53 protein-coding genes, 1 pseudogene and 2 other annotated features (1 of these 56 running past the window's edge) are annotated in these 57,671 nt (G+C 36.7%); of the genes and pseudogenes, 41 read left to right on the top strand and 13 right to left on the bottom strand.

Annotation, left to right across the window (positions count from 1 at the left end):
• Positions 1–1,297 carry the 3' portion of a GAF domain-containing sensor histidine kinase gene (locus J2S13_RS03770; RefSeq protein WP_307256370.1) on the top strand. Its footprint begins 365 nt before the window's first position, so 1,297 of the gene's 1,662 nt are visible here — the last part of the coding sequence; its start codon lies off the left edge, out of view; it ends in the stop codon at positions 1,295–1,297.
• Between the two features lie 17 nt (positions 1,298–1,314).
• Positions 1,315–2,769: a sigma-54-dependent transcriptional regulator gene (locus J2S13_RS03765; RefSeq protein WP_307256369.1), complete on the top strand. Its 1,455-nt coding sequence runs from the start codon at positions 1,315–1,317 to the stop codon at positions 2,767–2,769.
• A gap of 41 nt (positions 2,770–2,810) precedes the next feature.
• Here the strand turns inward: J2S13_RS03765 and J2S13_RS03760 are convergent, their stop codons facing one another.
• The 4 genes from J2S13_RS03760 to J2S13_RS03745 form a co-directional block, all read right to left on the bottom strand.
• Positions 2,811–3,158, bottom strand: coding sequence for a DUF779 domain-containing protein (locus J2S13_RS03760; RefSeq protein WP_307256368.1), 348 nt, complete (start codon positions 3,156–3,158; stop codon positions 2,811–2,813).
• A gap of 17 nt (positions 3,159–3,175) precedes the next feature.
• Complete coding sequence (adh, locus tag J2S13_RS03755) at positions 3,176–4,693, bottom strand: aldehyde dehydrogenase (protein ID WP_307256367.1); 1,518 nt, start codon at positions 4,691–4,693, stop codon at positions 3,176–3,178.
• A gap of 161 nt (positions 4,694–4,854) precedes the next feature.
• Positions 4,855–5,868, bottom strand: coding sequence for an alcohol dehydrogenase AdhP (gene adhP / locus J2S13_RS03750; RefSeq protein ID WP_307256365.1), 1,014 nt, complete (start codon positions 5,866–5,868; stop codon positions 4,855–4,857).
• 311 nt (positions 5,869–6,179) lie between these two features.
• Positions 6,180–7,574 carry a protoporphyrinogen oxidase gene (locus J2S13_RS03745; protein ID WP_307256364.1) on the bottom strand — a complete coding sequence of 465 codons (1,395 nt, stop codon included), beginning with the start codon at positions 7,572–7,574 and terminating at the stop codon, positions 6,180–6,182.
• Between the two features lie 484 nt (positions 7,575–8,058).
• Here J2S13_RS03745 and J2S13_RS03740 point away from each other — a divergent pair, with 484 nt between their 5' ends.
• Positions 8,059–8,253, top strand: a complete 195-nt coding sequence (locus J2S13_RS03740) for a hypothetical protein (RefSeq protein WP_307256363.1) — start codon at positions 8,059–8,061, stop codon at positions 8,251–8,253.
• Positions 8,254–8,660: 407 nt separating this feature from the next.
• Here the strand turns inward: J2S13_RS03740 and J2S13_RS03735 are convergent, their stop codons facing one another.
• Positions 8,661–9,872: a CynX/NimT family MFS transporter gene (locus J2S13_RS03735; protein WP_307256362.1), complete on the bottom strand. Its 1,212-nt coding sequence runs from the start codon at positions 9,870–9,872 to the stop codon at positions 8,661–8,663.
• Positions 9,848–10,567 carry a FadR/GntR family transcriptional regulator gene (locus J2S13_RS03730; RefSeq protein ID WP_307256361.1) on the bottom strand — a complete coding sequence of 240 codons (720 nt, stop codon included), beginning with the start codon at positions 10,565–10,567 and terminating at the stop codon, positions 9,848–9,850. The genes J2S13_RS03735 and J2S13_RS03730 overlap by 25 nt, the downstream gene beginning before the upstream one ends.
• 279 nt (positions 10,568–10,846) lie before the next feature.
• Between J2S13_RS03730 and J2S13_RS03725 the strand changes: the two genes are divergently transcribed.
• The 10 genes and pseudogenes from J2S13_RS03725 to panF all read left to right on the top strand — a co-directional run bounded on the left by J2S13_RS03725 (position 10,847) and on the right by panF (position 23,101).
• Positions 10,847–11,458, top strand: a complete 612-nt coding sequence (locus tag J2S13_RS03725) for an SAM-dependent methyltransferase (RefSeq protein ID WP_307256360.1) — start codon at positions 10,847–10,849, stop codon at positions 11,456–11,458.
• A gap of 237 nt (positions 11,459–11,695) precedes the next feature.
• On the top strand, positions 11,696–12,751 hold the full coding sequence (locus J2S13_RS03720; RefSeq protein ID WP_307256359.1) for an enoyl-CoA hydratase/isomerase family protein: 1,056 nt from the start codon (positions 11,696–11,698) through the stop codon (positions 12,749–12,751).
• Between the two features lie 615 nt (positions 12,752–13,366).
• Positions 13,367–15,215 (top strand): annotated as a pseudogene (asnB, locus tag J2S13_RS03715) (asparagine synthase (glutamine-hydrolyzing)).
• A gap of 446 nt (positions 15,216–15,661) precedes the next feature.
• Positions 15,662–16,963 (top strand): homoserine dehydrogenase, encoded by a 1,302-nt coding sequence (locus tag J2S13_RS03710; RefSeq protein ID WP_307256358.1) that lies wholly within the window; start codon positions 15,662–15,664, stop codon positions 16,961–16,963.
• Positions 16,960–18,021, top strand: a complete 1,062-nt coding sequence (gene thrC, locus J2S13_RS03705) for a threonine synthase (protein ID WP_307256357.1) — start codon at positions 16,960–16,962, stop codon at positions 18,019–18,021. The genes J2S13_RS03710 and thrC overlap by 4 nt, the downstream gene beginning before the upstream one ends.
• Positions 18,018–18,947: a homoserine kinase gene (gene thrB, locus J2S13_RS03700; RefSeq protein WP_307256356.1), complete on the top strand. Its 930-nt coding sequence runs from the start codon at positions 18,018–18,020 to the stop codon at positions 18,945–18,947. The genes thrC and thrB overlap by 4 nt, the downstream gene beginning before the upstream one ends.
• Positions 18,948–19,433: 486 nt before the next feature.
• Positions 19,434–20,330, top strand: a complete 897-nt coding sequence (locus J2S13_RS03695; RefSeq protein WP_307256355.1) for a polysaccharide deacetylase family protein — start codon at positions 19,434–19,436, stop codon at positions 20,328–20,330.
• A 176-nt stretch (positions 20,331–20,506) separates the two neighbouring features.
• Positions 20,507–21,265, top strand: a complete 759-nt coding sequence (locus tag J2S13_RS03690) for an alpha/beta fold hydrolase (RefSeq protein WP_307256354.1) — start codon at positions 20,507–20,509, stop codon at positions 21,263–21,265.
• Positions 21,266–21,389: 124 nt separating this feature from the next.
• Complete coding sequence (locus J2S13_RS03685; protein ID WP_307256353.1) at positions 21,390–21,665, top strand: YhdT family protein; 276 nt, start codon at positions 21,390–21,392, stop codon at positions 21,663–21,665.
• The gene (gene panF / locus J2S13_RS03680) at positions 21,662–23,101 is read left to right on the top strand and encodes a sodium/pantothenate symporter (RefSeq protein WP_307256352.1); all 1,440 of its coding nucleotides are present in this window, start codon (positions 21,662–21,664) and stop codon (positions 23,099–23,101) included. The genes J2S13_RS03685 and panF overlap by 4 nt, the downstream gene beginning before the upstream one ends.
• Positions 23,102–23,161: 60 nt before the next feature.
• Here the strand turns inward: panF and J2S13_RS03675 are convergent, their stop codons facing one another.
• Positions 23,162–24,376, bottom strand: a complete 1,215-nt coding sequence (locus tag J2S13_RS03675) for an EAL and HDOD domain-containing protein (RefSeq protein ID WP_307256351.1) — start codon at positions 24,374–24,376, stop codon at positions 23,162–23,164.
• A 339-nt stretch (positions 24,377–24,715) separates the two neighbouring features.
• Positions 24,716–24,969: a binding site (T-box leader), on the top strand.
• Between the two features lie 71 nt (positions 24,970–25,040).
• Positions 25,041–25,287, top strand: a binding site (T-box leader).
• 56 nt (positions 25,288–25,343) lie between these two features.
• Between J2S13_RS03675 and trpE the strand changes: the two genes are divergently transcribed.
• The 7 genes from trpE to J2S13_RS03640 all read left to right on the top strand — a co-directional run bounded on the left by trpE (position 25,344) and on the right by J2S13_RS03640 (position 32,838).
• Entirely contained in the window at positions 25,344–26,741 is a 1,398-nt protein-coding gene (gene trpE, locus J2S13_RS03670; RefSeq protein ID WP_307256350.1) for an anthranilate synthase component I, read from the top strand.
• Positions 26,738–28,345: a bifunctional anthranilate synthase component II/anthranilate phosphoribosyltransferase gene (locus J2S13_RS03665; protein WP_307256349.1), complete on the top strand. Its 1,608-nt coding sequence runs from the start codon at positions 26,738–26,740 to the stop codon at positions 28,343–28,345. Before trpE ends, J2S13_RS03665 begins: the two co-directional genes overlap by 4 nt.
• Positions 28,346–29,122, top strand: coding sequence for an indole-3-glycerol phosphate synthase TrpC (trpC, locus tag J2S13_RS03660; RefSeq protein ID WP_307256348.1), 777 nt, complete (start codon positions 28,346–28,348; stop codon positions 29,120–29,122).
• A 9-nt stretch (positions 29,123–29,131) separates the two neighbouring features.
• Positions 29,132–29,746, top strand: coding sequence for a phosphoribosylanthranilate isomerase (locus J2S13_RS03655; protein ID WP_307256347.1), 615 nt, complete (start codon positions 29,132–29,134; stop codon positions 29,744–29,746).
• Positions 29,743–30,945 (top strand): tryptophan synthase subunit beta, encoded by a 1,203-nt coding sequence (gene trpB / locus J2S13_RS03650; RefSeq protein ID WP_307256346.1) that lies wholly within the window; start codon positions 29,743–29,745, stop codon positions 30,943–30,945. Before J2S13_RS03655 ends, trpB begins: the two co-directional genes overlap by 4 nt.
• Positions 30,942–31,727, top strand: a complete 786-nt coding sequence (trpA, locus tag J2S13_RS03645; RefSeq protein ID WP_307256345.1) for a tryptophan synthase subunit alpha — start codon at positions 30,942–30,944, stop codon at positions 31,725–31,727. Before trpB ends, trpA begins: the two co-directional genes overlap by 4 nt.
• Positions 31,728–32,022: 295 nt before the next feature.
• Positions 32,023–32,838, top strand: coding sequence for a YihY/virulence factor BrkB family protein (locus J2S13_RS03640; RefSeq protein WP_307256344.1), 816 nt, complete (start codon positions 32,023–32,025; stop codon positions 32,836–32,838).
• Between the two features lie 84 nt (positions 32,839–32,922).
• Here J2S13_RS03640 and J2S13_RS03635 read toward each other — a convergent pair whose 3' ends face one another.
• The gene (locus tag J2S13_RS03635; protein ID WP_307256343.1) at positions 32,923–33,393 is read right to left on the bottom strand and encodes an Hsp20/alpha crystallin family protein; all 471 of its coding nucleotides are present in this window, start codon (positions 33,391–33,393) and stop codon (positions 32,923–32,925) included.
• Between the two features lie 552 nt (positions 33,394–33,945).
• On the opposite strand from J2S13_RS03635, the gene J2S13_RS03630 reads away from it, so the two are divergent.
• From J2S13_RS03630 to J2S13_RS03585, 10 genes are all read left to right on the top strand, one after another.
• On the top strand, positions 33,946–36,789 hold the full coding sequence (locus J2S13_RS03630) for a 2-oxoglutarate dehydrogenase E1 component (RefSeq protein ID WP_307256342.1): 2,844 nt from the start codon (positions 33,946–33,948) through the stop codon (positions 36,787–36,789).
• A gap of 48 nt (positions 36,790–36,837) precedes the next feature.
• Complete coding sequence (gene odhB / locus J2S13_RS03625) at positions 36,838–38,073, top strand: 2-oxoglutarate dehydrogenase complex dihydrolipoyllysine-residue succinyltransferase (RefSeq protein ID WP_307256341.1); 1,236 nt, start codon at positions 36,838–36,840, stop codon at positions 38,071–38,073.
• Positions 38,074–38,235: 162 nt separating this feature from the next.
• Positions 38,236–38,418, top strand: a complete 183-nt coding sequence (locus J2S13_RS03620; protein WP_307256340.1) for a hypothetical protein — start codon at positions 38,236–38,238, stop codon at positions 38,416–38,418.
• Positions 38,419–38,448: 30 nt separating this feature from the next.
• Positions 38,449–38,772, top strand: a complete 324-nt coding sequence (locus J2S13_RS03615; RefSeq protein ID WP_370873945.1) for a spore coat protein — start codon at positions 38,449–38,451, stop codon at positions 38,770–38,772.
• A gap of 152 nt (positions 38,773–38,924) precedes the next feature.
• A complete protein-coding gene (locus J2S13_RS03610; RefSeq protein WP_307256339.1) occupies positions 38,925–39,272 on the top strand; it encodes a lmo0954 family membrane protein in 348 nt (115 codons plus the stop codon).
• Between the two features lie 13 nt (positions 39,273–39,285).
• Positions 39,286–39,939, top strand: coding sequence for a PspA/IM30 family protein (locus J2S13_RS03605; protein WP_307256338.1), 654 nt, complete (start codon positions 39,286–39,288; stop codon positions 39,937–39,939).
• A 123-nt stretch (positions 39,940–40,062) separates the two neighbouring features.
• Positions 40,063–40,770 (top strand): cell wall-active antibiotics response protein LiaF, encoded by a 708-nt coding sequence (gene liaF, locus J2S13_RS03600; protein ID WP_307256337.1) that lies wholly within the window; start codon positions 40,063–40,065, stop codon positions 40,768–40,770.
• Complete coding sequence (locus J2S13_RS03595; RefSeq protein ID WP_307256336.1) at positions 40,767–41,777, top strand: sensor histidine kinase; 1,011 nt, start codon at positions 40,767–40,769, stop codon at positions 41,775–41,777. The genes liaF and J2S13_RS03595 overlap by 4 nt, the downstream gene beginning before the upstream one ends.
• Positions 41,778–41,794: 17 nt before the next feature.
• On the top strand, positions 41,795–42,427 hold the full coding sequence (locus J2S13_RS03590; RefSeq protein WP_307256335.1) for a response regulator: 633 nt from the start codon (positions 41,795–41,797) through the stop codon (positions 42,425–42,427).
• Positions 42,428–42,672: 245 nt separating this feature from the next.
• Positions 42,673–42,810, top strand: coding sequence for a hypothetical protein (locus tag J2S13_RS03585; protein ID WP_307256334.1), 138 nt, complete (start codon positions 42,673–42,675; stop codon positions 42,808–42,810).
• Between the two features lie 59 nt (positions 42,811–42,869).
• On the opposite strand, the gene sda is transcribed toward J2S13_RS03585, so the two are convergent.
• A complete protein-coding gene (gene sda, locus J2S13_RS03580; protein ID WP_307256333.1) occupies positions 42,870–43,001 on the bottom strand; it encodes a sporulation histidine kinase inhibitor Sda in 132 nt (43 codons plus the stop codon).
• Between the two features lie 319 nt (positions 43,002–43,320).
• Here sda and J2S13_RS03575 point away from each other — a divergent pair, with 319 nt between their 5' ends.
• The 6 genes from J2S13_RS03575 (at position 43,321) to brnQ (ending at position 49,791) form a co-directional block, all read left to right on the top strand.
• Positions 43,321–44,436 carry an FxLYD domain-containing protein gene (locus tag J2S13_RS03575; protein ID WP_307256332.1) on the top strand — a complete coding sequence of 372 codons (1,116 nt, stop codon included), beginning with the start codon at positions 43,321–43,323 and terminating at the stop codon, positions 44,434–44,436.
• A gap of 19 nt (positions 44,437–44,455) precedes the next feature.
• Positions 44,456–45,181 (top strand): S1C family serine protease, encoded by a 726-nt coding sequence (locus tag J2S13_RS03570; protein WP_307256331.1) that lies wholly within the window; start codon positions 44,456–44,458, stop codon positions 45,179–45,181.
• Positions 45,182–45,376: 195 nt separating this feature from the next.
• Entirely contained in the window at positions 45,377–46,828 is a 1,452-nt protein-coding gene (locus J2S13_RS03565; RefSeq protein ID WP_307256330.1) for an NAD(P)H-hydrate dehydratase, read from the top strand.
• 21 nt (positions 46,829–46,849) lie between these two features.
• On the top strand, positions 46,850–47,053 hold the full coding sequence (locus J2S13_RS03560) for a DUF6501 family protein (protein WP_307256329.1): 204 nt from the start codon (positions 46,850–46,852) through the stop codon (positions 47,051–47,053).
• Positions 47,054–47,356: 303 nt separating this feature from the next.
• On the top strand, positions 47,357–47,788 hold the full coding sequence (locus J2S13_RS03555) for a Rok-like winged helix domain-containing protein (protein ID WP_307256328.1): 432 nt from the start codon (positions 47,357–47,359) through the stop codon (positions 47,786–47,788).
• A gap of 683 nt (positions 47,789–48,471) precedes the next feature.
• A complete protein-coding gene (gene brnQ, locus J2S13_RS03550) occupies positions 48,472–49,791 on the top strand; it encodes a branched-chain amino acid transport system II carrier protein (protein WP_307256327.1) in 1,320 nt (439 codons plus the stop codon).
• 38 nt (positions 49,792–49,829) lie between these two features.
• On the opposite strand, the gene J2S13_RS03545 is transcribed toward brnQ, so the two are convergent.
• The 4 genes from J2S13_RS03545 to J2S13_RS03530 all read right to left on the bottom strand — a co-directional run bounded on the left by J2S13_RS03545 (position 49,830) and on the right by J2S13_RS03530 (position 52,944).
• A complete protein-coding gene (locus J2S13_RS03545; protein ID WP_307256326.1) occupies positions 49,830–51,002 on the bottom strand; it encodes a toxic anion resistance protein in 1,173 nt (390 codons plus the stop codon).
• On the bottom strand, positions 50,995–51,645 hold the full coding sequence (locus tag J2S13_RS03540; RefSeq protein WP_307256325.1) for a 5-bromo-4-chloroindolyl phosphate hydrolysis family protein: 651 nt from the start codon (positions 51,643–51,645) through the stop codon (positions 50,995–50,997). The genes J2S13_RS03545 and J2S13_RS03540 overlap by 8 nt, the downstream gene beginning before the upstream one ends.
• Before the next feature lie 210 nt (positions 51,646–51,855).
• Positions 51,856–52,623, bottom strand: coding sequence for a membrane protein insertase YidC (gene yidC, locus J2S13_RS03535; RefSeq protein ID WP_307256324.1), 768 nt, complete (start codon positions 52,621–52,623; stop codon positions 51,856–51,858).
• Positions 52,624–52,656: 33 nt separating this feature from the next.
• Positions 52,657–52,944: a hypothetical protein gene (locus J2S13_RS03530; protein ID WP_307256323.1), complete on the bottom strand. Its 288-nt coding sequence runs from the start codon at positions 52,942–52,944 to the stop codon at positions 52,657–52,659.
• A gap of 241 nt (positions 52,945–53,185) precedes the next feature.
• Here J2S13_RS03530 and J2S13_RS03525 point away from each other — a divergent pair, with 241 nt between their 5' ends.
• From J2S13_RS03525 to bioB, 5 genes are all read left to right on the top strand, one after another.
• On the top strand, positions 53,186–53,413 hold the full coding sequence (locus J2S13_RS03525; protein ID WP_307256322.1) for a FeoA family protein: 228 nt from the start codon (positions 53,186–53,188) through the stop codon (positions 53,411–53,413).
• Positions 53,410–55,410, top strand: a complete 2,001-nt coding sequence (gene feoB / locus J2S13_RS03520) for a ferrous iron transport protein B (protein ID WP_307256321.1) — start codon at positions 53,410–53,412, stop codon at positions 55,408–55,410. Before J2S13_RS03525 ends, feoB begins: the two co-directional genes overlap by 4 nt.
• 15 nt (positions 55,411–55,425) lie before the next feature.
• A complete protein-coding gene (locus J2S13_RS03515; protein WP_307256320.1) occupies positions 55,426–55,578 on the top strand; it encodes a FeoB-associated Cys-rich membrane protein in 153 nt (50 codons plus the stop codon).
• Between the two features lie 314 nt (positions 55,579–55,892).
• Entirely contained in the window at positions 55,893–56,498 is a 606-nt protein-coding gene (locus J2S13_RS03510) for a biotin transporter BioY (protein ID WP_307256319.1), read from the top strand.
• Positions 56,499–56,517: 19 nt separating this feature from the next.
• Positions 56,518–57,513, top strand: a complete 996-nt coding sequence (gene bioB / locus J2S13_RS03505) for a biotin synthase BioB (protein WP_307256318.1) — start codon at positions 56,518–56,520, stop codon at positions 57,511–57,513.
• Positions 57,514–57,671 lie beyond the last annotated feature (158 nt).

The raw sequence follows: 57,671 nt of genomic DNA, 5'->3' as shown, positions 1-57,671 counted from the left end.
TCTTTTCTATCAAATTAATAAAAAAGAAGAGGAAATCTTATATGTTGAGAAACAAGCATTAACTGAATTAGATATTCAATGTGTATTGCTCCTGCCACTTATTTGTAAAGAAAAGGCGATTGGATTATTAAGTGTGGGCAGTCAACAAGTCGTTCAGTATGACCAATCAGACATTACTTTTTTTCGTCAATTAGGTGATCAATTAGCAGTTTGTATATCTAATGCTCGTCTTTACAATGAAGCCTATACAAGTAAGAAAGAATGGGAAGAGACATTCCGAGCAGTATCGGATATGATTTTTCTAGTCAATATTAAAGGTGAGATTATTCGATATAATGATGCAGTGACGGAGTTGATGGATTTAGATAAGGAGGGGGCACCTTTAGATTTTCATCAAGTATTAAAACTTGAAAGAAATGAAAGTCCTTTTGAAGAAGCGATTCTTACGAGAAAACCCGTCCATAAACAAATTCATTTTAATATGCGTGTCTGTGAATTACATTCTTACCCTGTCTTTAATGATCAACAGGAATTGTATTCTGTCATTGTTTATTTGAATGACATTACAGAAAAAAGCCAGATTGAAATGCATTTATTGCAATCCGGAAAATTAGCAGCAATCGGGGAAATGGCAGCAGGAGTTGCCCATGAGTTAAATAATCCACTCACCGCCATTCTTGGAAATGCTCAGCTTTTACTTAGAAATGTAAAAGAGGAAGATCGAACTTTTCAATTATTAAAGGATATCCATCAATGCGGGAAACGTTGCAAATCAATTATCCAAAATTTATTAACATTCTCCCGTCAGGAAGAATATTTATTTCAACAATGTTCCGTTAATGAGGCAGTGGATCAAGTATTAGGGCTAATTGGTGACCAATTGAAAAAACAACATATTTTCCTAACGAAACAACTTGACCCTCATTTACCGTTGATTGATGGCAGTGTTCAACAAATAGGGCAAGTGATTTTAAACTTATTAATAAATGCGAAAGATGCTTTAGAGGAGTGTGGGCGACCAAAAAAAGAAATGATCATTCGTTCCTTTTCATGTATTGAAGAGGGGGAGAAGTGGGTCTATCTTTCTGTAGAGGATAATGGAATCGGGATTCATCCTCATTCTTTGCAAGAGATATTTAATCCATTTTTCACCATGAAAAGTTTAGGGAAAGGGACAGGTTTAGGTTTATCAGTCAGTCTCGGAATTGCCGAAGCACATGGAGGGACAATTTCTGTTCATAGTGTTCTGGATGAAGGGAGTATATTTACTTTAAAAATACCTATCAAAGCAGACTAGAATGAGGTGGAAACATTATGATCAATGTGCTTGTCATTGATGATGAAAAAGAGGTGGGAACCTTTTTTTACCATCTACTTAAAGACAAAGGATATGCCGTGACCCTTGGCCATAGCTATAAAGATTCCCAACAAAAGATTATGGAGCGATCCTATGATTTATCCTTAATAGATGTCATGCTTCCAGATGGAAATGGAATAGATCTATTAAAGGAAATGAAGAAAACCCATCCAGCGTGTAAAGTCATTGTTATGACGGGGTATAGTACGGTGAAAACAGCTGTCGAAGCTATCAAATTTGGAGCAAGTGATTATATTGAAAAACCGTTTGATAATCTCGATGAGTTAGAAGAATTGATTGACCAGTTACTTAAACGACCGGCTACACCCATTGAAAGTGATCTTGAAATATTAGCCGATAGGGTGGGGTTCGTTATTGGCGAGCATTTGGAGATGAAACATCTTGTAAAAATTGCCTATAAAATTGCTAAGAAAAATGTAAACGTTTTAATTGAAGGGGAAACGGGAACGGGGAAAGAAGTGTTGGCTCATTTTATCCATCAGGCGAGTTTGCGCTCTGAAAATCCATTTATCAGCATGAACTGTGGAGCCATTTCAGAATCTCTTCTTGAAAGTGAATTATTTGGACATGAAAAAGGTGCCTTTACAGGTGCTTTGAAGGAAAAAAAAGGGGTCGTCGAAATCGCCAATAAGGGGACATTATTTTTAGACGAAATTGGGGAAGCTTCCATGGCCACACAAGTGAAGTTACTAAGAGTGTTGGAAACAGGTGACTACATGAGGGTTGGAGGAGAAAAAATATGTAAAACACATACCCGAGTCATCGCAGCTTCCCATGTGAATTTGGCTCATGCGGTCGCTGAGAAAAAGTTTAGGGAAGATTTATTATATCGATTGGATGTTGTCAAATTAAATATTCCCCCTTTACGTGAAAGAAAGGAAGATCTCCCCCTTTTAATCGAATTCTTTTTAAAGAAATTAGAAAGTCCTTTGACCTTTTCGAATGAGGCCATAGAATTAATGTCGCAGTACACATGGCCTGGAAATATTCGGGAACTATTTAATGTGATCAAACGTTCTGTCACCTTAGCAGAAGATGAGGTATCGATTATCACTCCGCCATTTTTACCTGATAAAATAAGACATTCAAAAATCCATCCAACGAAGCTCCTTTCAGTTCAAAAGAAAACAGATCAATATACGACTCACTTTGAGCCGTATGTAATGGATAAAGTCAAGCAAATTCTTATGAGTTGGAAAAGCGATCAAGCGATTGACTTGGATGATATTTTACAAGAAGTGAGGCAACTCGAAGACTTGATTGGAAAAGCCTTCGTTACGAAAGCATTAAAGGAAACCGTTGGAAATCGAAAAGAAGCAGCAAAAATGCTCAATATCACTGAACGAAAATTGCGATACTTATTAAAAGAAAAGGGACATTTCCATTCTTGAAATGTCCCTGAAAACAAGTGGTTTGCTCATGATGTCGTTCATTAAGGGCGATTTTCATCATGAGACAGAATATTTGATTGAAGCATAAATCTTTTTCCTTCAGCTGATTCTAAGGAGAAAACACCTCCACGCCCATTTGAAATATCAATGATTAGCTGTGAATTTTTCCAATATTCATATTGATTTACATGAATATAAAAAGAACAGCCTTCAATCTCTCCTAGTTTCCGGTCACTGGAACCGATCAGAAAATCAGATTCCTGGTAACACATAGGGGTAGAACCATCACAGCATCCACCTGAAAGATGAAAAATCAGTTGACCATGTTTCGATTTTAGCATTTGAACAAAATTTCGGGCTTCTTCTGTTACAACGAGTTGTGGATTCAAATGAATTCCCCCTTACTCTAAAAGAATCCTAGGGCATCGGGACTATAGCTAACGAGCATATTTTTTGTTTGTTGATAATGGCTAAGCATCATATGATGAGTTTCTCTTCCAATTCCGGACATTTTATAGCCTCCGAAAGCAGCATGAGCAGGATAAGCATGGTAACAGTTCGTCCATACACGTCCAGCCTGAATCCCTCTTCCAAATCGATAGGCAATATTTCCGTTTCTCGTCCAGACACCAGCCCCTAAACCATATAATGTATCATTGGCTATGTGCATAGCTTCTTCTTCATCCTTGAAAGTTGTGACTGAAACGACGGGGCCGAATATTTCCTCTTGGAAAATTCTCATGTCATTATGACCCTTGAAAACGGTTGGTTGAACGTAATATCCGTTTTCAAATCCTGAAATTTTATTTTGATTCCCACCGATCAGGCATTGGGCTCCTTCTTGTTTACCGATATCTATATAGGAAAGAATTTTTTTCATTTGTTCTGAAGAGGCTTGTGCGCCCATCATCGTTTCGGTATCTAATGGATTTCCAGTCTGAATATTTTTCACTCGCTCTAATGCTCGTTCCATGAACTGATCATAAATTGATTCCTGGATGAGGGCACGTGATGGGCAAGTACATACTTCCCCTTGATTTAAGGCAAATAGAACAAATCCTTCGATTGCTTTATTTAAATATGCATCCTCTTTTTCCATTACATCTTGAAAGAAAATATTAGGGGATTTCCCTCCTAATTCAAGGGTAACGGGGATAATATTTTGTGATGCATATTGCATAATCAATCGTCCTGTTGTCGTTTCACCAGTGAATGCAATTTTGGAAATTCGCGGATTGGACGCTAGTGGTTTCCCGGCTTCTATCCCGAATCCATTGACAATATTTAACACGCCTGGAGGGAGTAAATCCGCAATTAATTCCATTAACACCATAATCGAAGCGGGTGTTTGTTCAGCGGGTTTTAAGACAATACAGTTCCCAGCGGCAAGGGCAGGGGCTACTTTCCATGTAGCCATTAATAATGGAAAATTCCATGGGATGATTTGACCGACCACCCCAAGTGGTTCGTGAAAATGATAGGCAACGGTATGTTCATCGATTTGGCTAAGTGTACCTTCTTGCGCTCGAATCGCTCCAGCAAAATATCGGAAGTGATCAATGGCTAGTGGAATGTCTGCGTTTAAAGTTTCTCTTACGGCCTTTCCATTATCCCAAGTTTCAGCTACAGCAAGCTTTTCAAGATTTTCTTCCATCCGGTCGGCAATTTTATTTAAAATATTTGCACGTTCTGCGGGGGATGTTTTTCCCCAAGACTCTTTTGCAGTATGGGCAGCATCTAGTGCTAATTCTATATCCGCCGCTTCTGATCGTGCCACTTTACAAAAAACTTCTCCTGTAACGGGGGTAATATTTTCAAAGTATTGACCCGTTAGAGGCGGTGTCCATTCCCCATTAATGTAATTATCATATTTTTTCTTGAATTGAACCATTGAATTTGGAGTTCCTGGTTGTTGATAGATCATGAATATTGTCCCCCTTAAGCTATAAAGATTTGGGTAATATAGCTTTATATTTTAATAGATGAAACTTAAGGAGCCCCTGCAGAACAAAGAGGATTTTCATTATGATTGGCAGAGGCCAAATTATCAGTATATCTTATGGACGAAGTTTCAAAATGCGTAGATTAATCGATTGTCAGTACGATTCGACCGTTAATTTTCCCTTTTTCCATTTGTTCAAATACTTCATTGATTTTTTCTAGAGGAGCGGTTTCAATATTTGCTCGAACTTTCCCACGGGCAACAAAATCGATTGCTTCCTGCATATCTTTTCTCGTTCCTACGATGGAACCCTTTACAGTCACTCCGTTTAGAACGGTATTGAAAATAGGGATTGGCAGAGTATCGTGTGGCAATCCGACTACGACGAGGGTACCGCCGCGTTTGACAGATTGATAAGCTTGTTCGAAAGCAATTTTTGTAACAGCTACACTGATGGATGCTTGTACACCGCCGACTTCTTGATGAATAGCTTCAACCGGATCCTTCTCTAAGCCGTTAATCGCAATGTCTGCACCTAATTGTTTGGCTAATTGTGATTTCTCATCACTAATGTCTACAGCGACCACATTAAAGCCCATTGCTTTTGCGTATTGTAAGGCGATATGACCTAAACCACCAATTCCATAAATGGCCACCCAATCCCCAGGTTTGGCTCCCGAAATTTTCAACGCTTTATAAGTTGTGACACCTGCACATAAAATCGGGGCAATTTCAACTGGATCAAGGTGTTTAGGGATTCTAGCCACATAATCAGCGGGCGCTTTACAATACTCGGCATAACCACCATCAATAGAATATCCACCGTTAAGTTGATGTGGGCAAAGAGTTTCTTGGCCACTTAAGCAGTATTCACATTCTCCGCAAGCCGAATATAACCAAGGAATTCCTACTCGATCTCCAACTTTGACCGATTTAACCCCTTCACCGACCTCAGTTACAATTCCAACTCCTTCATGACCAGGAATTAAAGGCAATTTCGGTTTGACTGGCCAATCACCATGAGCAGCATGAAGATCCGTGTGACAAACTCCACATGCCTCTATTTTTACGAGAACCTCCCCGTAATCCAATGACGGCTTTTCTACCTCTTTAATTTCTAATTTTTGTTTAAATTCATTCACAACTGCTGCTTTCATTCTTCCAATCCCCTTTCAGAATGTATTCACTTTTTATATAGCAAGAACCGTGCCAATCTCTAAAATCATGATTCTATTGATTTTAATAAAAAGAATTGCCGATTTTTCGGCAATTCGATCCGAAAAAGCGCTGCTCATACCTATAAAACGTTGAATATTCCGAATATTGGTAAGATCAAAAATGGAGATTTAAAATAGTCAAAATAGAGGGAGATATTATTTATGCGAGGATGGATGTATTTTTTAGGTACATAAAAAGAGGATAACCCCATCGACCCTAAAGTGGTTTGGGCTATCCTTTAAATTTACAATTATTTTGTTAATTGATGGATTAATTGCTGGGCAGTTTTTCTCCCATTTTCAATACAATCGCCAATTCCTACACCAAAATAAGAACAGCCAGCTAATAAAATATTGGGGTAAAGAACTGAAAGGTCTTCCGTTAAGGATTGAATAATTTTCCTATGCTGGAGATGATATTTAGGCATTTGATCTTGCCATTTCGTCACTTCGACTGTTATAGGTTTCCCTTTAATATTTAAACTTTTTTCAATATCCTTTAATGCAATTTCCACGAGCTCTTCCTTAGTTAGGCGATTTAAATAGTTGAATGTTTCCTCATTTGTTTTTTTATAAAAAAGCCTTAATAATAAATGGTTCTGTTTTGAAGTATGTGTCCATTTTCTGCTTGTCCATGTACAGGCATTGCAAATTAAATCACTATGTTCAGGAACGATAAAGCCTGTTCCATCAGCTGGAAGTTGAGAATCCGGAAGATCGAATCCAAGATAGATACTAATGAGTGATGAATTGAATAACTGATTAAAATGAGTGTCTAACTTTTTATTTTGTAATAATGATTGAGCAACATTGTGGGGGGTGCTAAGAACAATATAATCTGTTTCAATGGATTCACCGTTTGCCAGTTCAATCGTGTAATTTTGTTTTGTTTGTTTAATTTTGGTTGCCTTTGTGTTTTTTAAAATTTGAATGTCTGATAGATGTTCTTCAAGGCGGTCAATGATGGTTGATAATCCGTTTTGGAAAGAAATGAATTTCTTTTTATTGCCTGATTGGAATTTCTCTTTGTTTTCTGCTAATCCTTTCATAATACTTCCATATTGATTTTTATAATCAAGAAGATAGGGTAAGGTTGTCGCTAATGTAAGTTCATTCAAACGGCCAGAATAAACGCCTGAGAGGACAGGGGCAATCTGATTTTCTACGATTTCTTTACCAAGAAATTCTTCAAGGAATAGACCGACTGAACTGTCCTTTGTAAATTCCGTATTTGTCGTGAAGAAATCTTTTAAAGCGGTCATTTTTCCTTTAGACGAGATCAATTCACTACCAAACAGCGCTTCTGGGCTCATGGGAATTCCAAAAATCGTTTCTTCAGGAATAGCTGTTAAGCAATTGTGATGATAGATAAAAGATCTCCCCGTTGCATTATTCACGATTTCATCGTGAAGCTTAAGTTCCTTAAGTAGTGAGGTGACGCCTTCTTTACGTGCAACGATCGAATCTGCGCCACTTTCAAGGATAAATTCGCCGCTCCGGATTGTTCGAATTTTCCCTCCTAAATGTTCATTCGCTTCTATTAGAATTAGTTGGATCTTCTTATTTGTTGTGCCTGTATACTTTTGTAAATAATACATCGTGGACAGCCCTGTAATCCCTCCACCGATGACAACCACTGTTTTCAAATGTTTCATCTCCTAACGTTCATGTTCGCGTTTCAGTATGTATCATTACTATTCTAAATGATGAAGAGTTGTAAACTCAATGTTTATATCATGTAATACCCGAAAAACAACAAGTTCCTGATGAAAATGAAAAAAGAACCGATTATGCTTCGGTCCTTTCCTTCTTTTGTTGTTTTTTCTTTTTTATAAAGCGGAGGAAAATAATACCAATCAATACATAGATCATAAACATAATCAGTAAGATAGGCAACCATATATTTTCCAAATCCATCACCTCTACCATTTCTTTGCCTAGTATAAAGCGATTATAGCATAGGGAGATTGCGGGATAGATGGAAATGGCAAAGTGTAGATAGTTTGTCAGAACCATAATGTTTAAAATTCCCATTGATTGAAAATATATGAATACTTGTATACTATTATAATAGCATGGGGATTCGAAACCAATTTGAAAATCATTACGGTTGAAACGAGGAGATTGAAAATGAAATGGGCGATTTTATTGGTAGTCCTGGTCTGTATTTTTTCGATTTTCGGGACTTTAATGGCGGCGAAAAAACAAGAGAAGAATTATGGTCAATCAACTGCACGCAATGTTAAAAATTTATCGATTATTTATATTTTCCTTTTTATTGCTCTCATCTTAGGAGTCATTCTTTATGCAGTAGCTATTTATTAGAAAAATAGATGGGGAGCTTCAAAGGCAGAAAAGACACTTATACAAAATAATTCAGATTGGCTGGGGGTTATTTAATCTATTCAATTATTAACGTGCATTTAGATGGTCTTCTTCAATTCTATGATAAGGAAATCTATAGTTATTTGGACATATTCTGAAAGTTCTAATTGGAGATGTGAATATCGAAAAGATGTTTATAATCACAATGACGACAATAGTTCTAATCTTCATGTAGCCTATAGAAAAAGGAATATTCAAGGTTGACAAAAAAGGGGCTGTCTCAAAAGTCCATTTTAATATGAATTTTGCCCAAATTAAAAACCCAAGAATGTTGATATGACAGCATTCTTGGGTTTTGCATTTTACCGATTTAGGCTTAGAAAACTACTTTTCGGACAGCCCCTTTTTTAAGAGATTATTTTATCTTTTCCTGCACCAATTCCAACCATTAATATAATAATAGAAATTCCTAATAACATCGTTAACGGGACGGTCCAACTATCCATTGCATCATGTAATCCACCGAATAAAACAGGTCCAACCGCCGCTAAAAGATAGCCGAACGACTGCGCCATACCAGATAGCTCTGATGCTTGTTGCCCGTCAGTTGTACGCAAACTAAAAAACATCATCGATAAACTAAAAGCACTTCCAGACCCAATCCCGATAATCACTACCCAAAAAGGGATCAAGATGGGATTTCCGGCGATTAATCCTACAATACCAACAATGAAAAATAAAGCAGTTACAGCACTAAGTAATATTTGGTTTTTCATTTTCCCTGCGATCACAGGGACGATGAAGGTAATGGGAATGATCGCAAATTGCATAAGGAAGAGCATCCACCCTGCGGAACTTGAGCTATAGTGATGCAAATGAAGGATTTCCGGTAACCATGTCATAAGTGTATAAAAAATTAACGACTGTAACCCCATAAATAAAGTAATCTTCCATGCTAGAGCTGATCGCCAAATGTTTTTACTTTTATGTTGTGGGGAAGAAGTCAAATCGGTTTGATTATTACTTTTCGACAATAATTGTGGAAGCCAAATCACCATTGCGATGAAAGACAGAATTCCCCATGAACTAAGAGCTCCTTGCCACCCTAAGCTCTTAAAAGCTGTAAGAGGAACGCTAACTCCAGAAGCGATAGCTCCAAACAAATTCATAAAAACAGCATAAATGCCAGTTACGACCCCAATCCGAAGTGGGTACTTCAATTTTATAAAACCAGGTAGTAATACATTCCCAAACGCAATCGATAGTCCGATTAGGACCGTTCCAGTAAAAAGTGAAATCGTTCCTGGAAAAGAGCGTATGAAGATTCCGATGGTAAGTAGAGTTAAAGAATAGAAGATGGTACGTTCCATTCCAAATCGATTGGCTATTTTCGGTGCAAATGGTGAGAAAAAAGCAAATGCAAGTAATGGCAAGGTTGTAATGGTCCCTGCAATAGCATTGCTAATTTCTAAATCATTGCGGATATTTGGAATAAGGGGACCGACCGAAGTTAATGGTGCTCTTAAGTTTGCCCCGATTAAAATAATTCCCATTAGTAAAAACAGTGATTTTTGATTGCTGCTATTCGTATTTTCTAATACTGTTGCATTTCCCCCCATATGTGGCTTCCTTTCTTATTCGTTAATGTTCGTTTTAACTCATCCATATAACTATTTACGTTCTTAACCGCTTGATCGGTATCTTGCGCAAGTATCGCCTCATATAGCTCTTGATGGATCTCTTTTTCATAGTCGAGAGGCGCTCTTAACATTGTTAAATCTTGAACAGAGGTATTAAGTGCGTCTGTTATATGTTCATATAGATCGATAAGCATTTGATTATGAGATGCTTGAACGACTGCCTTATGGAACAAAATATCTGCCTCGATAAATTGAATGTGATCAGAGTTCTTCGCAGCATCCCAACATTTTTTCATAGATTCCTGCAATATTTTAATATCCTGGTCATTCCGACGCTCTGCTGCCTTTTGTGCTGCTTCTCTTTCTAGCGCTAACCGAACTTCGAGTGTTTCAAAAAGATTGGCTCTTTCAATATGTCGGTGAATGGCGGCTCCTAAAGAACTAGAAGAACGCACAATTGTGCCACTTCCTTGCTTAGTTTCTAAAAGCCCCGCATGTACAAGAGCACGTACAGCTTCACGCAACGTATTTCTACTAACATCAAATTCCACCATTAGCTCCATTTCCGGTGGGATCTTTTCACCAACGGGCCAAGTTCCTGTTTCAATTAACTGTTCCATTTGTGTTGCAACTTGGTCAACTAAAGAAATTCGAGTCGCTTTTTTAATACTCATCATTTTTTGCTCCCTTTTTGAAAAATTGTAGGATGATTGGTATATACTATATATTAACGTATACTTTTGGAATTTCAAGTTTTTTAACCAAAAGATAAATTCATCAATAGAATGTGTTTCAACGTGAATTTGAGAATATATATGAGGAATTAAAAGGGGTTCCTATTGTCTATAAATAAATTGGAATGATATCTAATTTAGATTAACTATTCATATTCAATGAAATAATCATGCAAGAAAGTTAAACTAGAGTTAATACAAGAAAGGGGAGTTGTCATAATGAATCATTGGGATCAACGTTTTCGAGATAAGAAGTATGTTTATGGAACTGAACCGAATGTTTTTTTAACTGAAATGCAACCAAAACTTCACTTAACTGGGGATGCTCTGGCGATCGCAGAAGGGGAAGGGCGGAATGCTGTTTATTTAGCTGAACAGGGAATGAATGTGACGACTTGGGACTTTGCGAAATCTGGGCTTGAAAAAACAAAAAAATTGGCTGGATCAAGGGGAGTAAGCGTCCAAACTCAGCTTGTGGATCTAAATGAAGCCCAGTGGCAAGAAAATCAATGGGATGAAATTATATGTGTATTCGGTCATTTTCCGCCAGAAGTAAGAAAGAAAGCACTTCAAGGAGTGAAACAATCGATTAAACCAGGCGGTTATTTTGTGACAGAGGTTTACTCCCATTACCAAATTCCATATAACAGTGGTGGACCGAAAGTGTTAGATCTACTATATGCACCTGAAGAATTTTTACACACCTTTAAAGATTGGCGTATTCTTCACTTCTTTACGGGAGAAGTCGATCGTTACGAGGGGGAATTACATAATGGTTTATCACATGTCATTCAATTTGTTGGACAAAAGCCTGTAAAAAATCCATCCTAAAATAGGATAGTAACCGGTACAAATTGAAATAGAATGTAGAAGAGGAAGATACAATAATAATTATGGAAAGGATGAGGAAGGGGACTTTTTCTATTATTTTCTATTCTAGATTAATAGAATGAAAAGATGCTAAACAAAAAGGGATACAAGAAATATTTTTTTCGATAGCAGGAATCATTCTCTCGCATATAGAAGATTCATTTTAATACCATTTTTAAAGAATCATAGGAGGGGTTTATGACGAACGAAGTCTTATTTTCTGTAAATGAAAACGGTGTTGCCTCGATCACTCTGAATCGTCCAAAGGCATTGAATTCACTTTCTTATACCATGGTGAAAGAAATAGGTCAGAAACTGGATGAATGGAAGACAGATTCGAAAGTTCGAATTGTGATGATTCGTGGGGCAGGGGATAAAGGTTTATGTGCAGGAGGAGACATTAAAGCACTATATGAAGCTAAGTCTAGTGAAGCTGCATTGCAAAAAGCTGAAATGTTTTTTGGAGAGGAATACAAAGTAGATAGGAAAATGTATGCTTTTCCAAAGCCGATCATTGCTTGTTTAGAAGGAATAGTGATGGGAGGAGGAGTTGGTCTAACATTCGGTGCGAGTCATCGAATTGTGACAGAGCGGACGAAGTGGGCGATGCCAGAAATGAATATTGGATTTTTCCCCGATGTTGGTGCAGGGTATTTTCTAAGTAAGGCACCTGGCTATATCGGTCGTTATTTAGCCCTATCTGCCTCAATCATTGGTCCTGCGGATGTATTGTATATAAAAGCAGCCGATCTATATATGTCAAGTGATGCTTTGGAACGTTTTATTCAAAAAGTGAAGAACCTCGATTGGCATCAAGCTGATTTACCTACTTCCTTAGATCATCTTGTGACTGAATATGCAAGTTTGCCGGAAAATGAGAGTGAGCTTTCGCTTTTACAAACTGAAATAGACAAGCACTTTGCTTATACAACGATGGAAGAAATCGTTGATTCCTTAGCAGGGGAAAGCGAATTTGCCATGAGGACAAAAGAAACACTTCTTTCAAAATCGCCTGTCTCTTTAAAAGTAACTTTAAAACAACAGGTAGATGCAAAACATAAGGACTTGAGCGAATGCTTTGAAATGGATTTGATTCTCGCTAAAAGATTTATGAGACATGAAGATTTCTTTGAAGGAGTAAGATCCGTCCTAATTGACAGAGATCAATCACCTCAATACAAGTATAAGAAGCTTTCGGATGTTTCCGATGAATTTGCACAAAAATTTTTTATTCCGTTGACTAAAAATATATGAGGAAACTTCCAATACTATGAATTTCTTCCTATCATTCAAACGATAATTAAAGGATGTCCCATATTGCTAAACCTTTACTATCCTTCAAAGTAAAATTTTATGGTTGGTGTTTGGGACAATCCTTGATAGAATCATGGATATTTGATTAAAATTCTCCACATAATAATTAGTAAGCTTTTCGCATAAAGGGTGAAAATCCTGGTTTTTTTTGACAATGAACAAACCAAAAGATCATAAATGAAATACTTAGAGTATTCTTAAGCTGTGTTACTTCTTCTCTTCATTTCTCTACTACTTTATTCAAAATAACAATATTCATAATATTCAGAACCCTCAATTTTAGAATCCTTCAAAAAATAAATTTTCCCATCTAAATATCGTTGATTCAATTCATCTCAAAAAGGGATGATTTCGATGCAAAATCCATATTGGAATGATAGTTTGTACGAATCATATAATGAATCCACAGATTTTATATCTTAAAAAAGCGAGAAAGACAAGGATCTAGATCATAATATGGAATCTTATACGTATGCGTCGACCCAGGGGGTATCTATAGGGTGACTGAGGAAATAAGGATGGGATTAAAAAAATATAAGAAAAGAGTGATAAACCATGTGTGGAATTACAGGTTGGGTTGATTTTCGGCAAGATTTGAAAAGGAAAGAATCCATCCTAAAAAAAATGACCAAAACTTTATCAAAGCGGGGCCCAGATGCATCTAATATTTGGAGTTCTCAACATGCTTTGCTTGGGCATACACGCCTCATTGTGGTGGATCCTATTGGTGGTGTCCAGCCCATGACTAAAACAAGTCATGGGAAAACCTATACAATGGTCTATAATGGGGAACTTTATAATACGGAAGAAATCAGAAAAGAATTACAGAAGAGAGGACATTTATTTACCTCACATTCTGATACAGAAGTATTGCTAACCGCTTATGTGGAATGGCAAGAACAATGTTTGGATTATTTAAATGGAATTTTTGCCTTTGCAGTTTGGAATCAACAAAACGAAAAGCTATTTATAGCAAGAGATCGCCTAGGGGTTAAACCACTTTTTTATAAAATTGAAAATGGTTCTATCCTTTTTGGCTCAGAATTAAAAGCGATATTAACTCATCCAGATATTAAACGGGAAATAGATAGAGAAGGCTTACAAGAAATCTTCGCCTTAGGGCCGTCTCATACTCCAGGCCATGGTGTATTTAGGGGGATGAAAGAACTTAGGCCGGCACATTTTCTCATTTACGATCGAAATCATTTGAAAATTCAACGATATTGGAATGTAAAAAGTCAAAAACATCCCCACACATTAGATGAAACGATAGAACATGTACATTTTCTCGTAAAGGATGCGGTCTGTCGTCAATTGGTCGCCGATGTCCCTGTTTGTACGTTTTTATCTGGCGGGATTGACTCTAGTGCAATTAGCGCTTTTGCTGCTGAATATTTTCAAAACAAAGGAAGGGGGTCTCTTCATACTTTTTCGATTGATTATGAACAAAACCATGATTTTTTTAAAGCGAGCGAATTTCAGCCGGATGAAGATCGACCATGGATTCAGAAAATGCAAAAATATTTGGATTCCTCTCATCATTCTGTTGTGATAAAAAATCGTGAACTCGCTCATTATTTAAAGGATGCGCTGATAGCCCGTGATTTGCCTGGGATGGCTGATATCGATTCTTCACTCTTCTACTTTTGTCAACGAATTAAGCAAGATTTTACTGTTGCATTATCTGGTGAATGTGCGGATGAAATCTTCGGGGGATATCCATGGTTTTATCGAAAGAAACTATTAGAGCAGAATGGTTTTCCTTGGATGAATTCCCAAATAGAAAGAGAAGATCTTCTCTTAACAAAATGGCAAAGGAAACTCGATTTAACAGGATATGTTCAGGAGCGGTATCAAGAATTGCTCGCTGAGGTACCACTACTAGAGGGGGAAAATTCTGAAGAAACTCGCCGAAGAGAAATGTTCTATTTAAATATGGTCTCGTTTATGACCACATTATTGGAAAGAAAGGATCGAATGAGCATGGGAGCTAGTCTTGAAGTCCGTGTCCCCTTTGCAGACCATCGAATTGTTGAATATGCGTGGAATATCCCCTGGGAAATGAAACGATTAGATGGGTATGAAAAAGGAATCTTGCGGAAGGCTCTAGAAAATGTTCTTCCTAAAAAAGTTCTTTATCGAAAAAAAAAGCCCCTACCCTAAAACACATCATCCAGAATATTTGAAACAAGTAAAAGGAATGCTACATCATATTCTTGATCAAAAAACATCCCCACTTCTAGAAATAGTCTCCAAGCAAAAAGTTAAAAACATGATTGATACAGACGGGGCATCATTCACAGTTCCTTGGTTTGGCCAGCTTATGACAGGTGCTCAACTCATGGCGCACTTAATACAAATTAATCTATGGCTAGATCATTATCAGATTAATATTATAGATTAATTCTACTTTACAAGAATGTTCGCTTTTGTTACGGTAGAATATTGAAAAAATAGGAAAACCAACTGATTATGTTTGTGTAAACATTATTTGTCATCCCTCCGCTACAGAAAAAACGAATTTCTTCAAACACTTAACCTAATGTAAATCATTAGGTTTTTTGTCATTCAGTGGTTTTACATACAAAAGGAGTTTATTATGCTATGCATCATAAACTTAGTAAAAGCATCTATATCATCATGGGAAAAAGCTATATAATAAATATAGGACATTTTGTTCAAAATGATCTAAGTTAGTCTAATAATCTGTTTCTCAATCCCTAAAAAATTCGGAAAATAAATTGAATTTCAATTTTTTCTAAATTTATGTTGTCAAAACGTGTCATTCCTTTTATAATGTCTACTATACGAATACAAATGTACATTTTGAAAATACATGAGGTGAGCGCATTGAAGGGATATGTATCAATAGGACTTCTTGGGTTGGGAACGGTAGGAACAGGTGTTGTGAAATTGATTCAACATCATCAAGAACAACTTGTTCATCAAGTTGGTTGTCCAGTATCCATTGAGAAGATTCTTGTGAAAAATTTAGAAAAAGAGAGAGAAGTTGAAATTGATCAAAGTCTTCTTACAGATGATCCATATGATGTTGTATTAAATCCAAATATAGATATTGTAGTGGAAGTAATGGGCGGGATTGATGAAACACGTCAATATTTGTTAGAGGCATTGAAAGCTAAGAAACATATAGTTACAGCAAATAAAGATTTAATTGCCCTGCACGGTTCTGAATTACAAAGCACGGCTGTTGAAAATCAATGTGATTTATTTTATGAAGCAAGTGTTGCTGGGGGCGTTCCGATTATTCGTGGACTGACAGATGGCCTATCTTCAGACCGAATCCAAAAGCTTATGGGAATTGTCAACGGAACGACGAATTTCATTTTAACAAAAATGGATAAAGATGGCCTTTCTTATGAAAAAGCGCTTAGTGACGCACAAGAACTTGGATTTGCTGAGGCAGATCCAACAGCGGACGTGGAAGGTCTTGATGCTGCTCGTAAAATGGCCATTTTAGCAAGGCTTGCCTTTTCAATGAATATTGAATTAGATGATGTTGAAGTAAGTGGAATTTCACAAATTTCAAAAGAAGATTTAAAATATGGAAGTACACTTGGTTATACAATGAAACTGATCGGTTATGCTCATCAAGAAAATGAACGGGCAGAAGTAAGTGTTCAACCAACATTTTTACCGAATGGTCATCCACTTGCAACTGTGAATGATGAATATAACGCGGTTTATGTATACGGGGAAGCAGTAGGAGAAACAATGTTCTACGGGCCTGGTGCTGGAAGTCTCCCAACAGCAACCTCTGTTGTTAGTGATATCGTAGCTGTTGTAAAGAATATGAGGTTAAATGTGACGGGGCAAAGTCATCTTTCACCCCAATTCCCTAAGCAGTTAAAGAATCAAAATGAGAAAATTGCCAAATACTTTATTCGTCTTCATGTCCTTGATGAAGTAGGTGCATTTGCAGAATTAACAAGATTATTCTCAGCTAATGCTATTAGTTTTGAAAAAATTCTGCAGCTACCATTGGATGAAAAAGGATTAGCTGAAATTGTAATTGTGACACATCGAGCAACCATGCAAGATTACGAAAATGTAGTACAAGAAATTAAAAATTTATCTGTTGTGAAGGAAATTAAAAGTTTTTATCGTGTTGAAGGAGACGGGGCTAAATGAAATGGGAAGGCTTAATTAAAAAATATCGTGAATTTTTGCCAGTAACAGAACATACACCAGCATTAACATTGATGGAAGGCAATACACCACTTATACCATTAGAAAAAATTTCAGCTAAGTTTGATGTCGAGATTCATGTGAAAACAGAAGGAACCAATCCTACTGGGTCCTTTAAAGATCGCGGAATGGTGATGGCAGTCGCCAAAGCAAAAGAGGAAGGCAGTAATACTGTTATTTGTGCCTCCACTGGGAATACATCTGCAGCGGCTGCAGCCTATGCAGCACGTGCTGGTATGCGTGCGATTATTGTAATACCAAACGGAAAAATCGCATTAGGGAAATTAGCTCAAGCAATGATGTATGGCGCGGAAATTGTGTCAATTGAAGGGAATTTTGATGAAGCGTTGAAAATGGTTCGTAAAATTAGCGAAACCTCTCCAATTACACTTGTAAACTCCGTCAACCCATACCGAATTGAAGGGCAAAAAACCGCAGCATTTGAAATTTGTGACCAACTTGGAAAAGCACCGGATATTTTAGCCATCCCTGTTGGAAATGCTGGTAATATCACAGCCTATTGGAAAGGGTTCAAAGAGTATCATGAGAAGTTCAATACAGGATTACCTCGTATGCACGGTTTTGAAGCGGAAGGTGCCGCCGCCATTGTGAAGAAAAAAGTAATTGAACAACCAGAAACGGTTGCAACGGCGATTCGCATCGGGAACCCTGCCAGCTGGGAAAAGGCGGCTCAAGCGCGTGATGAATCAAAAGGACAAATTGATTTCGTAACAGATGCAGAAATCCTAGAAGCATTCCAAATGTTAACAAGAGAAGAAGGGATCTTTGCAGAACCTGCATCTTGTGCATCAATTGCCGGCATAATCAAGCATCGTAAATCTGGACAAATACCAGCAGGTAGTACGATTGCAGCTGTATTAACAGGTAACGGGTTAAAAGATCCTCAAACAGCGATCGAACAAGTTACGAAGAAGCCGGTCGTATTACCGAATGACGAAAAAGTCGTATTTGATTATATTGAAGGAGTTGTACGTGCATGATTGCACAATCATTCCTAAAGGTTCCGGCAAGTACAGCTAATTTGGGACCGGGATTTGATTCCATCGGATTAGCCTTAAACCGTTATTTAACATTAGAAATAACACCCGCTGAGGAATGGTGTTTCGAGCATCTTTCTCCTTTGCTCAAAGCCCTGCCAACAGACCAAAACCATTTAATTTATCAAATTGCCAAAAAGACGGCTGATCAATATGGAAAAACTCTTCCAGAATTAAAAATCCGGATGGAAAGTGAAATACCATTAGCTCGAGGACTTGGCAGTAGTGCAGCAGCGATTGCAGCGGGAATAGAGATTGCTGATAAATATTGTGGACTTTCTTTATCCAATAAGGAAAAACTACAAATTGGGACAAAAATTGAAGGACATCCTGATAATATTGGAGCATCGATATACGGTGGGTTAGTCATTGGTGTGTTGGTAGACGGCAAAACTGAAATTGTTCCAATAAAGGATGTCGATCTTGATATTGTCGTACTTATTCCCTCATATGAACTAAAAACAGAGGATGCTAGAAACGTTCTTCCTGATTCTTTTGAAAGGAAACAAGCAGTAGCGGCGAGTGCCATAAGCAATACATTGATTGCAGCTCTATTATCCAAACAATATTCACTTGCGGGTACGATGATGGAACGTGATTTACTCCATGAGCCTTATCGTATCCCATTAATTAAAGACTTTGGCAAGATTAGAAAAGTAGCAAAAGAAAATGGAGCATTCGGTACAGCGATTAGTGGAGCTGGCCCAACAGTTATTTCCTTCACAGAAAAAGGAATGGGACAAAGGTTAGCTAACATACTACAAAAATCTTTTCCAAGCTTGCAAGTTGAATTCCTAAAGATTGATGAACAAGGGATACAGTGGGAAGAAGCCTCATCCCTACAAAAAATGGGGCTGTCCGAAAAGTAGTTTTCTAAGCCTAAATAGGTAAAATGCAAAATCCAAGAATGTGACATATCAACATTCTTGGGTTTTTAATTTGGGCAAAATTCATATTAAAATGGACTTTTGAGACAGCCCCATTTTTTTGTCTAGGAAACTAACTGGTATTCTCAAAAAGAAGTGCAAATAACCTTAATCCCTGTTGCTTTCCTTCGTTTCCTCTTAGTTTACTTCAAGAAGCTTCCATTTTTATTGTAAATGAGTTAAGATGTTGCTATTGCAAAAAACGACAATGTTGCGCTTTTTTCTACAGAAATCAACGAAAAAAATAATAGGAGAAGGATGAAAAATGAAAGATTCCCATCGAAAGTCCCGAGAATAGTTCATAGAAATATCATAAATGAAATATATTTGTAAAATTTGTTGAATAAATGAAATGTTAGGGCTATCTTTTTCACCTCATTCCCATTATTATATATATATATACAAGGTTACGATAGAAAGGTGAAATTTATGGAAAGAAAAAAGACAAGAAAATGGTGGAAAATGGACATGAAAAAAATATTAATACCAACCATTTCCTCCGTTTTTCTTACAGTAGCATATAGTAATGGTGTAGTTGTTAAGGCAAATGGCAAACAACAACCACTGACGGCAAGTGATCAAGATGTTCACTCCATTCGACAAATATCAAAGAGTATTGAGCTTGGTTTTTCACCTTTCACGGTTCTAAAAACTGGATTAAATCATATGTATGCCGATACGAATGTGAATTCTGAAAAGCTCCAACAGACTTCAACGAATACTAAGAAAATCGTTTATTTAACATTTGATGATGGACCAAACCATGCCTCCATTCCTATTTTAAATAAGCTTGACCAATACAATGCGAAGGCCACATTTTTTATGTTAGAGCCGAATATGAAACAATATCCACAGGCGGTTAAAGAGATGGTTAATCGTGGCCATGCTGTTGGTATGCATGGAGTGACACATAATGCCAAAATGATTTATCAATCAGCACTCACAGTATTAAATGAAATGCAAACGGGGCAAAAGACATTAGAAGAAATAGCCGGTGTTCAATCTCATTTAATCCGTTCACCTTATGGTTCATTTCCTCATATGAAACCACTATATAAGGCGGTTGTAGAAGAAAATGAGTTGCATCTATGGGATTGGACCATAGATAGTGAAGACTGGAAATATCCAAGAGGACAGTTTGTTGGTAAAGTAATTAATAGTGCAGAGGCATTAGCTAGTACTTCCAAACCTATGATTATTCTTATGCATGAAAAACCAACTACATTAGCAAAACTAGACTATATTTTACGTTATTTTCAGGAAAATGGATATGAAATGAGACCATTGACAGAACAGATGGAACCATTTACGTTTCATCATGAATAAAAAAATAAATCATTAAGACAAAAAAGGTTCGATTGTTTAGGTCAAACCTTTTTTTGTTTTTGAAAATTAAGGATAGGATGATTGGTTTCTTTCATGATAATTCATGAATCAATTTTTTCCCTAGTCCGATAATAAGAGGAGAGATGATCAGTTGAGTCTTTTGTGGGAGGTATAATATGGAGTATATTGAAAAAGAAGGGTATACATTATGTTATGAAGCCTACGGAAAGGGCAGTCCCATTGTATTTATTCACCCACCAGGAATGGGAAGAAAAACATTTATCAAGCAACTTTCTTTACAGTTAAATATGAAGGTCGTACTTTTAGATTTAAGAGGCCATGGGGATAGCACGATTTCTTCCTCAGCCATGCTTGATGATTTTGTGGAGGATATTGAAACGGTAAGGAACCATTTAGGTGTTGAAAAAATTTTTCTTTTCGGTTATTCAGCAGGGGGTATGATTGCACAGGAATATACATTTCGATTTCCAAGGTCTGTGAAGGGGGTTATTCTTTCCGGAGCTTATCCAATTATTCAAAATAAAATATTAGAATGGGAGCATCGAATTGGAATTTTTATGGCTAAATCTACTCCGAAAATATTAGCAAGAATTCTGGCGGTGAGCCATTTTTCAAATGATGAAGAACAACAATTGATATACAATCAAATAGTGAAGTCAAACCAAAATGTCTGGTCCCAATACTATGAAATGGCTTTAAATTATTCCTGTATACATAAACTGAATGATTGGAATATCCCATTATGCCTATTATATGGGAAAAGGGCCGACTATATAAATGGTCATGTGAAATGGTATTACACAATTCCAAATGTGCAAATAGAATGGATTAACAAAGCGAATCATCAATTGCCAACAAGACACTACCGACGTATTAATCCAATCATTGAAGCATTCGTTAATAAACATGAGTAAACAAAAAGGATCTGCTTTTCGTTTCTTGAACTTTCCGAGGGATTATTATAAGTTTATAAAGTGAGACTTCATTTTGTGGAGGGTTGAAAAGGATAGAGCATTATGGATGAAAGGAAGAGGAGGAATGGAGGATCAACAAAGAGATGATCCACGGTTCATTATAGCAAAACATGAAGCATTAATGGGGATTGCTCTAGTAATCTTTAATTTTCTATGGTGGTTTGGATTTGCTTACGGGCTAGGAAGTAAACCTGTTAGCGAATATTCATACATATTAGGACTTCCATCTTGGTTTTTCTATAGTTGTGTCGTTGGATTATTCGTTGTGATTGGACTCGTATTCATTATGGTTAAATTTTTTTTGAAAGATGTAGATTTTGATGGGGAACATGAGGGATGAAGACGGCGGTTGTTCTAACACTTATTATATTTTTTGTAATTATTTTTATTATTGGTCTCTATTCTGGAAGGATGGTCAATCGATCGACATCATTTGTTCAGGAGTATTTTTTAGGAAGTAGAGAATTAGGTGGCTTTATCCTTGCCATGACGATGGCCGCTACATATGGGAGTGCTTCAAGCTTTTTAAGTGGTCCAGGAGCGGCCTACCAATATGGATTAGCTTGGGTGTTACTGGCGATGAGTCAAGTAGCGACAGGTTATTTTGTGTTATTAATCCTTGGAAAGAAATTTGCTATTATGGCACGCAAATACAAGGCCGTTACCCTTATTGATTTTTTGTATGCACGCTACCAAAGTAAAGCAGTAGTGGTATTAGCCTCTGTAAGTATCATTATCTTTTTATTTTCAGCAATGTTAGCCCAATGGATTGGAGGGGCAAGGCTTGTTGAATCGATTACAGGTCTATCCTACACAAAAGCACTGATTATTTTTGCTATCTCGGTTATTATGTATGTCGCAATAGGTGGTTTCCGTGCGGTTGCTTTGACAGATGCCGTGCAAGGGACGATTATGGTAATTGGAACGATGATCCTATTGGTCGGAGCCTTAGTTGCAGGTGGTGGGATGGAAAATATTATGGGGACTCTACGCGAAGAAAATCCTAATTTACTGTCACCTTTTGGTCATGATCGAAATTTATCTCCCATGTACATATCCTCATTCTGGATTTTGGTTGGAGTAGGTGTTGTTGGTTTGCCACAAGTTGCGGTTCGGGCAATGAGTTATAAAAATGCAAAAGCCATGCATCGCGCTTTACTAATTGGGACCATTGTTGTCGGAGTGATAATGCTTGGGATGCATCTGATCGGTGTAATGGCGAGGGCAATCATTCCCGGGATTGAAGTAGGAGACAAGGTCATGCCTGAGTTAGCCATGACGGTATTACCTCATTGGCTATCAGGAATCGTTTTGACTGCACCAATGGCGGCAATTATGTCAACCGTTGATTCGCTTCTTCTTCTAGTTGCATCGGCTGTTGTAAAAGACCTGTATTTAAACTTTATTAAACCAGATGCTACAGAACAAACAATCAAAAGATGGAGTATAACGATTACTGCAATGATTGGAGTGGCTGTTTTTTTATTCGCTCTAAACCCACCAAATTTAATTATTTGGTTAAATTTATTTTCATTCGGAGGATTAGAAGCCGTTTTTATTTGGCCGATTGTTTTAGGCCTTTATTGGAAAAATGGGAATAAACATGGTGCATTGGCATCAATGGTTGTTGGAATGGTCTCATATATATTATTTAGTACGTTCTATCCGAATGCCTTTAAAATGCATACAGTTGTTCTTCCTATGATGTTTTCACTATTCACCTATTATATTATTTCCAAAATGACGAATAAGAAGTTGAAAGAAAGCATGAAATAAGTGGGTGCTTTCTTTCTTTTTTTTGAAATCCGATATTTTAATAGATGTCTGAAAAAAACATTATATTAATATGATATTTTTCGATAATAATGCATGATGGTATGCTTCGAAAACCACTTCTTCATTAAGTTGTATTTTTGTGCATAAATCTCGTGCATCATCCCAATTTCCACGTTCAACTTGTTTAACAATATTTAAAACGTATTGTGCATCATTTCCTTCATTAAGTAATGCTCGTTTAATCTCTACATCGAGAGGAAGCTCCTTTAATATTTCTTCCATTGGTCGGCCTATTAATACATCGATCACTGAAAACAATCCGAGCAAGAAATATTGCGATGAGGATTGTTTTGCATGAATGTATGGACTGATTTTTTCCAAAGTATTGGCCCGTATTAAGCTAGTTTGAATAATTTCTTCAGAACATTTATGGTTAGTATGATTTAAAAAGAGGAAAGCCATCCATTTTTTTAAATGATTAAATCCAATAATCATGATTGCCTGTCTAATGGTTTTTATGGGTTGCCTTGTATAGAAAGCGGCTTTATTTAAAAGTTTTAATAATTGATAGGCAAGTGGAAGATCCTTTTCTATTAAATCGGTAATGACATCAATATTCGGCGATTCCTGGTTTAATTCTTTTAATATTTTAAAATATTCAGTTGAAAAATGTGGGATTGATTCACCACTTAATATCATGGGTTCACAAAAGAAATAGCCTTGAAAGAAGTGATAGCCTTGCTCCATGGCTTCTTTCATTTGTTCACGGGTTTCAACCTTTTCAGCAAGCCAGTGGATATGATGAAGATGAGACAACTTGCGTTTCATTTGCATCCTTTGCTCTGCACTTGTGTTTAAAAAATCGACCTTAATGATGTCAGCATATGGAAGGAAACCTTGATTATCTTTATGTAGAACAAAATCGTCTAGGGCAATGGAATACCCGTGATCTTTAAGCTTTTGGCAAATCTTTAATACTTCGTTTTTAGCCATGACATCTTCTAATATTTCAATGACAATTTCCTCTTTTGAAAAAAAGAAGGGGGCTTCTAGTAATAATAAGTTTTCTGTGAAATTAATGAATAGCTTTTTTCCCTCTGATATTCTGCTTATTCCAATGTTGATTAAGCTGTTCTTAATAACAGATATCGTCGCTTGATCTGCATTCACAATATTTGCTTGATTTGTTGTAGAGTTATTTCGATATAGTAATTCATAAGCAACCGTTTTTTCAAAACGATTGAAGATTGGTTGTCTTGCTACATGTATATCCATAAAAAGCACCTCGGAAAAAGTAGAAGTCTCCCCTTTATTTTACTTAGTTTGAGAATGAAAAGATAGTCATATATTAAGAATGTCATGAAAATATTATCGGATTTCATGGATATAACAAACCAGTCGCCTCCGCTATTCATAGTCCAGCTCCGGCTCCTTGCTGCTCGAGGTCAAAAGCTCATCCTTTTTGTGGCAAAATGCGCCACATCAAGGCTGATCTTTTGCTTGTCGCAGCAGGACAGTCGCCTCCGCTATTCATAGTCCAGCTTGAATTATTTATTTTTTTTGTTGACATTTATTTTTTTCCATATTATGATGTTTACAAATAAATGATTCGGCTTACAGGTGATGATGAAGAGGAGTAGCTTAGGCGGCTTTTTGCAGAGAGCTGGTGGTTGGTGCAAACTAGCAAAGTTGTTTAAGTGAATGGACTTCTAAACCCCAAACTGAACCTCTAAGGAGAGTAGTAGGCTTTGGCGATCGATCTCATCGTTATAAGAGATGTGTATAGACGGAGATGATCTATACAAGAAAGTGGATTGTAAAAAAGATACAATCAACAAAGGTGGTACCACGGGTTCCTCGTCCTTTGGATGAGGGCCCTTTTTGTGTTTTTTAAATTGCTTTCGTACGCTTTGTTGGTAGTAAAGTGAAAAATTGAATAATTAAATTGTTGAGTAAGAGGAGTAGGTGGATACTGATTCGATACAGAGAGCCGGTGTAGGTGAGATCCGGTACGATAAGTTTCATTGAATGGACTTACGAGAGGTGTTCTGAACATATGGAAAGTAGGAATACACGGTTTCCACCGTTACATGGATAGGATATCGGAAAGTGATTTCTCGTATTCGAAGAGAGGGAGTCTTTTGGCTTCAATGTGGGGTGGTACCGCGGATTCATTCGTCCTCCATAAATGTTTAAACATTTATGGAGGATTTTTTTATTTTTTGAAAGGTGGGGATGAAAAATGAGTACGACTACAAAACAAAACTATATATTAAAAGAAATTGAAGGGGATTTGATCACACCGATTTCTGTATTTAAACGATTGAAAGGTCGAAAAAAGTTTTTATTTGAAAGTTCCTATAAACATGAGGAAAGTGGACGATATTCCTTTTTAGGTTTAAATCCTTATTTAGAATATAAGGCAATCGCCTGTGATGTTTATATTTCTAGTGATTCCAAGAATCAAAAAGATTTTTTTAAAGGGAACCCAATTGAAAAACTAAAGAAGATGTTTCCCATAAAGGATATGGAGTCATTACCTTTTCCTTTTTTTGGAGGGGCGATCGGGTTTATTGGCTATGATGTCATTCGGCATTTCGAACAAATCGGTGATGAATTAAACGATTCAATGAAGATGCCAGATATACATTTAATGTTTTATGAGGATATTGTCGTTTTTGATCATTTATTTCAAAAAGTGTATGTCGTTTCTTTAAACTTAAGTGGCGATCGTACAGACGAAGAAATGAATGAAACCGTCCAAAAAATCGAGCAAGATATTTTACAAGAGTCTATGTTTCGGAATCAAGTAAAAGTCGAACCATTAGACTTTGAATCGAATCATACATTTGAAGAGTATTGTGAAAAAGTACGAAAAGCGAAAAATCATATTATTAAAGGGGATATTTTTCAGGTTGTTTTATCACAGAGATTGAAGGCAAGTTTTAAAGGGGATTCTTTTGAGTTTTATCGTCAACTAAGAAGGGTAAATCCATCCCCTTATATGTTTTATATTGACTTTGAATCATACACCATTATAGGGGCATCACCAGAGAGTTTAATTAAAGTAACGGGAAATAAAGTGATGACTAATCCAATTGCTGGAACTCGTCCGCGTGGATTAACGAAACAGGAGGATGTGAAACTCGAGAAAGACCTTCTCGCTGATGAGAAAGAAATAGCGGAGCATCATATGCTTGTGGATCTCGGTAGAAATGACTTAGGGAAGGTTTGTGAAATTGGATCTATAAAAGTGGCGAAAGACAAAGCCGTTGAAAAGTATAAACATGTAATGCATATCGTTTCTGAAGTGACGGGAGAATTAAAGAAGCATGTTCATCCATTAGATGCACTGATGTCAATTTTACCTGCTGGAACGGTCTCGGGAGCTCCGAAGATTCGGGCTATGCAAATTATCAATGATTTAGAAACAGAAAAACGTGGTGTGTATGCAGGCGCTATTGGGTATATGTCGGCCAATGGGGATTTTGATTTTGCTTTAGCGATTAGAACGATGGTCGTGAAGGACCAAGTAGCATATGTTCAAGCTGGAGCAGGAATTGTGTATGATTCTATCCCTGAAAAAGAATATGAAGAAACATTAAATAAGGCAAAAGCATTATTGGAGGTGGAAGCATGATTTTATTAATCGATAATTATGATTCATTTACTTATAATCTTTATCAATTAATTGGGGAAATTGGGAAAAATATACGTGTCGTTCGGAATGATGAAATTAGTTTGGAAGAAATTGAAGCCATTGAGCCAGAAGCTATTATTCTTTCTCCAGGACCAGGAACTCCTGAAGAAGCGGGGATTTGTGTAGATGTCGTAAGAGCCTTTTATCATCGCATTCCAATTTTAGGGATTTGTTTGGGACATCAAGCCATTGCTTCTGCATTTGGAGGACGGATTATTCAAGCAAAAACCATTAAACATGGAAAGACATCGATCATTCAACATAAGGGAAAAGGAATATTTGGTTCGTTTCATCGTCCGATTTCGGTGATGCGTTATCATTCTCTTTCTGTTGATGAATCCTCTTTACCTTCCAAATTAGAAGTATTAGCTCATGCGATGGATGATGGCGAAATTATGGCGATGAAACATAAAGAGTATCCAGTGTACGGATTACAATTCCATCCAGAATCAATTGGTTCAAAGGATGGCAAGGAAATTGTTCGTCAATTTTTCTACCAATGTAAGAAGGAAAAGAAAATGAAATCATATTTACAGAAACTAGCAGATCATCAACCGTTAATGGAAGAAGAGATGGTGGCGGCCTCCCAGGAACTCCTTCAGGAAGATGTGACAGATAGTGAAATTGCAGCTTTCCTAATGGCATTAAAATCAAAAGGGGAAACAGCTGATGAAATCGCTTCGTTAGTAGGAGTATTACGGCAAAATGCTATTGGAATTAATAAGAAAATTCCGAATGTTATGGATAATTGTGGGACAGGGGGAGATGGTTCTCAAAGTTTTAATATAAGTACCACATCCGCATTTGTTCTTGCTGGAGCCGGTGTGAAAATTGCTAAGCACGGGAACCGCAGTATTTCGAGTAAAACAGGAAGTGCTGATGTATTAGAACATTTGGGGATCTCTCTTGATCTAATGGAAAATGATGTTGAAGAGTTATTAGAGGAAAATGGAATTGCGTTCTTATTTGCTCCACATGTCCATCCGCGGATGAAACGAATCATGAAAGTAAGAAGAGATTTAAAGATTCCTACGATTTTTAATTTAATTGGTCCATTAACTAATCCAGTTGATTTAGAAACTCAAATTTTGGGGATCTACCGACGAGATATGCTAGAAATGATGGCAGAAGTATTAAAACGTCTTGGAAGAAGAAGAGGGGTCGTTTTAAACGGGGCAGGGTTTATGGATGAGGCTTCATTAGCAGGAGAAAATGCACTTGTTCTTTTAGATGAAGGAAATATTACGAAGATGACCCTTCATCCTGAACAAGTAAATTTACCCGTATATCCTTTGGAAGCCATTCGTGGTGGCGAAGCAAAAGAAAATGCAGATATTTTATTAAGAATTTTACAAGGAGAAAAAGGAGCCTATCGAGACACCGTATTATTAAATACAGGAATTGGCTTGTTTGCCAATGGCATAGTGAAAACGATTGAAGAGGGAATTGCATTGGCTAGAGAAAGCATTGATTCTGGTGCGGCCCTTTCAAAATTACATTATCTAATTGATTATAGTGAACGTAAACAAAAGGTGGTAATTTAGATGACTGCAAGTATACTAGACGGAATATTACAAAAAAAGAAAGAGGAGGTCGAACGGTTAAAAGAAACATTCCGGCATGAGTTTGTAGAACAGAAAAAGTATTCATTATATGAATCTTTTCAACAATCAACGGTTATGAAGGTGATTGCGGAGATGAAAAGGGCCTCCCCATCCAAAGGAGATATCCATGTGACGGTCGATCCGCTTGCACAAGCTAAACAATATGAACAAAGCGGAGCAAATGCGATTTCGGTTTTAACAGATGAACCATTTTTTAAAGGGAAAATGGAAGACTTAAAGAATATCCGGGAAGTGGTGAAGCTTCCGATCTTATGTAAAGATTTCATTATTGATCCCATTCAGATCGACCGTGCGAAGCAAGCAGGAGCAAACGTCATATTACTCATTGCAGCAGCCTTAGATGATGAACAGTTGACCACCCTTTTTTCTTACGCACATGAGACAGGACTCGAAGTATTGCTTGAAGTACATGATGAAGTTGAAATGGAGAGAGCTCTTCAATTAAATGCAAAAATCATTGGAATTAATAACCGGGATTTAAAAACATTTGAGGTCAATTTAGCAACGACTGAAAAGCTTATCCAACCATTAAAAAATGAAAAGGATACGTATTTCATTAGTGAAAGTGGCATTCGTACAAAAGAGGATGTGGAGCGTGTCCGAATAGCAGGTGCTAGCGGTATTTTAGTAGGAGAAACACTCATGAGATCAAAGGATATTAACGCCACTCTAACTAGCTTTAAAGTGGAATTGTGAGGTGGATGGATGTTTGTAAAAATATGTGGAATCCAAGATATAAAAACAGCTGAATTCACATGTAGTGCTGGAGCTGATGCCATTGGATTTGTATTTGCCACAAGCAAGCGGAAAATTTCAGTTGATACAGCTAGGCAATTATCGGAAGTCATTCCTCCTCAAGTGAAAAAAGTAGGGGTCTTTGTGAATGAGGACAAAAAAAGAGTCGAGAGAATGGTGAAAGAAATTGGATTAGACTTTGTACAGCTGCATGGGGATGAACCTCCTGAATATGCGAGAACCCTTGATGTTCCCGTTATAAAGGCGTTTGCCTTTGATGAAAAAGTGAATGTAGAAGATTTATTAAACTACCCGGCAGAATACTTCTTAATAGATAGTCCAAAAGGAAAATATCGGGGAGGAAATGGAGTCACGTTTGATTGGGATCTTCTAGCAAGTTCTCAGCTTCCATGTAAAAAAATCTTTTTAGCTGGTGGACTAGATTTTCAAAATGTTCAAGAGGCTATTTCAATTGTCCACCCATTTGCAGTTGATATATCAAGTGGTGTCGAAACAGATGGCAAGAAAGATATAAATAAAATAAAACAATTTATTCAATGCGCAAAAGGAAGTGTCAAAATATGAGTACGTATATTCAACCGAATGAGAAAGGACATTTTGGAACATTTGGTGGAAGATTTGTTCCAGAAACTTTAATGCAAGCCGTCTTGGAATTAGAAGCGGCATATAATGAAGCAATGAAGGATCCTCAGTTTTTGAAGGAGTTACAAAATTATTTAAAGGACTATATTGGGAGGGAAAATCCGCTTTACTATGCCCGGAATCTATCAGAAAAAATAGGCGGAGCGAAAATTTACTTGAAGAGGGAAGATTTGAATCATACAGGTGCACATAAAATTAATAATACGATTGGGCAGGCCCTTCTAGCGGTTCGAATGGGCAAGAAGAAAGTGGTAGCAGAAACAGGGGCTGGACAACATGGGGTGGCAACAGCGACTGTCTGCGCTTTACTCAATTTGGAATGTGTCATCTTTATGGGGGAGGAAGATATTCGTCGCCAAAAATTAAATGTGTTCCGGATGGAGCTACTAGGTGCAAAGGTTGAAAGTGTGAAACAGGGAAGTGCTACATTAAAAGATGCGGTCAATGAAGCCCTTAGGTACTGGGTTTCAAATGTACGGGATACTCATTACATTATGGGGTCGGTATTAGGCCCCCATCCTTTTCCTAAAATGGTTCGCGATTTTCAAAGTGTCATTGGCTATGAAACAAAAAAGCAAATAATTGAGAAAGAAGAGAAACTTCCAGAGGCGATTGTTGCTTGTATTGGTGGCGGAAGTAATGCTATGGGAATGTTTTATCCTTTTATTGAAGATCAAGAAGTCCGTTTACATGGTGTGGAAGCAGCGGGAAGTGGACTTGACACAGATCAGCATGCCGCTTCATTAACAAAAGGGTCGATCGGAATCTTACATGGAAGTAAAATGTATTTATTACAAGATGAAAATGGCCAAATTCAAGAAGCTCACTCTATTTCCGCGGGACTTGACTATCCGGGTGTCGGACCTGAGCATAGTTTATTAAAGGAAATAGGTCGTGTAGAATATACTGCGGTGACAGACCAGGAAGCGTTAGAAGGTTTTCAACAATTAACGAAAACGGAAGGGATTATTCCTGCACTAGAAAGCTCCCATGCGATAGCCTATGCAATGAAATTGGCAAAAACGATGAAGAAAGAAGAGGTCATTGTTGTATGTCTTTCCGGTCGCGGCGATAAAGATGTAGAAGCCATTCAGTCCATATTAGGGGGAGAAATTAAATGAGTAAAGAACGAATAGATTTAATGTTTCAGACGTTGAAAGAAAAGAACGAAAAAGCCTTTGTCGCTTATATAATGGCAGGGGATGGAGGGTTATTGACTCTTCGGGATAACATACAATTTTTACAAGAATCTGGTGTTTCATTAGTTGAACTCGGAATTCCATTTTCCGATCCTGTTGCAGATGGTCCGACAATCCAGGAAGCGGGGCTACGGGCTCTACGGGAAGGAACAACATTAAAAAAGGTTTTGAATGAAATTGCGAGTTTTCGTGAATCCATTGAAATTCCGATCGTTATTATGACGTATATGAACCCAGTTTATGCATATGGGGTCGAACAGTTTGCAAATGATTGCGAACTAGCAGGTATTGATGGATTGATTATTCCCGATGTTCCAATGGAGGAGGAAGCCATCATCCATCCCTATTTGAAAGAGAAGCAAATTGCCCTTATAAGACTTGTAACTCTAACAAGCCCTCTAGAACGAATAAAGGCCATTGCAGAAGGAACAGAAGGGTTTCTCTATGCTGTAACGGTTACAGGCACTACTGGAGAAAGAAGTCAGATCCATGAAAACTTAGGGGGGTATTTACAAAAATTAAAAGAGATAAGCCCAGCCCCGGTCCTTGCAGGTTTCGGAATTTCCACTCATGAACAAGTGAAGGGAATTGGTGGACTTTGCGATGGTGTCATTGTCGGAAGTAAAATCGTGGATTCTCTTCATTTTGGAAAACATGAGGAAATTATCAAATTGATCAACCCTGAAAAAACACTTGTGCAATGAATTTGCCAGAGAGCCGAGGATCTGATAGGATTTTTTTAGCTATTTTCATCATTGGCGATTAATTCAACGTGATGATGTTGAGAATATTAGAATAACAGTTTCTAAAAGGAATTGGTTCGTTTTAAAATAGTAGTATTTTATGGAAGCAATCGGTGTAAAGGCTGATTGCTTTTCATCCGCCATCTGTCCACCCATCTTAAAGGGTGAAAAAAGAATGGCACAATGGCCTTTCTAATCGACTTCACGAAACAAAATGAACAAAGTTAAATGTGGTTAAAGTAAGGGGTCAGCAAAAATGAAAGTCAAAAACCTTCTATATATAGTGTGTCGTCGTTTTTTTACAGAACGGTTCTATGATCAATCTGCACATACAGCCTATTATTTCCTACTTTCTTTTTTACCATTTATCATCTTTGCTTTTTCAGTTATTAGCTTGTTTCCAATCGAAGCAAATGATGTTCTTTCCTTATTAGAACCCTTTACTCCAGAAAGCGCCTACTCAATGATTCATCATACAGTAGACGGGATTTTGGAGAAAAGGCAGCCTCATTTAATATCCTTTAGTTTACTCGCGACGTTTTGGCTCGCATCGATGGCTATTCAATCACTCGTTCGCTCACTGAATGATGCGTATCAGATCAAACGAGCATCCCCCTTTGTATTAGGATTATTAAATGATTTATTATTAACACTTGGTTTTATGATCATTGTGTCACTATCTTTATTCGTCCCAATCATTGAACGAATTCTCCAAACTTTCGTTATACAGAACATTTCTGTCCCGCATGTTTTATCCAATCTATGGTTTTTTGTAAAATGGGGGATTGGAACGGTGTTCTTATTTGGATTTTTTCTATTCCTTTATATGGTCGTTCCCAGCAAATATGTGGGGGTGATTGAGGCTTTACCAGGTGCTATCTTTGCTACTTTAGGGTGGCAGATTGTGTCTATTGGATTTACATACTATGTCAGTATTGGTAGTTATTCTAAAGTTTACGGCCAATTGGGGAGTATGATCGCCTTAATGGTATGGTTTTATTTGAGTGCAGCGGTACTTCTTATTGGGGGGATCGTCAATTCCACGTTTGTGAAAGGAAAGAGGGAAATATAGAGAACGGCAACGGGATTTGATGATGGAAGCTGACGCAAATGCATGTATATCATGCCTATTTGCCTAAAATGCTAGTCGTTACCGTTAATTTCGTTTTTCAGTTAAGTCAATTTCCGTAAATTGCATATCCACTCCGACAGGAAACGATATTTCCATAATGCCATCTTTATACTGAGCGGTTGCCCCTTTTTTTCGGACGAGTTGGGGCAATAGAATTTCTTGTCTGTCACCCATTTCAGGGATATTTTCAATGATAGCCTTGTTTGCAGTATGGAAAATTTTTATTTGGTCAAACCATTCTGAACGATCGATTTTCATTCTGATATATATATAATCAAATGTTTCGAATACTTGTAGTTGAAGGGGGGATTGCTCATTTACATCATTTTGTCCAGCTTGTTCAGCTTGCTGTGGTTGAATATTTGGCAATGTTGCCGCCTTTTCTAACATGCTTTGTACATATTGTTCGACATCGGTTGGAGTTTGAAAATTCATTTTTTTGAACCATTCATTAGAATTTGTTTGATTAGTGGGAAACCAATCCCAAGGGAGCATGTCGAAAACCTCTCTTTCCAAGAAATCATAATATCTTATGCGCAAATGGAATAGGTGTTCAATTTTCCATCAAAAATGATGAAAACTAAAAATGTGTAATGTAGCAAAAAAACGACACAAAGTAGTATTTTTCTACACGAATGGTTACACAATGATAAATATAAAAATATTTGCAAAAAAGCATTGGTTTTTTCTATTATCAGTAGTAAGATGGTGTATGAAAAAACTAGCCTTATGGCGAAAATGACAGAGGGTGGATGAAGAACCATCTAGTGAAAAATTATTTAAGGATAATAAGTTCATGAATCAATTTTCAATAAAAAATACTTTTGATTCATGAAGAATCATTCATTTTCTATACTGTTACAAAAAGTTTATAAAATTGTCGGAAATACTTTGACTTCATACAGTACGGTGTTAGAATGGATGTGTAAGCGTTTCACATTATTTTTAGAATAATTTTTTACATAACTACTTTGAGTTCTGTTCATGAGAATTAACTAGAATGAAAGAGACCCAAAATGGGGCGAAAATGGTTGGAGGTTTTTCACAATGAGAAAGCAAACATCGAACCAAGGGAGACCGTGGAGTGGATTTCACGGGCCAAACCTCGGATATGTTATGGAGGTTTACGAGCAATATTTAGAAAATCCTGATGGCGTAGATCCAGAACTTAAGCAATTATTTGAAGAATGGGGTGCACCAACTGTCGACACAGCAACAGCACCCGAAAGTACGACGAAAACTCATCAGTCATTTCAATTACCAGATGACCCAACAACTTACAGCAAGCTTGTAGCAGCTGTCAAATTAGCTGATAATATTCGTCATTTCGGTCATCTTGCTGCGGATATTAATCCATTAAATATCCGTACGAAAGATACTCGTCGTATTGAATTGAGTGCATTTGATTTAACGGAAGAGGACTTAAAGGAAGTTCCAGTGAATTTTCTTTGCCCAGATGCACCATCTCATGTTCAGAATGGATTAGACGCGATCAATCATTTAAAGAAAGTATACACCGATAAATTAGCTTTTGAATTCTCCCAGGTTCATGATTTGGAAGAAAAGAATTGGTTAAGAAATCAGATTGAATCTGGAAATTATTATCCAAGTTTAACAACTGAACAAAAAGTAGCATTACTAAAACGTTTAACAGAGGTAGAAGGATTTGAAAAATTTATCCATCGTACTTTTGTCGGACAAAAACGTTTTTCTATAGAAGGATTAGATTCAATGGTGCCTTTAATCGACGAGCTTGTTAGTCATTCAGTTGATAAAGGTGCAAAAACAATTAATATTGGAATGGCGCATCGTGGTCGTCTTAATGTGTTAGCCCATGTATTAGGGAAACCATATGAAATGATTTTTGCAGAGTTCCAACATGCTGAAAGTAAAAACTTAATGCCTTCTGAAGGTTCAATCGCAATCACTTACGGTTGGACAGGGGATGTGAAATATCATTTAGGTGCCGATCGCCATTTAGGTAATAATAAGGAACAAAGAACAAGAATTACTTTAGCGAATAACCCAAGTCACTTGGAAGTGGTAAGCCCTGTTGTGGCTGGCTATACTCGTGCGGCTCAAGAAAATCGCAGTAAAGCGGGTCTTCCAACACAAGATGTAAAAACATCTTTCGCTATTATGATTCATGGTGATGCCGCGTTCCCAGGACAGGGAATTGTTGCAGAAACAATGAACATGAGTCAGCTTAATGGTTATAGCACAGGTGGATCTGTCCATATTATTGCAAACAATATGATCGGTTTCACCACTGAAAGCTTTGATTCACGCTCTACTAGATATGCTTCTGACACAGCAAAAGGATTTGAAATGCCAATCGTTCATGTCAATGCGGATGATCCTGAGGCATGTCTTGCAGCGGCTGTGATTGCCTTTGAATATCGTAATAAATTCCAGAAAGATTTCGTAATCGATTTAATCGGCTACCGTCGTTTTGGACATAATGAAATGGATGAACCGATGGCAACAAATCCGAAAATGTATACAATAATCCATCAACATCCTACTCCTCGAGCACTATATGCTGAAAAGCTTGTGGATAGAGGGGTCATTACGAAAGAACTGGCTGACCAAATTGAAAAAGAAGTCGAAGATAAATTAAAGGCTGCTTATGAAAAGGTTCCAAAAAATGAATTGAATCCTGATATTATCATGAACCCTCCTAAGCATGTGGAAAGCAGATTACCAGTAGTAGAAACATCTGTTAACATTGATGAACTTAGACAAATCAATGAAGATTTATTAAAATACCCTGAAAACTTTAATGTATTTAAAAAACTGGATCGTATTTTAAAACGCCGAGAAGGGGTTTTTGAAGGAAAAGGAAAGATCGATTGGGCACATGCAGAAAGCCTTGCATTCGCATCCATTCTACGCGATGGAGTACCTATTCGATTAACCGGACAAGATTCACAACGTGGTACTTTTGCTCATCGTCATCTTGTTTTACATGATGAAAAAACAGGTGAAGAATTTGCACCATTACACAATATTCAAGGTGCAAAAGCTTCCTTTGTCGTGCATAATAGTCCACTAACTGAATCAGCAGTCGTTGGTTATGAGTACGGTTATAATGTTTATGCCCCAGAAACACTTGTTCTATGGGAAGCACAATTTGGTGATTTTGCAAATATGGCACAAGTGATGTTTGATCAATTCATTTCTTCGGGTCGTGCAAAATGGGGACAAAAATCAGGATTGGTTATGCTTCTTCCTCATGGTTATGAGGGACAAGGTCCAGAACACTCAAGTGCTCGTATGGAACGTTTCTTGCAGTTGGCTGCGGAAAATAACTGGACAGTTGCGAATCTGTCAACAACAGCGCAATATTTCCATATTTTACGTCGCCAAGCGGCTATTTTACAAAAAGAAGAAGTCCGTCCACTAGTGATTATGACACCTAAGAGTTTGTTAAGACATCCTTTAGCGGCATCTGACGGTTCTAAATTTACAGAGGAACAATTCCATTCTGTTTTAGAACATGAAGGACTTGGAGGCAATGTAGAGAAGGTTGAAAGAATTATTTTAAGTAGTGGTAAACTATGCATTGACCTATCAGAACAAATTGATAAATCTGAAGGAATGGACTGGATCCATGCTATTCGTGTAGAGGAATTATATCCGTTCCCTAAAGAAGAAATTCAAGATATTGTTTCAAGATATTCCAATTTGAAGGAAATTATTTGGGTTCAAGAAGAACCTCAAAATATGGGTGCTTGGACTTATATTGATCCAAGACTTCGCGATATAGCTCCAGATGGTGTAGATGTTCGCTACATAGGTCGTCGACGTCGTTCAAGTCCATCAGAGGGAGACCCAGTCGTTCATAAGAAAGAGCAAGCACGTATTATCAATAGTGCATTATCACGTTAATCATCATATTTACTATTACTGATGAAAATGAAAGAGGAGGACATCAAAGTGGCTCAAATTAAAGTTCCAGAGTTGGCAGAATCAATCACAGAAGGATCTATTGCTCAATGGTTAAAACAACCTGGAGATTATGTTGAAAAAGGGGAATACATCGTCGAACTTGAAACAGACAAGGTGAACGTGGAAGTTATTTCTGAGGAATCAGGAGTAATTAAAGAATTAATGGCAGCTGAAGGTGACACTGTAGAAGTTGGTCAAGTCATTGCTGTTGTAGAAGAAGGTGCAGCTCCTTCTGCCATTCCAGCTCCAACTGTTCAAGCCGAAGCTCCAAAAGAAGCGCCAAAACAAGAAGAAGTAAAATCACAACCAGTAGAGAGCAAAGAGGTAGATTCTAAAGACCGTCCAATCGCTTCTCCAGCTGCTCGTAAAATGGCTCGTGAAAAAGGAATCGATCTATCTTCTGTTCCTACAGTAGATCCTTTAGGTCGAGTTCGTAAGCAAGACGTACAATCATTTGCTAACCAACCGAAACAAACGGCACCGAGTGCAAGCCCAGCTCCAGCTTCAAAACAAGTGGATAGTAAACCAGTTGTTCGTGAAAAAATGAGTCGTCGTCGCCAAACAATTGCAAAACGTCTACTTGAAGTAAAACAAACAACAGCGATGCTAACTACTTTTAATGAGATTGATATGACAGCTGTTATGGATTTACGTAAACGTAAAAAAGAAAAATTCCTTGAAGACCATGATGTCCGTTTAGGATTTATGTCATTCTTCACAAAAGCTGTTGTCGCTGGATTAAAAAAATATCCATATGTCAATGCAGAAATTCAAGATAATGAAGTATTATTGAAGAAATTCTATGATATTGGTGTTGCTGTATCCACAAATGATGGCTTAGTGGTACCAGTTGTTCGTGATTGTGACCGCAAAAACTTTGCCGAAATTGAAAGTGATATTATGGATTTAGCTCTTAAAGCACGTAATAATAAATTAGCTTTAAGTGATTTACAAGGTGGTACATTCACCATTACAAATGGTGGGGTATTCGGTTCATTACTTTCTACTCCTATTCTAAACGGACCTCAAGTTGGTATTTTAGGAATGCATACAATCCAACTTCGTCCAGTTGCGATAGACAAAGATCGTATGGAAAATCGTCCAATGATGTATATTGCTTTATCTTATGACCACAGAATAATTGACGGTAAAGAAGCTGTTGGATTCCTTAAAACTGTAAAAGAACTTCTTGAAAACCCAGAAGATCTTTTATTAGAAGGATAATATAGAACGAAAAAAGGGATTGTCATTCGATAATCCCTTTTTTTGTTCTCTTAAAATGGAAATTTAAGGGAAGAGATGATCATATAAATATTTTGAGGCATTTAAGGCAAATTAACAATGTAGTTTGTTTCAGAAAATTTTACCGTGAAAGGAGATTGAAGAATGAACATTAATCATATGGAATTAGAAAATATTCGACATTTAGTTGGGAGTCACCAAACCGTTGCGAATAAATTAGAATCATACGCTAATCAATGCCAAGACCCCCAATTGAAACAAATGTTAATTCAAGATGCACAAGCTGCAAAAAACTCCGCTCAAAAACTGATTGGATTTTTACAATAATTAGGCATTTAAAATAAAGGAGGATTTAACATGCTTCAAGATAAAATGATCGTAAATGATTATCTTTCTACCATAAATGCAAGTCTCAGTCGATACGGTTCCATTATTGCTGAAACAGATAACGAAGCATTAAGACAAACATTTATTCAAATGAGAAATGCCGATGAAAGCAGACAACATCAACTTTATAAATATGCTGCTCAGAAAGGGCATTATAAACCTGCATCTACTGCCCCAGTGCAGGAGATTCAGCAGTTAAGATCCCAACTACAACAGGAACTACAGCCAATGAGTCACCAAATGTTCCAACAAGTTCCCCAAAATCAACAAGGATTTAATTCATATCAACATTAAGGAATTGCCCAAAGCACTAGATGTATCGATCTTCGATATGTCTAGTGCTTTTTTCTACTCTACATCTCAAGTCCTAGATGAAAATCGACCCCAAGCTCGTTATGAAAATGGTCGCCAAACGGTATCATATGGATAGAAAGGGGGAAAACAATATGAAAAAAATATTGTATGTTTTACTTGCAATCGTTTTAGTAGCAATTTCATTTGCCAATTTGGTTCCTTTACTAGGCTTAGCCATTAGTTTGGTAGTTCTGTACTTTTCCGTTAAACAGTTTTCTGCTACTGATTCCACTTTAGGAAAGGTATTTTGGGGAATCATCGGGATGATCGCCACGATAAATGCAGTGTCTAATTTACCAGCTGTCATTGGCTTGATTGCGTTGTACTTACTATATGTTTTATATAAAGGTTGGAAACAAGAAAAAGAAGGGCCAGTAAATGGTGATCCATTTCAACAGTTTGAACAGCAATGGAATGAAATTAAAAACAAACACATTTAAAGGGAGTGTAATCATGACATCACTATTTGAACGAATGAAAAATAATATTATGGCTGACTTACATGGCTGGTTTGATCACAAAGAAAAGAAAAACCCAATTGCTATGTTAAATCAATATTTACGCGACTGTGAGTCAGAAGTAAAAAAGATAGAAAAATTGTTGGAGCGTCAATATTTATTAAAAGAAGAAGTATTTAGTGAGTTAAAATATGCAGAAAATATGGCAAAAAAAAGAAGTGAACAAAAGACGATCGCCATGAATGCGAATCAAACATCCTTACACGAATTAATTTTGAGAGAACAGCAACAATATGAAAATCAAGTGGCGTTTTTACAACAGTCTTATGAAGAGACGATTCATCAATTAGAACAACTTGAGAAAAAATATCGCGATATGAAGATGAAACTAAAAGATATGCACTTAAAACGTTTAGAATTAATGGGAAAAGAAAATATGACGAATGCAAATCAAAAGATGAATAAAGTGTTGGGTAGAATTGACGAACCATCCGCTTTCTCCAAATTTGATGAAGTTCAGCATTATATTGATTTCCTTGAGCAGAAAGTGGAAGGAAAATATCGTACAAGTATGATTGATGTTCAAATCGCACAGTTGCAAAATACAAAAAAATTGGACGATAAAATATTAAGTGAGAATGTAAATTAAAAGCATGATATGATAGAAGGGGTGCATTTCTCGCACCTTTTCTTGTATTTTTAATATTCGATTCTGACGTTACTCTCAATTGATAGACCATCCATTTAATAGAAAGAAGGGAGGAAAAAATCAATGCGGAATCAATCTAAATGGGTTCAATGGCTATTTTTGGTTGCGGGCTGTGGATTATTATTAGAATTAACATTTGAGCGATTTTTTCCTCTACTCTTTTCTGTTGCTGCAATCTTGATTGGTTATAAAACAAAGGATAAAATTTTTGGTAATGCCTTATTTATTATTGGAATTATCCTGACCATTATGGTAATATTTGCAACATTTTCATTTCGAGTTTTATTAGTGTTTTTATTAATTTATTGGTTTTATCATTATGTGTATGAAAAAAACACACATTCAGACGAAAATACAAATCAAGGAATGGACCATCGGAATATTATTAGAAAGAGACCGTATTTTTCTAATTTCCAAAGGACATTTACTCATGATGATGAACAAGAAGCCTTTGAATTGCAAGATATTAATTCTTTCTTTAACTTCAGTGATATATTCATTGATTTAAGAATGGCTTATATTCCACAGGGAGAAGCCGTGATCATTATTAGAGGAATCTCAGGGAATATCCAACTACTAATTCCGTATGATATTGAAGTTTCAATCCATCATTCGGCTGTGATTGGGAAGGCGACGATCTTTAAACAGGAAGAAAAAAAGATTTGGAATCAAAATATGATTTACCAAACCGAGCAATATGAGAATGCATCAAGAAAGGTCAAAATTCTCACTTCCGTTGTGATTGGTGATTTAGAGGTGAGAAATGTATGAATATTAGGCGGTTATTGCTTACTTATTTCACCTTCATCGCTTTTATTACGATGATTTGTACGGCAGGCTTCTTCATTTGGACAGTTGAAGCTGATTGGTCCAAAGCTTTATGGAGCCAAAAAATATTTAATATTCCCCTCATCGTGTTTGTCGTGGGAATGATTTTACTCATATCTGCTGTGATTGCTTTAGTATTAGCGCAGAACTTTATTCAGCATTTGTCCAAATTAAATAACGTCTTACTTCAATTTGAAAATGGAATCTACCACCAAGAAATCCCACATCAAGTTAAGCCTGTAGAAATGGATGTTTTGTGGGAAAGAATGAAACATCTACAAGAACATTTAAGTGAACAAGCAAAGATTTCACAAAGAATGGCGACAGAGAGAGCCCATCTGCATGAAGAAATGAAAGAGGAGTTACTTCTACAAGAGAGAAACCGATTGGCAAGGGAGTTACATGATTCTGTTAGTCAACAGCTATTTGCAGCCTCCATGCTGCTTTCAGCGATCAGGGAACAACAGAAAGAAAATAAGCAAATTCAACTAGTGGAACAAATGATTCAACAAGCTCAATTAGAAATGAGGGCGTTATTATTACATTTACGTCCTATTCAATTAAAAGGAAAAAGTATTAAGGCAGGAGTAGAAGAATTACTTTCAGATCTTTCTAGCAAAGTCCCTTTAAATATTTTATGGAGAGTCGATGAAGTATCTTTAGGGAAAGGAATTGAAGATCATTTATTTCGGATCATCCAAGAATCGGTTTCAAATACTTTGCGACATGCAAAAGCAACAACATTAGAAGTAAGATTAATTTCATATGGAGACTTTATCCTTTTAAAAATTATCGATGATGGGGTGGGGTTCCAGCTTAGTAAAGAAAAAATCGGTGGTTATGGGATTCAAAATATTCAAGAACGAGCCATTGAAATTGGTGCAACCGCAAAAGTCATTAGTATCCCAAAAAAGGGAACGAATATTGAAGTAAAAGTACCTATTATTTAGTTAGAGGATGAGAATGAATGATTAAAGTATTATTAGTAGATGACCACGAAATGGTGAGAATCGGTGTATCTGCTTATCTTTCAGCCCAGGAAGATATTGAAGTTGTAGGAGAAGCGGAAACCGGGAAAAAAGGGGTGGAACTTGCTTTAGACTTACGTCCAGATGTAATCCTAATGGATTTAGTGATGGAACCGATGGACGGTATTGAAGCTACAACAGCGATTAAAAAGGAATGGAACGAAGCGAAAATTATTGTCGTTACAAGTTTTCTTGATGATGACAAAGTATATGCCGCTATTGAAGCGGGGGCTACCAGTTATTTATTAAAGACCTCCAAAGCAGGTGATATTGCGGATGCCATCCGGTCCACGTATCAAGGACAGTCTGTATTAGAACCAGAAGTAACAGATAAAATGATGAATCAATTAAGAAAAAAACAGGATCGCCCCTTACACGAAGACTTAACTAATAGAGAATTAGAAATATTATTATTGATGACAGAGGGGAAAACGAATCAAGAAATTGCTGATTTCCTATTTATTGCCCTAAAAACAGTGAAAACTCACGTAAGCAATATCCTTTCAAAATTAGAAGTTCAAGATCGAACCCAAGCGGTCATTTATGCGTTTAAACATGAATTAGTTAAATAAGGTGGAGACCATTGGACGTAACCCAATGGTTTTTTATTTTATCTCATTAAAAATGTTTTAGTGTATAAAAAAAGTTTACCTATCACAACTTTTATTATTTTTTAATATTATAGTACAAAGTAAAACTTCATTCAGTGGGGGGGAATCATCCCCCACCAATCCTCTTCGATTCCTCATTCTTGGAGATATGATGTTTTACTGTCCGTTAATGTGGGATCAATACGTACAAAAGGGAGGGGTGGGTCATGTCCAACAGAAGAAAAACAAAGGTCCTTGCTTATTTTCAACTATTCAAATCGATGGGCATCATTAATGAACACGAATTTAGTATGATGAAAGATAAAATATGTCAAGATGCTAAATTGAAAGATAGGTTCTCATGAAAAAACGTGCAAATTTATTTGCACGTTTCCTAAAAAAAGTTCATTGAGCCCTTTCTTATTTACTTTCGTACAGGATTAAGTCCTCTTTTTCGTACTTCATCTTTTAATAATCTAATCCAATCACGATCTTGACCTTTTTTCTCCGCGTCTCGATAGGCTGCCACCAATTGTTCATTACTCAAAATTTTCATGACGATGCCTCCTCAGATAGGATTAAATATAGAAAACTCTATATTTACTAATCATTCTACATGGGAAATATTCAAATGAAAAGCAAAAAGCTATTATTATTAGAAATTTTGACAAAATTTTTAAAAAACTAGGACATCCTTTTAGGATGATATATTATGTAAACTTAAAGCTTGTTTTAACATTTCTGTCTCATTCCTGAATAAAAATAAACAAAGATGATTTGATCACAGCTTCCTTAAATTTAAACTATTATATAAATACAGATGTAGATCCAAATTGGCCATTTGATTGGACGGTTTTTGAAAAGGGGGGAGAGGATTGAAATGTTCAAAATGTGGATTGGAGTATCATGTTACACAATCCTATTGTCCAAATTGTCAGTACGCGCAAGGAAAGGAAAAAGAGGAAAGAAAAAAGAAGAATCATTGGTTCACGATTTTACTCCCGATCCTTATGCTTGTGGGAATAGCAGGAGTGAACATTGGCTATTACTGGTTTGAAACTGAAACAAATAAAAAGGTCATAAAATTACAAATTGAGGGTGAAAGTCTTGCGTTAAAAGGGAATTTTGCAGCGGCACTTCAGAGATTTAAGGAGGCCAACACTCTCCGCCCCAATTATGAAATCATTCAAGCGAATATAGAATCTACGGAGGAAGCAAATCGTCTAAACGAAATGTTCAAGGATTTTACGAAGCATGTGGAAGAAAAAAGATTAGAAAAGGCAAGTAATGTGATTGAAAGTATTCAAAAGAAAATTGACAATCGTGAAGGAATCCTATTTGAAAAACTTGAAAATGAGTTAGAAAAAAAAGAAACGATGTTGATGTTTTATGAAATAAAGGAAGAAATCAAATCGCTAACCACTATTTCTGAACTTGGAAATCGGTTCATCCTCCTAGCAGATTTTGATTTTAAAGAAGCTGAAAAAGTAAAGGAAGATATTAAGAAGAAGATCCTAAGCATTAGCATAGATCAAGTTAATCAAGCATTAGGAGCAAAGCGTTTTGACGAGGCATCAGCCATAGTGGAGGAAGCGCTACAATATCTTCCAAAGGACAAACAATTAATAGAATTACAAGAGAATATAAAAAATAAAAAAACAGAGTACGAAAAACAGCTGAGTGAAACTTCGGAACCAACTATAGAAGGAAACGAAATGGACCTAACTAATCTAGAAGTAGAAATCAATCAGAATGGCGACGCTTTGATGCATGGGGAAATCAAAAATATTTCAACTAAAAAAATGAAAGATATTGCTGTTTATTATGATGTATACGACGGGGATGGTCGGCTTCTGACTTCAAATGTAACATATCTGAATCCTTCTTTCCTCCAACCAGGAGAAACGGGGCGATTTAATGACACAATTAAGGGGCCGTTTGAGGTCGTAACGGTGAAAGTTGTTGAAGTCACTTGGTACACCGTTGAATAGAACAGGAGGGGAGAAAAAATTGAAATGGAGAGGGAGCATTTTGTTATCCATCGTTTTATTGACCGGAGGAATGTTGATGATCGTTTATATTAATAAAACGGTTCCTGAAAAACTTCAACGTGAAAGTACCATTATACTAAGTAACCAGATAAGCGAGGATAAGCGGAAAAATGTGAAGGAAATCATTCATGATACTCAAAAATTAGTGGTGATGATTGAAACTGAAAATAGCCTTGGATCAGGATTTTTATATAATAAGAAAGGCGATATTATCACCAATGCTCATGTTGTAACGGGCTCTTCAAAAGTTAAAATTAAAATGGCCAATTATAAGCAGTTAGAAGGAATGGTCATTGGAATAAGTAAAGAGATCGATGTCGCTGTTATTAGGGTAAAGGGCTTAACTGGTAAAGAGCCATTACCTCTTTCAAAACGGGACGCTGAAGTGGGAGATGAAGTGTTGGCTTTAGGCTCCCCTCTTGGTTTACAAAACTCTGTTACATCCGGTATGATTAGCGGGGTCAATCGAGACTTGGAAATCCCCCCCTTCTCATATAAAAACACTTATCAAATATCTGCGCCAATCGCTCCTGGTAATAGTGGGGGGCCGCTCATACGAAAAGACACGGGTGAAGTGATTGGAATCAACTCTGCTCTTTCTGAGGAAGGACAAATAGGATTTAGCCTCCCCATTACCCAAATTCTCCCTCTTGTAGAAAATTGGTCAAAACACCCGAAAATATGAAATGAAAAAAGCAACTTTACAACCGTATGGTAGTAAAGTTGCTTTTTTAAGGACAAATTTACCCTGCACAGAGAAAATATAGAAGATGTCAAAAATCCAAGAAGGAGCAAAATGATCAGTTTTGACCAAAAATATGGTAAAATGACAAGAATCAATCCTTTAATGGCAAGATCGACTAGGTGGTGTAAAAGATAAATGTATATTTATACAAGTGAGCAAATTAAAGCGGCAGATCAGTTAGCGGAGAAAAGAGGGATGAGCACTTTCTCACTGATGGAAAATGCCGGATGTGGTCTATATCATGCAATATGCCCCTATTTATCCACCAATCAGAAATTATTAATTGCTTCTGGGAAGGGGAATAATGGGGGAGATGGAATTGTCTTAGCCCGCTATTTAAAAATGGCAGGCTTTGAAGTCGATTTAATTTTCCCGTTAGGCGAACCGAAAACTGGAGTAGCTAAACAACATTTACATTATTATGAACAATGTGGCTTTCCCGTTGAAGAATGGAATCCGAATCAAACATATGATGTCATCGTAGATGCACTTTTAGGTGTGGGAGCCATTTTGCCCTTGCAAGAATCTTTGGTTGAATGGATTAAGTGGATGAAATCTATGAAGGCTACGATTATTTCAATCGATGTCCCGACAGGAATTTCATCCAATAGTGGGGTAGTGGATCAGAATGCGATTAAGGCAGATTATACATTTTCTCTACATGGATATAAGCCTTCTCGATTTCTTTTTCCTTCCTCACATTTTTATGGTCAAGTAGAAGTCGTTGATATCGGTCTTCCCCAAAAAAGTAATTGGAGGGTATGGACGGAAAAAGATGTTCAAAAAAGCTGGGTAAAAAGAGAAACAAATGCTCATAAAGGGCTTTTCGGAACAGGGTTATTAATCGCTGGGAGTCATGAGATGCCTGGGAGTGCTGCGCTTGCCGCATCAAGTGCAATGCGTTTTGGAATCGGAAAATTAACGGTAAATACGACGCAGCATGCTTCTGCGATTATTGGTCCAATTGTTCCAGAGGTGACATTTTTATATCATACTTATGAGGAGCTCGTAAGAAGTGAATGGAAGAATAGGCGCTTTACTTGCGCGGCCATCGGTCCAGGATTAGATCCAACCGATGATTTAGAAAAACTGGTGACATATTTGCTCAAGCAGAATGTCCCTCTCATTCTTGATGCAGGGGCGATTCAATCTAGAAGTTATCCTAGGGGAGAAAAACCAATCATATTAACACCACATCCTGGGGAATTCTCAAGACTTTTACAACTTTCTACGAAGGAAATCCAAGAAAATCGGATAGAATTGGCATCCGAATATGCGGTTACACATCATGTCATTCTCATCCTTAAAGGGGAGTATACAGTGATTGCATTCCCAGATGGAACAGGTTATATTAATACCACCGGGAATGCAAGTCTAGCAAAAGGTGGGAGTGGTGATGCGTTAACGGGAATGCTATTAGCAAGTATTGAGGGAAATGATTGTGTAAAAGCAGCGGTTTTAAATGCGGTTTATATTCATGGCGTTTGTAGTGATGAATGGGTTCGTAAATATAGCGAACACACCTTTGTCTCAAGTGATTTCTCCTCATTATTACCCATGATCTGTAAATCGTTTGAAAAAGAGTGAAGAAGGAAAGGAAGAATGAGCATGATTCATCTTAATTGGGCAGAAAGAGAAACGATTAAAAAAGTGAAATGTGTACATACGAATGCCAAGAAATATATGGTGGAAAATGTTTTGTCCCCTGGTAAGGAATATGAAGTGAAAAATGAAACGGAAGAGTTTTATTTTGTTGTAGATAATCGTGGAAAAGTATCTGGTTTTTACAAAGAATATTTTGAAGTAATGTAAAATGGTTGATTCGGCCAATTAATGAAAAATTGTCCTTTATGAAAAGCCCGAGTGATCGGGTTTTTTTCTATGGGAAGGTAAAAGAAAGGTAAAAAAGGAAAAAGTATTAAATAATAACTAAATGTATAAATATTTTTATCATTGTATCTAGAATTTATCGCATTTATTTGATAATATAATTGAAAGAGCTTGATTTCATGCTGTTTCTATTATTATTTTTATTTAGAAAAAATATATTTACGGGGGCATTTATACAGTAATTATTCATCTAGTTGAAAATTCATTCATTTAGGAGGGGGAAAAATGTTTAATGAAAGAATCGCCTTAAAAATTAGATTAGAGCAATTGGATGATTCTGAAAGTAGAATTTTACGAGAATTTCGTCAAGAAAGGGATGCAATTTTCCGAAGATTAAGAGAACTAGATTCACTTGAAAGAATCGGTATTCAAACCGAACAATCTGATTTGCAACAACTAGATAAAGGCGAACCTACGGTAACGAAAAAACGAAGAGGACGGAGAAGTGCTGCTTTAAATGAATTAAGATCCACCACTGTAGAAATTTTAAGGCAACAAAATGAGCCAATACGTGGGGTTGATTTACAAAAAAAAATTGAGGAAACAACTGGTCGAAAGATTGCAAATATGACAACGTTTATGGTGGCCTTAGAAAGAGAAAATAACCATGTACGGAAGTTAGGTAGAGGGCTATATATATACGAATATGAGAGCTGATTGCATCTTGCAATCAGTTTTTTATTGTTTTCAAACTATAACCTATAGAACTGTATATCAAGATGAAATGTATGAATAGCTAATAGATAAGTGGAAGGGAACAATTGTGGCGAATAAGAGAAAAGAGAGTGAAGAAAATGAATGTGGCATCTCGTTTTGTTTTGACCATCAAAAAAAGAACCGATAATCGGTTCACAAAAGGGGTGTAGAAAAAAGTAAAGAAATTAATGCGTCAACTTAAAATATATAATCGTTAACATATATCCACTATAAAATAGAAAGTGAAAATTTGTCAATCATGAACTACACAAAGATTGAAATTATATTAAGAAAATATATTTTTATAATTGACAGACAAGTCAATCGATTGTAAAATTTATTGGACTAGTGAGAAAATGAAACAATCATTGTCATCAACTAGTAAGATTCGATATAAGCTACTAGGATTCAGAAGTACCTTGTTTAAAAAGGAAGACATCTAATGGAGGACGTCATTTTCAGAAAATAATATATTTTCTTAATAGGATGACAACACTCCATGATCAACGAAAGTAATAAAATGAAAGGGCTTTCAAATCACTTTGAGCCGCTATTTATAAGGAATGGATTAGATTAGATAAAAAGGGATCGGCATTAAGTAGAACGCTCAACGGGGCTTGTTTTGCAAAAGGGGGACGCTTCGAATGAATAAAAAGGACATATTTTTTATCGGACTTATGTTGTTTGCTTTATTTTTTGGTGCAGGTAATTTAATTTTCCCTCCATTTCTTGGGATGGAAGCTGGGGAATCGCTTTGGCCAGCTATATTAGGCTTTATTGTAACAGGGATAGGATTACCTATTTTATCCGTCACGGCTGTTGCTTTGATGGACAATGGGGTTCGCTCAATCGGGGACAATGTACATCCTATTTTCGGCATTTTTTTTGCGGTAATTATCTATTTTGCTATTGGTCCCTTTTTCGGAATCCCAAGAGGTGCAAATGTAGCATATGAGATGGCAATCGCCCCATTTCTTACATCAACTACACAACCTTATTCGCTTTTCATTTTCACCACGCTTTTTTTTGCAATCGTTTTTTGGTTAAGCTTAAATCCATCCAGAATGGTGGATCGAATTGGACAACTATTAACCCCGATTTTACTCGTCGCCATAGCGATTCTATGTGTTTCGGGAATTCTACAATTAAACCATCCATTGCAACCAGCTACTGAAAAATATGCCAATGCTCCATTTTTTAAAGGATTTATGGAAGGGTATTTAACGATGGATACGATCGCTGCCCTAGCTTTCGGAATTGTCGTTGTGAGCGCCTTTAAATTGAGAGGGGTTCAGGAAAAAACCGTCATGTTGCGTTCAACGGTTCAAGCTGGCCTAATTGCTGGAATAGGTCTTTCACTTGTCTATATTTCAACTGCCATCGTTGGAGCAAAGATGGCGACAGTTGGAACATTTACTAATGGCGGAGATCTATTATCAAGCGCTGCCAATCAACTGTTCGGATCCGGTGGGAAATTATTATTGGGAGTGATCGTTGCCCTTGCATGTTTAACAACATGTATCGGTTTAACTGCTGCATGTGCCCAATTTTTCACTGAGATTATGCCGAAAATTTCCTACCGCATCTATGCTCTAATGATCACTATTTTTAGTTTTTTAGTGGCTAATTTAGGATTAAATCAAATAATTTCTATTTCTGCTCCTGTGCTAGCGATGATTTACCCATTAGCGATTGTATTAATCTTTATGTCTTTTTTTCACCGCTTTTATATGGGATCAAGAAAAGTATATGGGGGGGCATTACTTTTTACAGCTCTATTTAGTCTGTACGATGGTTTAACCGCTTTTGGAGTCCAAACCGATTGGCTTCAATCGACTTTATCATGGGTACCATTTTTTTCAGTTGGCCTCGGGTGGGTCATTCCAGCTCTCATGGGGGGAGTTATAGGTTGGGGGATCGATAGAATAATAGGGCTAACCGATCCACAATATAGATCACTATAATAAGTAAACGGCAGAATTTTGAGTTCTGCCGTTTTAGACTATTTTAAATGTAATAGCTTTTGCTTTAGTTCTTCTTCCATCGTGATTAATTCTTGTTCTGCTTGTCTACGTTTTTGACGTCCTTCTTGTTGAATTTGGAGAGTTTCTTCTAGTGTTGTAATTAAACTAGCTTGTGTTTTCTTCAATGTCTCAATATCGACAAGCCCTCGTTCGTTTTCCCTTGCTGTTTCAATCGTATTGGACTTCAGCATCTCGGCATTTTTTAGGAGTAGATCATTGGTCGTTTTCGATACTTGTTTTTGCGCTTCAACCGCTTTTTTCTGACGGAATAAAGTCAAGGCAATTGCAATTTGGTTTTTCCATAATGGAATCGCAGTTAAAATGGACGATTGAATTTTTTCGGCTAGTGCTTCGTTCATATTTTGAATTAAGCGAATCTGAGGCGCACTTTGAATGGTAATTTGACGGCTTAATTTTAAATCATGTAAACGCTTTTCAAGGCGGTCAGCAAATTGTACCATGTCATTTACTTCTTGGTAGGCCATTTGGTCGCCAGATTGTTCTGCTTTTTTTTGTAGTTCTGGAATGGTCTTTGTTTGCAGTTCTTCTAATTTGATCTCACCTGCTGCAATAAAAATATTTAAAGCCTCGAAGTATTCTTTATTCTTTTCGTATAACTGTTCTAAAAGTTGAATATCTTCTATTAAGACCTTTTTTGAATGATCTAGTTTCACGCTTATACGGTCAATTTGTGCTCCAATCTTTTGATATTTAGATAAAATTTCTTGGATAGAGTTAGAGATTTTTCCAAATACTCTCGCAAAGAAATTTTTCTTTTCTGGACGTAATTCATCTGGATTGACTTGTTCTAATTTTCGCATTAAATCTTTTAAAACGTCACCAATAGGCCCGATATCTTTTTGCTGAACATGATCAAGCATCGAATGAGAAAAGCTAGAAAGCTGTGATTGGGCAGCTGTTCCATATGTGATAATCGCTTGATGGTTAGACGGATCAATTTGACGTGCAATTTCCATCGCTTTTTTTTGATGTGCTTCCGGCAAAATATCAATGGTTTTCTTTGGCGCTGGTTCTTGATTGTTCACCAATGACAATGAATCATCACCGAAAGGATTGGCGAGAAGATCGTCCAATTCACTCTTCACTACGAGATCGTCCATCACTTTGGTTTTATTTGTTGGTTCACTCATTTATGTTTCTCCTTTCATCGTCCAGTGGATGTTCTAATTTTTTTAATGAATGTTTTGCTACATCTAATTCAATAGATAAATGCTCTATATCTGATTGTAAAACTACATATAAATCCTTTTCCAATGACTTTGTTAATTCATCTAGAGTTATCGAGGATTCACTAAGTGAATGATACAATTGCTCATTCTTAACTGGTTGTTGAGATAAAAATGCATATTTTTCAGCAATTTCTACAACAGAATCCAAATGACGGAAAAAGAAGTTCTCTGCCTGATAGAAACGTCTAGGCTCACGTTTCACGATCGAAAAGATTCTTTTTACAAGTCGATGGATTTCAATCATTTGTTTAAATGTTTGGATGTTTCTAATCTTGATAAATACTTTATTTAACCGTTTCAATTTTTCCTTGGCTTCTTTTAAATTTCGTTTAATGTACGCATATTCTTGACGAGTAATATTATTTTCCTTAAGAAATCGTCTACGGGTGATCCATTTAATCATCTGATAAAGGGCCACACTCGTTAATAAGGCGATTCCTGTTGACTTAAAAATAGGGTAGTCAAGATTATGTAAGATGAGCAATGTTATAAAAAAAGTCGGTATAGAGACTAATAATCGCGTGATAAAAAATAAGATGGACACTTTAGCATCGACTCCTACGAAATGTTTATATAGTATTCATACGTTTTTTTTTGAAAAAGGTTTCACCCCGTTTTTATTATAAGAAATAAATAGGTTCATTAAAAGGATGACCATACATAAAATAGATGCTGCCCTGAATCATAGGTAGTGATTTGAATAAGCTTCCTTGCAACTAAAGACCTTGGTGCTTTATACACCAAGGTCTTCACATCATTTATTCTCGTTCACTTCTTGTTTATGGGTTTGAAAATATCTCTTTGAAAGCCAAGTTTGTCCGATTAAGAACAGCCCACTCACAGTCCAATAGAGTGGTAAGGCAGCAGGTGTCGAGAATGAAATAAACAAAATCATCGCAGGCGACAGTAAACCGATGATTTTCATTTGTTTTTTCTGTTCTTCTGGTACTCCAATCATCGATACGCGGAATTGAAGGAAGTACATGAGACCTGCAATAAAGGCCATTAAGATATCAGGTGAACCAAGTTTAAACCATAGAAAATGGGCTTTTTGGATATCTTCTGAAATACGGATTGCATAGTAGAGTGCCATCCAAATCGGCATTTGTAATAGGATTGGCAGACAGCCCATTGCAAATGGATTAATATTATGTTGTTGATATAATGCCATCATTTCTTGTTGGGCCTTCATTTGTTCTTCTTTTGATTTTGCGGCTTTTACACGCTTTTGGATTTTTTCCATTTCTGGCTTGACAATTTCCATTTTCTCACGCATGATTTGTTGTTTTTTCATCGTGTTTAACATAAATGGAAGTAAGAGTAGACGAACAGCAAGAGTGATGATAATAATCGCTATTGCATAATTTCCGTTAAATGTAGACCCAATCGTATGGATCAGCTTTACAAATGGTTGAACAAAGTAATCGTGAAAAACATGTCCTTCGTTTTCAGCACTTGAACAGCCGGATAATAAAATGGTGGACATAAACAATACGGTCAAATAAGCTGTTATTTTTTTCATATAATCCTCCTCAAATTGATGAATAATGTGAAATTAAGAGAAGGAATGGTATGGATCATTTTCATCATAGGATGATACTTTTCTACGGATGCTTTTTGGTAACCATTCAAGCATATTAAAAGAAGGACAATCGGTTTGCGATTCAATCGATTGACGGACATCTAGCCGATTCATTTCATGCATATGAGCAATTTCATGTTTTTTATAAGAATGTAATTGAGTCCATTTATACGTAAGAATAAAAATAAAATGCAAGACCAAACTCATATAAAGCGAGTAAATAGTAAATTCGTTAAGAGATTCAATTAGAAAATCAATCATGAGCTGTCTCCTTAACATTTAGACTAAATGAAAGTATAACTTAAAAATAGGAATTATTCAAATAGAACAGATACTATACGAGTGTGCTAGTGTCTTAGCCAAATTAATGAAAATAGTCTTTCTCATCTATAACAAAAAGTTCATAATATCGTAATCAAAAAAGTCCGAAATGGTGGTAAAATAAAACTAAACAATGAGAATAATTATCAACTTCACATGTGCAGAAAGAAGGTTACTGGCTATGAATATTCTTGAATTAAAACAAGGAAAAACAGCTTATATTCATGATATTAAAGACATTCATCATATCGTTAAACAAAGACTACTGCAAATTGGTGTCTGTGAAGGATCCCTAATTAAAATGAAGAGAATGATGCCTTTTGGTGGGCCGTGTATGATCGAATGTTCTGGCCAAGTCATCGGGATTCGCCGCTCGGATGCTAAGAAAATATTGGTGAATGGCCAATGATAAAGGCAGCATTAGTCGGCAATCCAAATACAGGGAAGACTTCTTTATTTAATACATTAACAGGTTCTTATGAATATGTAGGAAACTGGAGCGGTGTAACAGTTGAAAAGAAAGTCGGAGCATTAAAGAATAATGGAGGTCAATTAATTGACTTGCCTGGTATTTATTCATTAACCCCTTATTCTAAAGATGAAGCGGTTGTGATTCAATATTTTCTAAATGAAACGTTTGATAAGGTATTAAATATTGTCGATGCTTCTCAATTAGAAAGAAATCTACAGTTAACAGTCTCATTGTTAGAGTATGAAAAACCGATGATGATCGGATTAAATATGATCGATGTCGCTAAAAGACGCGGTCTTACAATTGATGTAGACCGATTAAGTAAAGCATTGGGAACTACCGTCATTCCAATTGTAGCACGGACTGGAAAAGGTTGTGACCAAATTCTCCAGTCTTTAGCAAATGAACCGTCAAAGCCAACCAAAACCGTCATATTTTATGGGAATGAAATAGAGAAATCAATTGATTCCATTACCCGCTTATTATCGGGTCAAATGTTACCGTTTCCAAAACGATGGCTTGCAATTCAAATATTAATGGGGAATGAATATGCCGTTCGATATGCGGAAGAGCGGGTTTCATCGCAAAAAATCAAAGAAATAAAATTACAGTTGGAAAAACAATTACATTCTAAATATGGAATGTCGACAGAAAGATGGATGATGGAAAAGAGAAAAAATTGGATCCGTCAAATTGTGAAAGAGAGCACGATTCAAAAGGAAGAACATTCTGTTAATTGGTCAGAACGATTAGATGAAATCTTAACGAACCGCTTTCTTGGAGTCCCGATTTTTTTCCTTTGTATGTACATCATGTTTAGTTTAACATTTGATTGGATCGGAACACCGCTTTCCGATGTGTTAGATGCCTTTTTTAGTGGTCCATTAACGGATTGGACATCTTCCCTTTTAAATACAGTGAATGCTGCTCCGTTTATTCGGGCGCTTATATTAAACGGAATTATTGCAGGTGTTGGTGGTGTATTAGTTTTTGTACCACAAATATTTGTCCTATTTTTATTTATTTCTTTCCTAGAGGATTCCGGCTATATGGCAAGGGCAGCTCTTGTCATGGATCGCTTAATGGAGAGGGTCGGATTAAACGGGAAAGCCTTTATTCCGATGATTATTGGGTTCGGCTGTAATGTTCCAGGGGTGATGGCTGCTAGAACCATTGAACAACCGAAAGAGAGATTATTAACGATTTTGTTAACTCCTCTCATGTCTTGTTCAGCAAGATTGCCGGTTTACGCTTTGTTTGCAGGAACCTTCTTTACCGCAAACCAAGGAATGGTCGTATTTTCCTTATATGTGTTAGGAATTGTCGTTGCATTAGCGCTTGCAAAAATATTTTCCTTAACCATTGTCAGAAATGAAGTGTCGTTATTTGTAATTGAACTTCCCCCGTACCGAATTCCGCATGGACGAACATTATGGAGAAGTACTTGGGATAAAGGGAAAGGGTTCATCCGAAAAGCGGGAACATTCATCTTTGGAGGATCTGTTGTCATTTGGCTATTATCTTATATGGGGCCAGGCGGTTGGAATGTTGAAATGGATCATAGTTTCCTAGCTATGATTGGCGGATTTATCGCCCCAATTCTAGCTCCACTAGGTTTTGGTACATGGCAAGCCGGCGCCTCGATTATCACTGGGTTTATGGCAAAAGAAGTGGTTGTTTCAACGATGAATATTATTTATCACACATCCAATACCGATGCTTTACAAGGAGTTATTGCGGATCAATTCACCCCTATTTCTGCTTATAGTTTCTTAGTTTTTATTTTGCTATATGTTCCATGTGTTGCAACCGTTGCGGCCATTCGTTTTGAGACAGGTTCAAAAAAATGGACTTTATTTTCAATAGGCTATGGCTTGTTGATTGCTTATCTTCTGTCTTTCATCATTTTCCAGGTAGGGAAATTATTCTTTTAAGAGAGGGAGAGTTAGATGATTGCGAATATTGTGATCGGTTCAGCGATTTTTGGATATGCAGGTTATACTTTATATAAATTTGCGAAGAAAAGTAAAAAAGGTGGAGCATGTGCCCATTGTTCTATGAAAGATCAATGTGAAACGTCAAGATGCGATTCTATGAAGTGAATACTTAGCATGCTGCACAATTAATCTACTGAAATAGAGTAAAGTTTCTTAAAAATAGATACAACTTGATCAGCTGTCCCTGAAGTGAAGAGTCCTCTTCTAAACACCCATTTTATTTCTGTGTTTCAGAAGGAAGGAACCTGCATCTCACTTTGGGGGCTTTTTTTGTTTGGACAGCTGTATTTGAAGAAATTTAATTTTTTTTTGATAAAAATAAGCCCAAACGGTGATTTGTTTGTTAACTATTAATAAAAACCGGTTGACATATTGACATCTCTTCTTTTATTCTATTCTATATGGAAGGAGAAACGGAAATGGATAAGAAATTGAGAAAACGCAAATTTAGTACGATGGACATCACTCTTATTGGACTGTTTGTGGCTTTGATGATGATCGGAGCAAATATTACTTCCTTCGCACCATTTATGGTCATAAATGGTGTTCCTATTACATTACAAACTTTTTTTGCTATTTTAGCAGGGGCAATATTAGGAAGCAGAGTAGGGGCAGTCGCAATGATTGTGTATATGCTATTAGGCTTAGTAGGAGCACCTGTCTTTGCTAGATTCAATGGCGGGTTTACAGCGATCATTAGTCCTACATTTGGTTTTATCGTTTCCTTTATATTTACTGCATATGTTACAGGAAAAATAGTAGAGAGAAAGAAAACAGTTTCTCGTTTTATCACAGCTGCATTAATTGGTATGACGATTAATTATGTATTTGGAACGAATTGGTTGTATGCAGCATTTAAATTATGGGCAGAAGCGCCACCAGCTTATTCATATAAAGTTGCTTGGATATCCATGATGGTGCCATTACCGAAAGATATTATTTTATCTGTATTTGCAGGAGTGATGGCTCATCGCCTGCATCATTCTGTACTTTCAAAATATTCATTAGGAAAACATGCCATGTAAAAAAGAGAGGGGTATTATCATGACAAAATGGGGAAATCTTGCTGAAGAAGTATTAAAGGGATATGAATTAACAGATGAGGAAGCATTATCGATTTTAAATTGTCCTGATGAAAATTTATTAGAATTACTTCAAGGGGCTTACCAAATTCGTAAGCATTATTACGGAAATCAAGTGAAATTAAACATGATTATTAATACTAAATCGGGTCTTTGCCCAGAAAACTGTGGCTATTGTTCACAATCGGTTTTATCTAATGCGCCAATTGAGAAATATCGTATGGTTGATAAGGAGACAATTTTAAAAGGCGCAGAACGTGCACATGAACTACAAGCAGGGACTTACTGTATCGTTGCAAGCGGTAGAGGACCAAGCAATAAAGAGTTGGAACATGTAGCCGAAGCGGTAGAGGAAATTAAAGAAAAATATGATATGAAAGTTTGTGCCTGTCTAGGGCTTTTAAAACCAGAGCAAGCGAAAAGATTAAAGGAAGCAGGAGTAGACAGATATAATCATAATTTAAACACATCTAAAAATCATCATGAAAATATTACTACTTCACATACATATGATGATCGCGTGAATACTGTAGAAGCAGTAAAAGCACAGGGGATTTCTCCATGTTCTGGGGTCATTGTGGGGATGAGAGAAACAAAAGAAGATGTCGTGACAATGGCTCGTAGTTTAAAAGCTTTAGATGCTGATTCCATTCCAGTAAACTTCTTAAATGCGATTGACGGAACTCCACTTGAAGGAACAAAAGAATTAAATCCAAGATACTGTTTGAAAGTATTATCATTATTCCGCTATATCAATCCTTCGAAAGAGATCCGCATCTCTGGTGGGCGTGAAGTAAATTTAGGGCACTTACAGCCATTAGGCTTATATGCAGCAAATTCTGTCTTCGTTGGAGATTATTTAACAACTGCTGGACAAGAGACAACAGCTGACCACAAAATGATTGAAGAACTAGGTTTCGAAGTAGAAGTGGTTTCAGAGAAACAAGCCACTTGCTAAATCGGAATATTGGGAATTATTTTACTTTAATAAGAAAGAGGAAGATGAGAATCTTCCTCTTTTTAAGTGCGCCCTGCATGGGCGGATACTTGGTGGTGAAAGTCCACTACAGGCTTGGCAGTAGGAACTGTTAGCGAAAGACAAGGTGGCTATCGTGA

This window comes from Oikeobacillus pervagus (assembly GCF_030813365.1).
Lineage (GTDB): Bacteria > Bacillota > Bacilli > Bacillales > DSM-23947 > Oikeobacillus > Oikeobacillus pervagus.
Note: the sequence above shows the minus strand (reverse complement) of the source record. Positions and strands in the feature narration are given on the sequence as shown.

What these genes read in the sequence shown, in the direction of transcription:
- J2S13_RS03765 (WP_307256369.1), top strand. Translation starts at nt 1,315, where the DNA reads ATGATCAATGTGCTTGTCATTGATGATGAAAAAGAGGTGGGAACCTTT.
- adh (WP_307256367.1), bottom strand. Translation starts at nt 4,693, where the DNA reads ATGATCTATCAACAACCAGGAACTCCAAATTCAATGGTTCAATTCAAG.
- adhP (WP_307256365.1), bottom strand. Translation starts at nt 5,868, where the DNA reads ATGAAAGCAGCAGTTGTGAATGAATTTAAACAAAAATTAGAAATTAAA.
- J2S13_RS03740 (WP_307256363.1), top strand. Translation starts at nt 8,059, where the DNA reads ATGAAATGGGCGATTTTATTGGTAGTCCTGGTCTGTATTTTTTCGATT.
- J2S13_RS03735 (WP_307256362.1), bottom strand. Translation starts at nt 9,872, where the DNA reads ATGGGGGGAAATGCAACAGTATTAGAAAATACGAATAGCAGCAATCAA.
- J2S13_RS03730 (WP_307256361.1), bottom strand. Translation starts at nt 10,567, where the DNA reads ATGAGTATTAAAAAAGCGACTCGAATTTCTTTAGTTGACCAAGTTGCA.
- J2S13_RS03725 (WP_307256360.1), top strand. Translation starts at nt 10,847, where the DNA reads ATGAATCATTGGGATCAACGTTTTCGAGATAAGAAGTATGTTTATGGA.
- J2S13_RS03720 (WP_307256359.1), top strand. Translation starts at nt 11,696, where the DNA reads ATGACGAACGAAGTCTTATTTTCTGTAAATGAAAACGGTGTTGCCTCG.
- thrC (WP_307256357.1), top strand. Translation starts at nt 16,960, where the DNA reads ATGAAATGGGAAGGCTTAATTAAAAAATATCGTGAATTTTTGCCAGTA.
- thrB (WP_307256356.1), top strand. Translation starts at nt 18,018, where the DNA reads ATGATTGCACAATCATTCCTAAAGGTTCCGGCAAGTACAGCTAATTTG.
- J2S13_RS03695 (WP_307256355.1), top strand. Translation starts at nt 19,434, where the DNA reads ATGGAAAGAAAAAAGACAAGAAAATGGTGGAAAATGGACATGAAAAAA.
- J2S13_RS03690 (WP_307256354.1), top strand. Translation starts at nt 20,507, where the DNA reads ATGGAGTATATTGAAAAAGAAGGGTATACATTATGTTATGAAGCCTAC.
- J2S13_RS03685 (WP_307256353.1), top strand. Translation starts at nt 21,390, where the DNA reads ATGGAGGATCAACAAAGAGATGATCCACGGTTCATTATAGCAAAACAT.
- panF (WP_307256352.1), top strand. Translation starts at nt 21,662, where the DNA reads ATGAAGACGGCGGTTGTTCTAACACTTATTATATTTTTTGTAATTATT.
- J2S13_RS03675 (WP_307256351.1), bottom strand. Translation starts at nt 24,376, where the DNA reads ATGGATATACATGTAGCAAGACAACCAATCTTCAATCGTTTTGAAAAA.
- trpE (WP_307256350.1), top strand. Translation starts at nt 25,344, where the DNA reads ATGAGTACGACTACAAAACAAAACTATATATTAAAAGAAATTGAAGGG.
- J2S13_RS03665 (WP_307256349.1), top strand. Translation starts at nt 26,738, where the DNA reads ATGATTTTATTAATCGATAATTATGATTCATTTACTTATAATCTTTAT.
- trpC (WP_307256348.1), top strand. Translation starts at nt 28,346, where the DNA reads ATGACTGCAAGTATACTAGACGGAATATTACAAAAAAAGAAAGAGGAG.
- J2S13_RS03655 (WP_307256347.1), top strand. Translation starts at nt 29,132, where the DNA reads ATGTTTGTAAAAATATGTGGAATCCAAGATATAAAAACAGCTGAATTC.
- trpB (WP_307256346.1), top strand. Translation starts at nt 29,743, where the DNA reads ATGAGTACGTATATTCAACCGAATGAGAAAGGACATTTTGGAACATTT.
- trpA (WP_307256345.1), top strand. Translation starts at nt 30,942, where the DNA reads ATGAGTAAAGAACGAATAGATTTAATGTTTCAGACGTTGAAAGAAAAG.
- J2S13_RS03640 (WP_307256344.1), top strand. Translation starts at nt 32,023, where the DNA reads ATGAAAGTCAAAAACCTTCTATATATAGTGTGTCGTCGTTTTTTTACA.
- J2S13_RS03635 (WP_307256343.1), bottom strand. Translation starts at nt 33,393, where the DNA reads ATGCTCCCTTGGGATTGGTTTCCCACTAATCAAACAAATTCTAATGAA.
- J2S13_RS03630 (WP_307256342.1), top strand. Translation starts at nt 33,946, where the DNA reads ATGAGAAAGCAAACATCGAACCAAGGGAGACCGTGGAGTGGATTTCAC.
- J2S13_RS03620 (WP_307256340.1), top strand. Translation starts at nt 38,236, where the DNA reads ATGAACATTAATCATATGGAATTAGAAAATATTCGACATTTAGTTGGG.
- J2S13_RS03615 (WP_370873945.1), top strand. Translation starts at nt 38,449, where the DNA reads ATGCTTCAAGATAAAATGATCGTAAATGATTATCTTTCTACCATAAAT.
- J2S13_RS03610 (WP_307256339.1), top strand. Translation starts at nt 38,925, where the DNA reads ATGAAAAAAATATTGTATGTTTTACTTGCAATCGTTTTAGTAGCAATT.
- J2S13_RS03605 (WP_307256338.1), top strand. Translation starts at nt 39,286, where the DNA reads ATGACATCACTATTTGAACGAATGAAAAATAATATTATGGCTGACTTA.
- liaF (WP_307256337.1), top strand. Translation starts at nt 40,063, where the DNA reads ATGCGGAATCAATCTAAATGGGTTCAATGGCTATTTTTGGTTGCGGGC.
- J2S13_RS03595 (WP_307256336.1), top strand. Translation starts at nt 40,767, where the DNA reads ATGAATATTAGGCGGTTATTGCTTACTTATTTCACCTTCATCGCTTTT.
- J2S13_RS03590 (WP_307256335.1), top strand. Translation starts at nt 41,795, where the DNA reads ATGATTAAAGTATTATTAGTAGATGACCACGAAATGGTGAGAATCGGT.
- J2S13_RS03585 (WP_307256334.1), top strand. Translation starts at nt 42,673, where the DNA reads ATGTCCAACAGAAGAAAAACAAAGGTCCTTGCTTATTTTCAACTATTC.
- sda (WP_307256333.1), bottom strand. Translation starts at nt 43,001, where the DNA reads ATGAAAATTTTGAGTAATGAACAATTGGTGGCAGCCTATCGAGACGCG.
- J2S13_RS03565 (WP_307256330.1), top strand. Translation starts at nt 45,377, where the DNA reads ATGTATATTTATACAAGTGAGCAAATTAAAGCGGCAGATCAGTTAGCG.
- J2S13_RS03560 (WP_307256329.1), top strand. Translation starts at nt 46,850, where the DNA reads ATGATTCATCTTAATTGGGCAGAAAGAGAAACGATTAAAAAAGTGAAA.
- J2S13_RS03555 (WP_307256328.1), top strand. Translation starts at nt 47,357, where the DNA reads ATGTTTAATGAAAGAATCGCCTTAAAAATTAGATTAGAGCAATTGGAT.
- brnQ (WP_307256327.1), top strand. Translation starts at nt 48,472, where the DNA reads ATGAATAAAAAGGACATATTTTTTATCGGACTTATGTTGTTTGCTTTA.
- J2S13_RS03545 (WP_307256326.1), bottom strand. Translation starts at nt 51,002, where the DNA reads ATGAGTGAACCAACAAATAAAACCAAAGTGATGGACGATCTCGTAGTG.
- yidC (WP_307256324.1), bottom strand. Translation starts at nt 52,623, where the DNA reads ATGAAAAAAATAACAGCTTATTTGACCGTATTGTTTATGTCCACCATT.
- J2S13_RS03530 (WP_307256323.1), bottom strand. Translation starts at nt 52,944, where the DNA reads ATGATTGATTTTCTAATTGAATCTCTTAACGAATTTACTATTTACTCG.
- J2S13_RS03525 (WP_307256322.1), top strand. Translation starts at nt 53,186, where the DNA reads ATGAATATTCTTGAATTAAAACAAGGAAAAACAGCTTATATTCATGAT.
- feoB (WP_307256321.1), top strand. Translation starts at nt 53,410, where the DNA reads ATGATAAAGGCAGCATTAGTCGGCAATCCAAATACAGGGAAGACTTCT.
- J2S13_RS03515 (WP_307256320.1), top strand. Translation starts at nt 55,426, where the DNA reads ATGATTGCGAATATTGTGATCGGTTCAGCGATTTTTGGATATGCAGGT.
- J2S13_RS03510 (WP_307256319.1), top strand. Translation starts at nt 55,893, where the DNA reads ATGGATAAGAAATTGAGAAAACGCAAATTTAGTACGATGGACATCACT.
- bioB (WP_307256318.1), top strand. Translation starts at nt 56,518, where the DNA reads ATGACAAAATGGGGAAATCTTGCTGAAGAAGTATTAAAGGGATATGAA.